Consider the following 57,671-nt stretch of genomic DNA (forward strand, 5'->3'; position numbering starts at 1 on the left):
GCCAGGTCATCGAGCAGTTGGCCGATCGCTCGGGAGACAGTGGCGTCAATGATGACATCCGCGGCTGGGAGCAGCGTTGCGAGGTCGTTGGGGTAGCGGGTGATGTGGGCCTCCACATCGATGTCGTCGCGGATGGCCGTGATGCGCTGTCGAAGGGCTTCGGCTTTGCCTTCACCGATGTTGTTCTCGGTGAAGTTCTGCCGGACCAGCAGTCCTCCGGTGATGATGCCGGGGTCGCACAGGATGAGGCGTTTGGCGCCCGCTCGGGCGATGAACTCGGCGATCCAGGATCCGAGGCCGCCGCAGCCCCAGATATGGACGGTCTTGCCGTGGAAGGCGTTGACTGGACGGTTGGTGTCGCGTCGGGTCGTGACGCTTTCTCGCTCGTCGGACACGGTGCACCACTCCACGGGGATCTGATCGTCGAGCATCTCGGACTTGATGTTGATGAGGGGGGCGCGCCGTCGCCGAACGAGGCGGCGGAGCTCATCTGCGGCGGAGGCGGGAATGCGGCCAGCGAGGAGATGCGGCGATCCGCCGGTGGGGTGGGGAATTGTGAGCACGAAAGTCTGCGGTGTGCCCTGAGGATTTCGTGTGGCGGCAGCCGCGAGCGCCGTGAGGAAGGCGGGCGACTGAGGGTCGGCGCGGGGCGCAAAGAAGCTGCCGCGGGTCGGAGCGGTGTTCAGAACGACGAGTAGGTCGTGCAGTTGAGAGCCCGCACCGAGTGGCAGGGGTTCGGCCACGTCGAAGACGACAGTCCGGTGTTGATCGAGTCTGTTGCCTTCGTAGTGGAGGTCGTGCCGGTGCGTCGAGCGCAGGGTGAGGAACGCCCGCTGTGCCTTGATCGGCCTGCCTGAACTGCGGACGACGACGGTTGGGGTTCCCGGCGTGCGGTGGAGCACTCCCCCGACCGCATGGAACAGGGCTGTGTCGGATTTGAACCGGCCTGCTGCGGCATCGCGGAGCCAGTCGTGCAGCCTGTCGATTGCGCTGGCGAATCCTCGCTGGGGGTTCCACTCCCGCGAGGGGTCCAGGTAGGTGCATAGCCGCTGACCGAGAAGGACATGGGGGTGACCGAGGAACCGGTCGTGGTCCACTTCGATGAGTGGTGGCGAGAGTCGGTTCGGCCCGATGCCTAGCAGGAACTCCTCGTGTTCGCGCAGCGGGAGGCCGTGCCGTGCACGGGGCAGGCCGCCGGTTCGCAGGCGAATGCGCGCAACGACGATTCCCAGACCGTTCGGCTTGGGACGGCCGACAAGTTGGATGTCATCCGGGAAGGCGGCTTCGACGCGGCGCAGTTCACGGACGGCAGACTCCTGCCAGTCCGTGAACTGCGCGCGCTTCTTCTTGCCCACCGGCCGCCTGTCGTGTCTCGTGGCGATCTTCTATCCGGCTCGGCCGGAGCGTCCGGACGAAGACGTGCTCGGCGATTCCGTGCCGCCAGTGGCGCCCGCCGCCCCTCCGGCGTCGCCGAACTTGCTGCTCGACGACGATGTCTCGGGCGCCTGGAACTTGTCGCCGAAGAGGCCCTGCCACTTCTTAACGCTGGTTTCTTCGTCAATTTCGTGGTAAGCGTCGTCGATTTCGGCGGCGTGGGCGTGGATCCGGTCCCGGAAGTAGGAGTAGGTCTCTTGGGACCACCGATGGTCGAAGGTGACGCCGGAGTTCGACGGGTCGGCGATGGAGGGCTTGTCAGGGCGCGCCTGGAGCCACTCGTCCAAGTCACAGACCATGTGCAGCAGGGCGGTCGGTAGATCGCTGTAGTAGCCGGGATCAGCGATCTTCTTCCACTCCGCGACCTGCTCGCCGAGCAGGGTGGTGATGAGGATGGACTTGGTCCCGGTGAAGGAGTTCTTGTGGTCTCGGAGGAACTTCAGGAGCCGGATCACCTTGCGCAGGTTGCGGTGGGTGATCTTGTCCTTGTCCTTCATCCATAGCGTGAAGCCGGAAGGGTTTGTCGCCTCGAACTTCTCGTCGTCGCGGTTGATGATGACCCGGCGTCCGTCGGCGAGGATGACGTACGGGACGATGTCGACGTGCATCTTGTTGTTGGCGTACTCGACGTAGACGCAGCGGCACTTCCGGTTGTGCGGCATGTCGCCGTAGATTGAGTGGTTGTGGATGACCTTGTAGACGGCGTTGATGTACTGCTGGACGTCGTCTGACCAGTCGTCTTCCTCGTGCATCTGGAGCATGAAATCCGCGTCGAACGGCTTGCCGTTCTGCGGGCTGATGATGGTTTCCTGGTCCCAGGAGCCTTGCGGGATCTTCTTGATGATCCGGGGGCCGAGGTCGGGGTCAGCCTTGAGGGCCTTGTAGATGGCGTCGACGCGGTCGGCGAGTTTGTCCAGGTTGAACTGGCTGAGGTTGACGGTGTTCTTGAGGAAGTTGTCGAAGTAGTCGACGTGCTTCATCGGGCTCCCCCCGGTGATGGTGGTTGGCGAAACGGGGACCAGCGTCTCCCGTCCGGCCAGAAGCGTGTAGGCGCGGTCGAGCGGTGGGTGTGCTCACGTGTTCACTCGAACCACGGGTGTGTACGTGCCCTTCTGCCGCTCGTACACGTCGATCGGTGGCTGCGCTTGGCGCATAAAGGCTCGACCCATCTCGATGGCCGGGGTCAGTGGCGCGGCGGCGACGAGATGCCACTTCGTAGCCTTGGGGCACGCCGTCTCCACCTCAGCCAGCAGGCTTCGCCAGCGGTCGGCGAAGTTCCGCAGGGTGTCTGGGTGCGCGAAGAGGGTTGGCCCGAACCGGTCGGCCTCGGGACGGATCTCGAAGTAGGGCAGTCCCTGGAGTGGCTCCGGGAGGTTCGTCTTCTGGACTTCGGCGGTCAGGGAGGCGGCGATGACGACCTCCTTGTTCGGGGTCGAACCGATGGTGCCTCTGGTGGTGAAGTCGTAGATGGGGGCAGCATTGTCCCAGCGCCAGCCTTGGTCGCCGTCACGGTGCTTCTGGTATAGCCGGGTGTCGGTCTTGTCATCGAGCCGGGAGCCCAGACACACGAGGAGCGGGACGGGGGCGATGGCGAAGATCGACAGATGGTCGACGTGGCCGCTTGCAACGGACTGCTCGACGAGTCGTAGCGTGTGGTCGATTTCTTCTTGTGCAGCGATCCAATAGGAGGAGCGGCTGGGGTCACCGGCGATGTGGCACCGGAAGTCCCCTTCCCAGCGGCCGTCTGTGAGGCCGAGGTATCCATCGGCTAGGAGTGCATCGGCCGTCTGCCGGCGAGAGGCGAAGGCGGTGACACCGCGCACCAGTCCCCCGACACGGACAGCCGCGGTCCGCCGCAGACCTCCGCTCGTCGCCGCCACCCGGACGCGGTCCTCGTGCTCTTTCTTGAGAGCACGGAGCCGTTCGGTGGTGAAGTACGGAGCGTGGTCCTCGTTGTCGATCAGGCGGTGACAGGCGTGGCAGAGCAGCAGGAGGTTCTCCTCCGCCTCCCGGTCTGCGATGTCTTCGGAGAGACCGCGCGGGGAGCCAGGGGTGGCGGTCGCGCCCACGTTGTGCGCTAGTTCGCCCACCGTGACGCTGTGCAGATACGTACGGCTGCCAAGCAGGTTCGCGGAGCACATGACGCAGCACCCCGCCGCCCTCGCCCAGACGGCGAGGCGTACCGGCTCCTTGATGTTTCCTCGCTTGACCGAGGTGTCCCTGACCCGCTCCTGCGCCACGTCTTCGACGGTATGGGGAGGGTCTGACAAGACTGTGCGCTTCGTCGCTGCACGGCTAGCTAGAGTCCGCACTCTGGAGGCCGACCCCGAGTAGCCTCGGACCTCAACTGATGCAGGGGTGTCAGTAGACGTCGATGAGTTCTTGAACAGGGCCTCGACCTGGGCATGGGCACTGAGACCTGCCGGGATGAACGACTGCTCGGCCTGCTCGTTGTCGAAGTCGCGGAGCATGTAGTGCCGGGTGGTGGGGTCTAGGTCCGGAAGGTGGAGCGGCATGCTCACTCCTAGGTAGCCCGTGAAACCTTTGTCTCCGCAGTCGGGCAGTGGGGCCAACTCCTTCGCGGTGCAGGAGTCGTCGTGCACGTGTGACGTCAGAAGACACAGGGGGTGCGGAGACCAGTGCCTGGTCCCCGCACCCCCTGTCGCCTATTCGCGAGAATCCTGTCGCCTACAGGTGAGACTCGACGTCAGCTGCAGCCGCTGGTGGAGCCGCAGCCCTCGCAGACGTAGCAGCTGCCGGCCGGGCGCATCTTGGTGCCGCAGGTGAAGCAGAGCGGCGCGTCGGCCGCCTTGCCGATCACGGCCTCCAGCAGCTCGGTGGAGGAGCCCACCGCCGGTGCCGGCTTGGCGGCGGCGACGTCGGCGACCTCCTGGGCCGGCTGGGCGACCGGACCGGTCTTCGTCTCCGGCGACTCCACCGGCGCGGAGGACGCCATGGCGGTGAGGTCGGTGCCGGCGCTCTCCGCCTCGGCCTCGGCCCGCAGCTGGGCGGCCCGCTCCTGGGCGGTGAAGATGCCCAGCTCCGCGCGGCGCTCGTACGGCAGGAAGTCCAGGGCCAGGCGACGGAAGATGTAGTCCATCACCGAGGCGGCCATCCGCACGTCCGGGTCGTCGGTCATGCCGGCCGGCTCGAAGCGCATGTTGGTGAACTTGCTGACGAACGTCTCCAGCGGCACGCCGTACTGGAGGCCGATCGAGATGGCCACCGAGAAGGCGTCCATCACGCCGGCCAGGGTCGAGCCCTGCTTGGACATCTTGAGGAAGACCTCGCCGAGGCCGTCGTCCGGGTAGGACGACGCGGTGAGGTAGCCCTCGGCCCCGCCGACGGAGAAGCTGACCGTCTCCGACGGGCGCTTCTTCGGCAGCCGCTTGCGCACCGGCCGGTACTCGACGACCTTCTCGACCGCCGGGGCGGCGGTCTCGACGGCGGCCGGGGCCGACTCGACGGCCTTGTTCGGCTTGGCCACCGACAGCGGCTGGCCGACCTTGCAGTTGTCCCGGTAGATCGCCAGGGCCTTGAGGCCGAGCTTCCAGCCCTCGAAGTAGATCTTCTCGACGTCCTCGACGGTGGCCTGCTCCGGCATGTTGACCGTCTTGGAGATGGCGCCGGAGATGAACGGCTGGACCGCCGCCATCATCCGCACGTGCCCCATCGGGGCGATGGAGCGCTCGCCCATCGCACAGTCGAAGACCGGGTAGTGCTCCGGCTTGAGGCCGGGGGCGTCCACCACGTGGCCGTGGTCGGCGATGTGCTCGACGATCGCCTCGACCTGCTCCTCGGGGTACCCGAGGCTGCGCAGGGCGCGCGGCACGGTCTGGTTGACGATCTGCATCGAGCCGCCGCCGACCAGCTTCTTGAACTTGACCAGCGCCAGGTCCGGCTCGACGCCGGTGGTGTCGCAGTCCATCATCAGGCCGATGGTGCCGGTGGGGGCGAGCACGCTGGCCTGCGAGTTGCGCCAGCCGAACTTGTCACCGACCTTGTTGCCCACGGTCCACTGCTTGGTGGCCTCCCGCTGGATCGCGGTGGCGACCGTGCCGGCCGGCTTGATCGCGTCGTTGGCGGCGGCGTGCTTGCGCATGACCCGCTTGTGCGGCTCGGCGTTGCGGGCGTAGCCCTCGTACGGGCCGACGATGCCGGCCAGCTCGGCCGAGCGGCGGTACGCGGTGCCGGTCATCAGCGAGGTGATCGCCGCGGCGACCGAGCGGCCCTGCTCCGAGTCGTACGGCAGGCCCGACGCCATCAGCAGCGCGCCCAGGTTGGCGTACCCGATGCCGAGCTGCCGGTAGGCGCGGGTGGTCTCGCCGATCTTCTCGGTCGGGAAGTCGGCGAAGCAGATCGAGATGTCCATCGCGGTGATGACGAACTCGACCGAGCGGACGAACTTCTCCACCTCGAAGCCGCCGTCGGCGCGGAGGAACTTCATCAGGTTGAGCGAGGCCAGGTTGCACGAGGAGTTGTCCAGGTGCAGGTACTCCGAGCACGGGTTCGACGCGGTGATCCGCCCGGTCTCCGGGCAGGTGTGCCAGTCGTTGATGGTGTCGTCGTACTGCAGGCCGGGGTCGGCGCACTCCCAGGCGGCCTGGGAGATGGTGCGGAACAGCTTCTTGGCGTCGATCGTCTCGATGGTCTGCCCGTCGAGCCGGCCGCGCAGGTCGAAGCCGCCGCCGTTCTCCACCGCGGTCATGAACTCGTCGGAGACCCGGACCGAGTTGTTGGCGTTCTGGTACTGCACGCTGACGATGTCGGCGCCGCCCAGGTCCATGTCGAAGCCGGCGTCCCGCAGCGCGCGGATCTTGTCCTCCTCGCGCGCCTTGGTGACCACGAACTCCTCGATGTCCGGGTGGTCCACGTCGAGGATGACCATCTTGGCCGCGCGCCGGGTGGCGCCGCCGGACTTTATGGTCCCGGCGGAGGCGTCGGCGCCGCGCATGAAGCTGACCGGGCCGGAGGCGGTGCCGCCGGAGGAGAGCAGCTCGCGGGAGGAACGGATCCGGGACAGGTTGACGCCGGAGCCGGAGCCGCCCTTGAAGATCAGCCCCTCCTCCTTGTACCAGTCCAGGATGGAGTCCATCGAGTCGTCGACCGCGAGGATGAAGCAGGCGCTGACCTGCTGCGGCGACGGGGTGCCGACGTTGAACCAGACCGGGGAGTTGAAGCTGAACACCTGGTGCAGCAGCATCCAGGTCAGCTCGTGCGCGAAGACCTCGGCGTCCGCCGCGGTGGCGAAGTAGCCGTGCTCCTCACCGGCCTTGCGGTACGTGGTGACCACCCGGTCGATCAGCTGCTTGAGCGACCACTCGCGCTCCGGGGTCCCCACCGCGCCCCGGAAGTACTTGGTGGTCACGATGTTGGCCGCGTTGACGCTCCAGGACTCGGGGAACTCCACCCCGCGCTGCTCGAAGTTGATCGAGCCGTCCCGCCAGTTCGTCATCACGACGTCGCGGCGCTCCCACGTCACCTCGTCGTAGGGGTGCACGCCCTCGGTCGTCCAGACCCGCTGCACCTTGAGCCCGGTCACCGCGCCGTTCTTCGCTGCCCGCGACCGACTGGTTGTCACGCCGTCCCCCGCCATCTCATCCGCCCCCTCGTCTGCGCGGTCACCCACCGCGCGTCGTTCATCTGTCAGAAACTCGAAAATCAACTGGTCCGGCCGGCGGCTTCGACCGCGTCGGCGCGGGCGCGCGCGGCGGCCCGCAGCGTCTCGATCTCGCGCTCGAAGTCGGCGAGCGAGTCGAAGGACCGGTAGACGCTGGCGAAGCGGAGGTAGGCCACCTCGTCCAGGTCCCGCAGCGGGCCCAGGATCGCCAACCCCACCTCGTGGCTCGGGATCTCGGCGGCCCCCTTCGCCCGCACGGTCTCCTCGACCTTCTGCGCCAGCAGCGCGATCGAGTCCTCGTCGACCGGCCGGCCCTGGCACGCCTTGCGCACCCCGCCGATGATCTTCGTCCGGCTGAACGGCTCGGTCACCCCGCTGCGCTTGACCACCGCGAGCACGGCCTCCTCGACCGTGGTGAACCGCTTGCCGCACTCCGGGCAGGAGCGGCGACGACGGATCAGCTGCCCGTCGTCGGCCTCCCGCGAGTCGACCACCCGGGAGTCGGCGTGTCGGCAGTACGGACACCGCATAGCCTGACCTCCTTGATCGACCGTGGGCGCCCGCCGACCGTCTCCGGGCACGCGTCGGCCCGGCGGGGCCACCGTCGGTGGCCGTCGCCGTCGTCGACGGTACGGGAGTGCGGTCGGTAGTCGAACCCAACCTGTAGGCAACTTACGCCCGTGTGACTACTACATCTAGGGGTCGACCGTATGCCGCCGACGAGCAGTGGTCAAGTTGGCGGCGTGTCCGGCGCGTCACCTGGCAACCCGTCCGTGCGCCGCCCGCCGACATCCCCAACGGCACGGCACGCGGGAGGTTATTGCCCGTCCGGGCGGGACGCGGGAAACGGACGGCCATCGCGAAAGCACCTGGCGAGTCGAACAGGAGTTCGACGACGACGTACCATTTATCAGAACGCGCGTTCGAGTTTCCAGCATTACCGCGTCGACACGCCGACGGCAGGTCGTACAGATGTTTGAAAATGACCGATCCCACCTATACGGTCATGAACAACCGGGCGCGTCGCACGACGTCGGGCCCGGCCCCGCGACACCCCGCACGCACCACGAGCCGCCAAGGCACCCAGCGCCGACCAGGGAGGACGGACGTGACCGAGGACCGGGCCAGCCGGCCGAAGAACCCGCAGCAGATCGCCGAGGCGGGTCCGCCGGCCACTCGGCGCCCCCGCCCCGCCCGCAGTCGGACCGGGCAGCCGGCCGTGCGCGCGGTCACCCCGGTGGTCAGCAGCTTCCCCGACCCGGCCACGGTCGACCTCACCGCCCGGCAGCGCCGGATCCTGGAGTTCATCCGTAGCTGGGTCGAGCGGCAGGGCTACCCGCCGAGCGTGCGCGAGATCGGCGAGGCGGTGGGTTTGGTCTCCCCGTCGAGCGTCGCCTACCAGCTCAAGGAGCTGGAGAAGAAGGGCTTCCTGCGCCGCGACCCCAACCGGCCGCGCGCCGTGGACGTCCGGGCCCCCAGCGACGCCGTCGACGACGAGCTGAGCCGCTCCCAGCGGCCCACCCCGGCGTACGTGCCGATGCTGGGCCGGATCGCCGCCGGTGGGCCGATCCTGGCCGAGCAGGCGGTGGAGGACATCTTCCCCCTCCCCCGCGAGCTGGTCGGCGAGGGCGAGGTCTTCATGCTCCAGGTCAAGGGCGACTCGATGCTCGATGCGGCGATCTGCGACGGCGACTGGGTGGTGGTCCGGCAGCAGCCGACCGCCGACTCCGGTGAGATCGTGGCCGCCATGCTCGACGGCGAGGCGACCGTCAAGACCTACCGGCGGCGGGACGGACACGTCTGGCTGATGCCGCAGAACCCGGCGTTCGACCCGATTCCCGGCGACGACGCCACCATCATGGGACGGGTCGTCGCGGTGCTGCGCCGGATCTGACCCCACACGCACCCGACGGGTGGCCGCCCCCAGGGGCTGCCACCCGTCGTCGCGTCAGGCCACCTGCCGGCGTGGCCGGCCGGTCACGTCAGCGCGGTGCTGCTCGGCTCAGTACCGTTCGCCCCGGCCGGGCGGCTGTCCGTACCCGTACTGGCCGCCCCGCGGGTCGTCGTACCCGTCGCCGTGGCGCGGGCCGGAGCGCGGATCCCGAGGATGGCGACGCGGAGGTTCCGCGCGCCCGCCACCGCCGTAGACGCCGCCACCTCGTGGGTCGCCGCCGCCGCGCGGTCCGCCGCCGTTCGGCACGCCGCCGGGCGGGCCACCCGGGCCACCGCCACGCGGGCCACCGCCGCCCTGGGGAGCGCCCGCGGGGGCGCCACCGTAGACACCGCCGCCCGCCGGCCGGCCGCCGCCGTAGACGCCGCCACCGGGACGACCCCCGCCCGGCCCGGCCGGACGCCCGCCGGCCGGTACGCCGGGCCCGTCGGGACGGCCACCGGGGTGGCCGCCGCCGTAGACGCCGCCACCCCCGGGCGCCCGGCCCGGGGCGCCACCGGCCGGCGCGGGGCCGCCGTAGACGCCGGCGGCGGGAGCGCCGCCGTAGACCCCACCGCGCGGACCGTCCCGGTCGCCAGGGCCGAAGCCCTCGTCGGGGCCCCGGTCGATCGCCCCGGAGGAGAACGGGTCGTCGCCGTCCCGGCTGTCGTCGGCCGGGGCGGGCCGGCGCCGGGACCGCAGGATGCCGACGATGCCCGCGCCGACCAGCAGCGCGCCGAGCACGCCGATCGCGCCGATCAGGTACGTGATCTGGTCCAGGCTGAGCGAGTCGTACCAGGACTTCTCGGCCACCGGCTTCTTGAGCCCATCGGCACGGGCGAGCGCCTCGGCCCCCGTCGTCGACGGGGTGTACGCGAGGATGTCGATCGGGTCGCCGTCGTTGAGGGTGCCGCCGTCGGAGACGGTGACGAAGGTCTTCCCGTCCTGGGTGTAGGAGATCGCCTCGCCGAACGGGTCGTCCAGTGGAGTTACCAGGGGCTTGCCGGTGGTCAGCGCCGCCACCATGTCGTCGCCGGTCACGTCGTACTCGAAGGCGTCCGCGTAGGTGCGCAGCACCACCTTCGAGCCGTCGGGCGAGCGGGCCGCCCCGGTGATCGACACCCGACCGAAGATGTTCATCGGGTTGTCGGTGGTCGTCTCCGGGAGGCTGATCTCACCGACCTTCTTCATCGGCACCGGATCGGTGTCACCCTTGGGCAGCTTCCCCGTCGGGGTGTAGATCTCGGCCTTGCCGCTGGGCACCTTGGTGATCACCAGCGGCAGGCCGTCAGCGCCGATGAGCAGCGCCTCCGCGTCGCGCTGCTTCTGGTCCGGGTACGACATCCGGTGCAGCACCGGCTGCTTGCCGCCGCCGATCGGCATGCTCCACACCGCGATCCGGGGGCGCCGGTCCGTGCCCGGGTTGTTCCCGATGTCGGCGATCCAGAGCGTCTTCCGGTCCGGCGAGACGGCCAGGTCCTCCGTGTCGAAGGGACCCGAGCCGGTATAGCTGACCTCCTTGGTGACCCGGCACTTCGTGTCCAGGTAGAAGACCCGCTTCCGGTTCGCCTGCAGCGAGCCGTCGTTGACCACGATGTAGCCGGTCTTCGTCGCCACCAGCCCGGAGAGCTCGTCCAGCCGCTCGTCGGTGACGGTGCAGCGCTTCTTCGGGGCGGGAGCGGAGGTCGCCGGTGCCGCCAGGGCGACACCGGTGGACGCCACGGTGGCCCCCAGCAGACCGAGGGCAACCGTGACCGGGAAAACAGCGCGGCGCATTGCGCCAGTGTCGCATGCCGCGGTGAACGGGCGTGTCACGCCGGGAGCGCTACCGCGCCCCGGCGACCGCCTCCACCGTGGCGTACGGCGCCAGCTCGGCGGCGAGCGCCGTACCGACGCGCACGTGCAGCAGGGTGCCCTCGGGCAGGTGGGAGGTGCTCAGCACCTCGCCCTGCCGGTGCACCCGGGCCACCAGGTCACCCCGGTCGTACGGGAGCACCGCGCGGACCTCGACCGCCGGGCGGGGCAGCTGCTCCTCGACGGCCTGTCGCAGCCCGTCGATACCGCGCCCGCTGTGCGCGGAGACGAAGATCGCGTCCGGCCAGAGCCGCTTGAGCCGCAGCAGGGTGTCCTCGTCGGCCGCGTCGGTCTTGTTGACCACCAGCAGCTCGGGCAGCCGGTCGGCGCCGACCTCGGAGAGCACCTCGCGGACCGCGCGGACCTGCTCCTCCGGGTCCGGGTGGGCGCCGTCGACGACGTGCACCACCAGGTCCGCCTCGGCGACCTCCTCGAGGGTCGAGCGGAACGCCTCGACGATCTGGTGCGGCAGGTGCCGGACGAAGCCGACCGTGTCGGAGAGGGTGTAGAGCCGGCCGTCGGAGGTGGTCGCCTTGCGGGTGGTCGGGTCGAGGGTGGCGAAGAGCGCGTTCTCGACCAGCACGCCCGCGCCGGTCAGCCGGTTGAGCAGGCTCGACTTACCGGCGTTGGTGTAGCCGGCGATGGCGACCGCGGGCACGGCGTTACGGGAGCGCCGGGCGCGCTTGGTCTGGCGTACCGTCTTCATGCCCTTGATCTCGCGGCGCAGCCGGGAGATGCGGGTGCGGATCCGCCGCCGGTCGGTCTCCAGCTTGGTCTCACCGGGACCACGCAGACCCACGCCGCCGCCGGCGCCGCCGCCGCGACCGGAACCACCGGTCTGCCGGGACAGCGTCTCACCCCAACCGCGCAGGCGCGGCAGCAGGTATTCGAGCTGGGCCAGCTCGACCTGCGCCTTGCCCTCCTTGCTCTTGGCATGCTGGGCGAAGATGTCGAGGATCAGCGCGGTCCGGTCGACGACCTTGACCTTGGTGCGCTGCTCCAGGTTGCGCAGCTGGGACGGCGACAGCTCACCGTCGCAGATGACGGTGTCGGCGCCGGTGGCGAGGACCATCGCGCCCAGGTCGTCGACCTTGCCCCGGCCGATGTACGTCGCCGGGTCCGGGCGGTTGCGCCGCTGGATCAGCCCTTCGAGCACCTGCGAGCCGGCCGTCTCGGCCAGCGCCGCCAGCTCGGTCAGCGAGTTCTCCGCGTCGTTCTGCGTGCCCTCGGTCCAGACGCCCACCAGGACCACCCGCTCCAGGCGCAGCTGCCGGTACTCGACCTCGGTGATGTCGGTGAGTTCGGTGCTGAGGCCGGGGACGCGCCGCAGCGACTGACGCTCCGACAGTTCCATCTCGCCGGTGGTGACATCGAGCTCCTCGTCCTCGAAGGGCACGAAGCTCTCCTGGTTCCGCAAACCGGTCTCCTGTCCGTTTTTTGCCGCTAAGGAAAGTAATCCTGACATGTGGCAACGCCGGACGCACCTGCTATATGCCCGCCCCTGAGGTGGCAAAAGTCGGGGGCGGATGCCGGGCGACCTCGGCAGGCGGGTAGAAATGCCTGGCGAGCCGCTCAGCGTCGACGGAGGGACCCCGTGGCAATCACCCGACTACCGAGTGCCGGATTCTCGATCACGATCCGGATCGCGGTGCCCGCGGACGCCTCTTCGATCGGCCGGCTGACCACCGCGGTCGGTGAGGCCGGCGCGATCGTCACCGCCCTCGACGTGGTCGACTCCGACCCGACCAGCGTCATCGTCGACCTCACCTGCGACACCGCCGACGCCAGCCACGCCGACCAGGTGGTCGACGCGCTGACCGCGCTGGACGGCGTGGACGTGCGCAAGGTCTCCGACCGGACGTTCCTGCTGCACCTCGGCGGCAAGATCGAGGTCAGCCCGAAGGTGGCGCTGCGCACCCGCGACGAGCTGTCCCGCGCGTACACCCCGGGGGTGGCCCGGGTCTGCATGGCGATCGCCGAGAACCCGGCGGACGCCCGCCGGCTGACCATCAAGCGCAACACCGTCGCGGTGGTCAGCGACGGCTCGGCCGTGCTCGGTCTGGGCAACCTCGGGCCGGCCGCCTCGCTGCCGGTGATGGAGGGCAAGGCGGCGCTGTTCAAGCGCTTCGGCGGGGTGGACGCCTGGCCGGTGGTGCTGGACACCCAGGACACCGACGAGATCGTGCAGATCGTCAAGGCGATCGCCCCCGCGTACGGCGGGATCAACCTGGAGGACATCGCCGCGCCGCGCTGCTTCGAGATCGAGGCCCGGCTGCGCGAGGCGCTGGACATCCCGGTCTTCCACGACGACCAGCACGGCACCGCGATCTGCGTGCTGGCCGCGCTGACCAACGCGCTGCGCGTGGTGGGCAAGCAGCTCCCGGACGTCCGGGTGGTCGTCTCCGGAGCCGGCGCGGCCGGCACCGCGATCATGAAGCTGCTGCTGCGCCAGGGCGTGGGCGACATCATCGCGTACGACCGGCAGGGCGCCCTGCACCGCGGCCTGACCGGGCTCAACCCGGCCTGGCAGTGGCTGGCGGAGAACACCAACAAGGAGAACTACGCCGGCGACCTGCCCGGGGCGGTCCGCGGCGCGGACGTCTTCATCGGGGTGAGCGCGCCCAACCTCCTCACCGGCGACGACATCGCCACGATGGCGAAGGACGCGATCGTCTTCGCGCTGGCCAACCCGGACCCGGAGGTCGACCCGCGGGAGGCGCGCAAGCACGCCGCGGTCGTCGCCACCGGCCGGTCGGACCAGCCGAACCAGATCAACAACGTGCTCGCCTTCCCGGGCGTCTTCCGGGGCATGCTCGACGCGCACGCCGAGGAGTTCACCGAGGAGATGGCGCTCGCCGCGGCCCGGGCCATCGCGGACGTGGTCGGCGAGGAAAAGATCAACCCGACGGTGATCGTGCCCAGCGTCTTCGACTCCCGGGTCGCCCCGGCGGTCGCCGCCGCCGTCCGCGCCGCCGCCCAGAACCCGGCCACCGCGCCGCGACCGGCCGCCGACTCCGGCCCGGCCGACCTCCCCGAGATCGCCGCCAACGCCAGCGCGACCCCCTGACGCCCGCCTTCCGGGTGCGGTTGTTGTCGCTGAAGCGACAACAACCGCACCCAGACCTACGCCCTACGCGTTGATCATGAAGTCGGCCGCCCGGAAATAGAACAAACGACCAGTCAACCTCATGATCGCCGCAGCGCCCGGGGGCCCGCGGCGTTGATCAAGAAGTGTGCGTCGACGGGCCGACGGCTCAGGGGAGCAGGGTGGCGGGGGTGATGGTGCCGGTGGCCACCAGGACGGCCGGGCCGGCCAGCCAGCAGGAGTCGTGGGTGACGGTGACCGTCAGGCGACCGCCGGGGACGTCCACCGCGACCGTGCCGGTGTCCCGGGCGGCGTCGCGCAGGGCCACCGCGGCCACCGCGCAGGCGCCGGTGCCGCAGGAGAGCGTCTCGGCGGAGCCCCGCTCGTAGACCCGCATCAGCACGTGCCCGTCGGTGCCGGCGACCGGCTCTCCCGAGGTGATGAACTCGACGTTCACCCCGGCCGGGAAGACCCCGGCGTCGTAGTCGGGCGCGTGGGTCAGGTCGAGGGTGGCCAGCTCCAGCCCGGCCGGCAGCGCACAGACCAGGTGCGGGTTGCCGACGTCCACCGCCGCGCCGGGCAGGGTCAGCCCGCCCAGGGTGGCCGTCGAGGCGTCGTACACCCGGGGGCGGCGCATCTCGACGGCGATGGCGTCGGCCTCGATGCGCGCGCGCACGACGCCGGCCCGGGTGGCCACCGGCAGCGCCGCGCCGGCGGGGGTGGCCAGCCCGGTCTCCAGCAGGTAGCGGACGAACACCCGGGCGCCGTTGCCGCACATCTCCGCGAACGACCCGTCGGAGTTCCAGTAGTCCATGAACCACTCGGCCTCGGCCGCCAGGGCGGCGCCCTCCGGATGCTTCGCCGCCCGCACCACCCGCAGCACGCCGTCGCCGCCGACGCCGCGCCGCCGGTCGCAGATCGCGGCGACCAGCGCGGGCGTCAGGTCGAGCGCCCCGTCCGGATCGGGCAGGATGACGAAGTCGTTGCCGGTGCCGTGGCCCTTGGTGAACTCCACGCCCCCATCATCCCCGATGGTCGTCGACCATCCGCAGCGCAGTGTCGACAACCGCCGGCGAGGCCGAGTCGAGCCAGTGGATGCGCGGGTCGCGGCGGAACCAGGAACGCTGCCGGCGGACGAAGCGCCGGGTGGCCCGGATCGTCTCGTCGTGCGCCTCCGTCTCGGTCAGCTCCCCGGCCAGGAAGCGCAGCACCTGCTGGTAGCCGAGGGCGCGGCTGGCCGTGCGCCCCTCGGGCAGGCCGTGGCCGACCAGCTCACGGGTCTCCGCGACCAGCCCGTCGGCCCACATCCGGTCCACCCGCAGCGCGATCCGCTCGTCCAGCAGCGCGGTGTCCAGGTCGACGCCGAGCTGCACCGACGGGTAGTACGGAGTCGGTTCGGGCAGCGAGGCGGTGAACGGCGCCCCGGTCAGCTCGATCACTTCGAGGGCCCGGACGATCCGCCGGCCGTTGCCGGGCAGGATGCCGGCCGCGGCGGCCGGGTCGGCCTCCGCCAGCCGGGCGTGCAGCGGGGCCGGCCCCACCGCCGCCAGCTCCGCCTCCAGCCGCTGCCGCACCGCCGGGTCGGTGCCGGGGAACTCGAACTGCTCCAGCACCGCCCGCACGTACAGCCCGGAGCCGCCGACCAGCAGCGGCACCCGGCCCCGGGCCAGGATGTCGTCGACCGCCGCGCGGGCCAGCCGCTGGTACTCCGCGACGCTTGCCGGCTCGGTGACGTCCCAGATGTCCAGCAGGTGGTGCGGCACGCCCTCCCGCTCGGCCGGGGTCAGCTTGGCCGTGCCGATGTCCATGCCCCGGTAGAGCTGCATCGAGTCGGCGTTGACCACCTCACCGTCGAGGGCGTGCGCCAGGGCGATGCTCAGCGCGGACTTGCCGGCGGCGGTCGGACCGACCACCGCCACGACCGTGCCGGTCACGCCGGCTCCCAGGACGCCACGACGTAGGCAACGCCGTAGGGCGCCGAGTAGTGGCGCAGCGCGCCCCGCCAGTCGCCGCCGGCCGCGCGGACCGCGCCGGCCAGCACCTGCCAGGGCGCCCGTCCGGCCACCCGCAGCTGCGCCGACAGCACCGGGTCCAGGCCGAGCAGGGCGTCGGCGTCCGCGTCGGCCAGGGCCCGGGCGACCCCGTCGTCGTACGCCTCGGCGCGCGGGTCGTCGTAGCCGGGCGCCTGCCGGCCCCGGCACGCCGACCCGTCCCCCAGCACCAGCAGCGCGACCCGGCGATCGGGCTCGCCGGCGAGTGCCGCCCCCAGCTCGGCGCAGTCCGCCGGCGACAGGTCGGTCGCCACCGACCGGGCCAGCCGGGGCAGCGGGGTTCCCGACCGGCCGATCAGCCAGGCGCCGATCGTCAGGCTCAGCGGCAGCCGCTCGCCGCCGGCGCAGTTGGTCTTCCCGAGCGGGACGCGCCGGTCCAGCCCGTACGCCCGCAGCGAGCCGAAGTCCGCCGCGTCGAAGGTGGCGGTCCGTGGCCCGGCGCCGACCAGCAGGAGCACGTCCGGCGCGGCGGTGAGCAGCCCGGTGACGGCGTCGTCACAGGCGGCGCGGAGGTCGTCCAGCTCAGCGACGGCGGCGCCGGCCAGCTCGGGCACGATCAGGGGCGGGTGGGGGCAGACGGCGGCGGCGACCAGAGGCACGGGTTCACGGTAGCCGGACGCGCCGGTGCGTCCCCGGGCCGATCCGGTCATTGCAGCGGTAGGACACCGTATGGTCACGGTCGACGACAGGCGCTTCACACTCACGGGGGCGGACCTGTGACAATGCCGGGAGTAACTTGGCTGCGCCGTGGCGGCGTTCGCGGGGTCCGTCCCGTAGACGCCGGGAGAACGAGGATGGGCACATGAGCGACTGGACTGCCTTCGGACGGGTGGACGCGGACGGCACCGTGTACGTCAAGACCGCCGAGGGCGAGCGGGTGGTCGGATCCTGGCAGGCGGGTGCCCCCGAGGAGGGGCTGGCCCACTTCGCCCGGCGCTTCGCCGACCTGGTGACCGAGGTGGACCTGACCGAGGCCCGGCTCAACTCGGGTGCGGCGGACGCCGGCCACTCCCTGACCACGATCCGCCGGATCCGCGCCTCGCTGGCCGAGGCGCACGTGGTCGGCGACATCGACGCCCTGGCCACACGGCTGGACAAGCTCGCCGGCGTCGCCGAGGAGAAGGCCGGTGAGGCCAAGGCCGCCCGGGACGCCGCCCGCGGCGAGGCGCTCGCCCGCAAGACCGCCTTGGTCGAGGAGGCGGAGAAGCTGGCCGCCGAGTCGACCGGCTGGAAGACCGCCGGTGACCGGCTCAAGGAGATCCTCGACGAGTGGAAGACCATCCGCGGGGTCGACAAGAAGGCCGACGGTGAGCTGTGGAAGCGGTTCGCCGCCGCCCGGGACGGGTTCACCCGCCGCCGGGGCGCCCACTTCGCCTCCCTCGACCAGCAGCGCAAGCAGGCGCAGACGGTCAAGGAGGAGCTGGTCGCCGAGGCGGAGAAGCTGAAGGACTCCACCGACTGGGCGGCCACCGCCAACCAGCTCAAGGAGCTGATGAACCAGTGGAAGGCCGCGCCGCGCGCCTCCAAGGAGGCCGAGCAGAAGCTCTGGGAACGGTTCCGGGCCGCCCAGGACGCCTTCTTCAGCCGGCGTAGCGAGGTCTTCTCGGCCCGCGACAACGAGCAGCGGGCCAACCTGGAGCGCAAGCAGGCCCTGATCGCCGAGGCCGAGGCGCTGGACGTCGACGCCGACCCGAAGGGCGCGCAGGCCAAGCTGCGGGAGATCCAGGCGCAGTGGCACGAGGCCGGTCGGGTGCCGCGGGAGGCCGCCGCCGGGCTGGAGCGGCGGCTGCGGGCCGTGGACGACAAGGTCCGCGAGGTCATGGACTCGGCCTGGCGGCGGACGACCAAGGAGGACAACCCGCTGCTCGCCCAGATGCGGGCGCAGGTGGCCGAGGCCGAGGAGCGGCTGGCCCGGGCGCAGGCCGCCGGGGACGCCCGCCGGATCAAGGAGGCCGAGCAGGCGCTCGCCTCCAAGCGGCAGTTCCTCCAGCTCGCCGAGCAGGCCGGCTGACGCCGTAGCGTTCCGGGAGCCCCGGTCCCTCGACGGGACCGGGGCTCCCGCGCATCCGCCCCCACCCCACACCCCCAGATCCACGCACATACCGAGAAAGCGGGCTCATTCCGCGACGGATAGGCCCGCTTTCCGGGAAAGTGCGCCCGGGGTGGGTCGGGGGTGGGCCGGGGGTGCGGGTGGGAAAGCGTGGTCCTGGTGGGGGCGGTTGACGGCATCGAGGTGTGCTGATCAGAATGGGCGGCAGAGCCAGGTCAGGCCCCGGCGCGAGGGCATCGACGGTGGACACCGCCGTGGGGAGTCGCCGGTGTCCGTAGCGAGTGGAGGCGTCCGCGGGACGCCGTCCGCCGCGCACTGCCCGCGTACCCGCGGAAGAGCGCGGCCACCCACCTGGCCCTCCGCCCCTCGCGCAGCCTGACCATGGCGTGGCGGGGCATCCGAAATGGAGCTCGCATGCACCGAACCACCGCCCTCGGCGGCGCGCTCACCGCGCTCGCCACCGCCGCGGCCGGCGTCCTCGTCGCCGCCGCCGTCAGCACCACCTCGGCGGCCGCCGCCGTCGGCGGCACCGGCACCGGCTACCTGCACACCAGCGGCAACAAGATCGTCGACAGCACCGGCGCCACGGTCCGGCTCACCGGCATCAACTGGTTCGGCATGGAGACGGACAACAAGACGTTCCACGGGCTCTGGTCGAGCAACCCGTGGCGCGGTCAGCTCGACAAGATGGCCAGCCTCGGCTACAACACGCTGCGCATCCCCTACTCCAACGACGCGCTGAAGCCGGGGGCGACCGCCAGCGGGATCAACGACTTCGTCAACCCCGACCTGGTCGGGCTCTCCCCGTTGCAGATCCTCGACAAGGTGATCGACTACGCCGGCGGCAAGGGGATGCGGGTCATCCTGGACCGGCACCGGCCGACCGCGGCCGGGCAGTCGCCGCTCTGGTACACCTCCACGGTCTCCGAGGCGACCTGGATCAACGACTGGAAGATGCTCGCCCAGCGGTACGCGGGCAACCCGACCGTGATCGGCGCGGACCTGCACAACGAGCCGCACGCCGAGGGCACCAACCCGGCCGCCACCGGCGCCTGCTGGGGCTGCGGGGACACCGCCCGGGACTGGCGGCTGGCGGCCGAGCGGGCCGGCAACGCGATCCTCGGGGTGCAGCCGAACTGGCTGATCTTCGTGGAGGGGGTGAGCTGCCCCAGCGGCGGGCTGTCGAACGTCTGGGACGGCGACACCAGCAACGACGAGGACTGCGGCTGGTGGGGCGGCAACCTCACCAAGGCCAAGGACTTCCCGGTCCGGCTGAACGTGGCGAACCGGCTGGTCTACTCACCGCACGAGTACGCCACCTCGGTCTACCGCCAGACCTGGTTCGACGCCCCCGACTACCCGGCGAACCTGCCGGCGATCTGGGACAAGTACTGGGGTTACCTGCACAAGCAGAACATCGCGCCGATCATGATGGGCGAGTTCGGCAGCACCCTCGTGGACCCGAAGGACAAGGTCTGGCTGGAGAACCTGATGGCCTACGCCGGCACCGGGGTCAACGGAATGTCCTTCACCTACTGGTCCTGGAACCCGAACTCCGGTGACACCGGCGGCATCGCGCTGGACGACTGGACGAACATCAACACCACCAAGCAGGCCATCCTCCAGCCGTACCTGATCCCGCCGGTGGGCGGCGGTGGCCCGTCGCCGACGCCGACCACCCCGGGCCCGACGCCGACCACCGCGCCGACCGGCGGCTGCACCGCCAGCTACCAGCAGGTCAACGCCTGGCAGGGCGGCTTCCAGGGCGAGCTGACGGTGAAGAACACCGGCACCGCCGCGGTGAACCCGTGGTCGGTGACCTGGACCTGGCCGTCCGTGAGCCTGGCCAGCGGCTGGAACGCCACCGTCACCCAGTCCGGCACGACGGTCACCGCCGCCGCACCGGACTGGTCGCGGTCCCTCGCGGCCGGGGCGTCCGTGACGATCGGCTTCACCGCCAACGGCGCGGCGTCCCCGCCGGGCACGGTGAAGCTCAACGGCACCGCCTGCTGACCGCCCCCGACACGCCGACGGCCGGGGCCTCCGTGGAGGTCCCGGCCGTCGGCGGTGGCGTCAGTGCGCGGCGCAGCCGGTCGCCGGCGCGGGCGCCGCGGCCGGCGCGCCGACCGTGGGCAGCCCGAGCAGCACCCCGGGGGTACGCGGGGAGCGGCCCGCCTCGGCGGCGTCGCCGGCCCGGGTACACCGGTGCGACAGCGGCTCGCCGTCGGCGTTGAGGTGGTGCGGGGCCGCGTACGTCACGGCGGTGTGCACGATGTCGCCGGGACGGATCTGCCCGGCGTACGAGCCGGCGTCGAAGTGGACCAGCCGCCCGTCGCGGGCGCGGCCGGACAGCCGGCCGGTGCGCTCGTCCTTGCGCCCCTCGCCGACGGCGACCAGCACCTCGACGGTCTCCCCCACCAGGCGCTTGTTCTCCGCCCAGGTGATCTCCTCCACGCAGGCGATCAGCCGCTCGTAGCGCTCCTGCACGACCTGCTTGGGCAGCTGGCCGTCCATGGTGGCCGCGGGCGTGCCGGGGCGCTTGGAGTACTGGAAGGTGAACGCCGAGGAGAACCGGGCCTCGCGGACCACGTCCAGGGTGCGCTGGAAGTCGGCCTCGGTCTCGCCGGGGAAGCCGACGATGATGTCGGTGGTGATCGCCGCGTCCGGCATCGCCGCCCGGACCTTCTCGATGATCCCCAGGTACTTCTCGGACCGGTACGAGCGGCGCATCGCGCGCAGCACATCGTCGGAGCCGGACTGCAACGGCATGTGCAGCGAGTGGCAGACGTTCGGCGTCTCGGCCATCGCGGCGATCACGTCGTCGGTGAAGTCCTTCGGGTGCGGGCTGGTGAACCGGACCCGCTCCAGCCCGTCGATGTCACCGCAGGCGCGCAGCAGCTTGCCGAACGCGTACCGGTCGCCGAACTCCACGCCGTAGGAGTTGACGTTCTGCCCGAGCAGAGTCACCTCCAGCACGCCCTCGTCGACCAGGGCGCGCACCTCGGAGAGGATGTCGCCGGGGCGGCGGTCCTTCTCCTTGCCGCGCAGGGAGGGCACGATGCAGAACGTGCAGGTGTTGTTGCAGCCCACCGAGATCGACACCCAGCCGGCGTACGTCGACTCGCGCCGGGTGGGCAGCGTGGAGGGGAAGACGTCGAGGGATTCGAGGATCTCCACCTCGGCGGCGGTGTTGTGCCGGGCCCGCTCCAGCAGCACCGGCAGCGAGCCGATGTTGTGCGTGCCGAAGACGACGTCGACCCAGGGCGCCTTGCGGACGATGTCGCCGCGGTCCTTCTGGGCCAGGCAGCCGCCGACAGCGATCTGCATGCCGGGGTGCTTGTCCTTCACGGGGCGCAGATGACCCAGGTTGCCGTAGAGCCGATTGTCGGCGTTCTCCCGGACGGCGCAGGTGTTGAACACCACCACGTCCGGGTTGTCGTCGACCTCGGCGGCGCGCACGTAGCCGGCCTGCTCCAGCAGGCCGGAAATGCGCTCGGAGTCGTGCACGTTCATCTGGCAGCCGTAGGTGCGCACCTGGTAGGTGCGCGGGCTGCTGGCGGCTGCGGTAGTCATGACGTGCACAGCGTATCCGGGCCGACCGGGTGGACCCGAACGAGGAGGAGCCATGTGCCGAAGCATCAAGACCCTGCGTGAGCCGTACGTGCCGGAGGTGACGCCGGCCGACATCGAGGCGGCGGCGTTGCAGTACGTCCGTAAGATCTCCGGCTTCCGCGCCCCGGCCGCGCACAACGCCGAGGCGTTCGACGCGGCGGTACGCGCGGTGGCCGCCGCCACGGCGACCCTGCTCGACCAGTTGCAGGTCCGCGGCTCCCGCCCGGCACGGGCCGGCTGAGCAGGGGCCGCCCGGCGCGGGCCGGCTGAGCAGGGGCCGCCCGGCGCGGGCCGGCTGAGCGGGGGCCGGCTGAGCCCGGGCCGGGTCAGTCGGGGCCGGCTGAGCGGGGGCCGGCCCCCGGCGGGGGGCGGCAGCCGCGGCGAGGTCAGGCCGCGGCGAGGGCCGGATTGACCGAGTCGGGCGCCCAGCGCGAGCGGTGGCACCGGGACCAGCCCCGGCAGCCGGGATGGGCCAGCGTGCAGAGCCGCTGGTTGCTGAGCACCTCGCCGTCGTCGGTCTCGGTCACGTCGAAGTGCACCGGGCGGATCGTGCCGTCCGGCGCGACCAGCAGGTGCCGGCCGGCGTCGAGGGTGTCGTCGGTCAGCAGGCAGTTGCGGTCCAGCAGCCGGGCCAGCGCGGCGATGCTGGTGCGCTCGTTCAGCCGCTCGGGCACCCCGTAGCAGTCCACCACCGTGCCGAACTCCCCCGGCGCCTCCCACACGTCGCAGATCACCGCGTACGTGGGCAGCCGGGCCGGGTCGGCGACGGCGAGGGGCATCACCACCCGACCGAGCGCCTCGGCCAGCGCGGGGTACACCTCCACGGGTGCCGCCCCGTCGATTCTCCAGTTCCACAGCTCGGTCATGCCGCCTCCTCGCTGCGTTCGTCCCACCGGCCTCCGGATCGGGCCTTACTGACGATGGTGGGGTGCATTTGACCTCAGCCGGGGGCAAGTTACCGGTCTGTGACCATTACGGGCAAAATTTCCTCGGGCGCCGTTGCACCGAGTAGCGGGAAGGTGACAGTTTATCGGGTATGGTGCCCGATCCGGGCAACCGGGGCCGGCCGGCTCCTGTCGGGTTCGCGCCGCCGCGGCTCCTCCTCGGGGGGCGGCGGGCGGCGTCAGCGGAGCATCCCCGGGCGGACCGGCGGGCGGCGTCAGCGGAGCATCTTCGGGGGACCGGCGGGCGGCGTCAGCGGAGGACGAGGCGGTGCTTGCCGGCGGGCAGCAGCTCGCCGACCACGGTGCCACCGGGGACCTCGCCGGCGACCAGCAGCCCGCCGGAGGTCTGCGCGTCGGCGAGCAGCAGCCGGTCCGCCTCGGCGGTGGACCCGAAGTCGGTCCACGAGGTCACCCAGTCCAGGTTGCGCCGGGTTCCGCCGCTGACGTACCCGTCCCGGACGGCCTCCCGCGCGCCCGGCAGGTACGGCACCCGGGCGGTGTCGATCGCGACCGTGAGGCGGCTGGCCCGGGCCAGCTTCGCGGCGTGCCCGAGCAGGCCGAAGCCGGTGACGTCGGTGCCGCAGCGAATGCCGGCCGCCACCGCCGCGCGGGCGGCGTCGGAGTTGAGCGCGATCATCGAGGCGACCGCCTCGGCGAACCGCTCGCCGGTCCGCTTGTGCCGGGTGTTGAGCACCCCGACGCCGAGCGGCTTGGTCAGCGACAGCGGCAGGCCGGCCCGGCCGGCGTCCAGGGTGATCAGCTCCTCGGGGCGGACCACGCCGGTGACGGCCAGGCCGTACTTGGGGCCGTCGTCGTCGACGCTGTGCCCGCCGGCGAGGTGGCAGCCGGCCTCCCGGGCCACGTCCTGCCCGCCGCGCAGCACCTCGCGGGCCAGCTCCAGCGGGAGCACCTCACGCGGCCAGCAGAGCAGGTTCAACGCGACCAGCGGGGTGCCGCCCATGGCGTACACGTCGGAGAGCGCGTTGGCGGCGGCGATCCGGCCCCAGTCGTACGGGTCGTCGACCACCGGGGTGAAGAAGTCGGCGGTGCTGACCAGCCCGGTCCGCTCGTCCAGGCGGACCACCGCGGCGTCGTCGCCGTGGTCCAGCCCGACCAGCAGGTCGGCGGTGCCGGCGGCCGGGCCCAACCCGGCCACCATCGCCTCCAGCTCGCCGGGCGGGATCTTGCAGGCGCAGCCGCCGCCACGGGCGTAATCGGTCAGGCGGACCCGGTCGGTCATCCCCACATGATCTCGGCGGAGCGCCGCCACCGCCACTCGGACTCCCCGCGACGGGGCGGAATTCGGACTCCTGGGCACGGCCGGCAGTGGTGTTACCGCTCCGTGACCAACCAGGTTGCGTTCCGCCACTTCACCCCGCCTACAGTTGCCCAACCGGGGGTCGACCGACCCCGCTTCCGGGACAGACGACAGGGACGGTGTACGACGTGACGACGGGCGAACCGCTCATCGTGCTGGACGGGGTCAACAAGTACTTCGGCCCGCTGCACGTGTTGGACGACGTGTCGCTCTCCGTCGGCAGGGGCGAAGTGGTCGTGGTGATCGGCCCGTCCGGCTCCGGCAAGTCGACGCTCTGCCGGACGATCAACCGGCTGGAGCCGATCAACTCCGGCACCATCACCTTCGACGGGCAGCCGCTGCCCGCCGAGGGTCGGGCGCTGGCGAAGCTGCGCAGCGAGGTCGGCATGGTCTTCCAGTCGTTCAACCTCTTCGCGCACAAGACGATCCTGGAGAACGTCACCATCGGCCCGATCAAGGTGCGCAAGGAGAAGTCGGCCGTCGCCCGCGAGCGCGGCCTGGCCCTGCTGAACCGGGTCGGCATCGCCAACCAGGCCGACAAGTACCCCGCTCAGCTCTCCGGCGGCCAGCAGCAGCGCGCCGCGATCGCCCGCGCGCTGGCCATGCAGCCCAAGGCGATGCTCTTCGACGAGCCGACCAGCGCGCTCGACCCGGAGATGGTGGGCGAGGTGCTGGACGTGATGACCTCGCTGGCCCGCGACGGCATGACCATGGTCGTGGTGACCCACGAGATGGGCTTCGCCCGGCACGCCGCGAACCGGGTCATCTTCATGGCCGACGGCCAGCTCGTCGAGGACGCCCCGCCGGCCGAGTTCTTCGCGAACCCCCGCAGCGAGCGGGCCAGGGACTTCCTCTCCAAGATCCTCACGCACTAGGCGTCCGTACGTGGAGCACGCCGTCCTCCGGCGGGCTCCGTCCAAGAAGGAGATGAGTATGCGTATCAAGCGCGTAGCCGCGCTCGCGGCGGCCGCCACGCTGGCGCTCGGGATGGCCGCCTGCGGCGGCGATTCCGACGAGGGCACCGGCGCCGGCAGCAAGTCGTTCGCCGCCGGCAGCACCATGGAGAAGCTCAACAAGGCGCAGAAGATCAAGATCGGCACCAAGTTCGACCAGCCGGGCTTCGGTCAGAAGGGCCTGTCGGGCAAGCCGGAGGGCTTCGACGTCGAGGTCGCCAAGATCATCGTCAAGGAACTCGGCATCCCCGAGGACAAGATCGAGTACGTCGAGACGCCGTCGAAGGTCCGTGAGGACGTCATCGTCAACGGCACCGTCGACCTCGTCGCGGCGACGTACACGATCAACGACAAGCGCAAGGAGCGCATCGCCTTCGCGGGCCCGTACTACGAGGCCGGCCAGAACATCCTGGTCAAGAAGGACGACACCACGATCACCGGCCCGGACTCCTTCAAGGACGGCACCAAGAAGGTCTGCTCGGTCACCGGCTCGACCCCGGCCGAGACGATCAAGCAGTACGTCAAGGACGTCGCCACCCAGCTGGTGCTCTTCGACACCTACGACAAGTGCCGGGACGCCCTCAACGGCGGCCAGGTCGACGCCGTCACCACGGACAACGTGATCCTGCTCGGCTACATCGCCAAGAACGAGGGTTCCTTCAAGCTCGCCGGCGACAACTTCACCAAGGAGCCGTACGGCATCGGGGTGAAGAAGGAGGACGCCGCGTTCCGTACCTTCATCAACGACACGCTGGAGAAGGCGTTCGCCGACGGCAGCTGGAAGAAGGCCTGGGACGACACCGCCGGCAAGTTCGGCGCGGAGCTGGGCAGCGCCCCGACCGTCAACCGCTACTGATCTGATCCTTCGATCGCAGAGGGTGGGGAGGAACACCGACCCGTGAACGTGCTCATCGACAAGTTCGACGTCTTTGCGGGTGGTTTCTGGCTCACCCTCCAGATCTGCGTACTCGCCGCGATCGGCGCCCTGATCCTGGGCGCCGTCGTGGCGGTACTCCGCATCTCCCCGGTGCCGCCGCTGCGCGCGGTCGGCACCGGGTATGTGAACGTCTTCCGGAACATGCCGCTGACCGTGGTGATGTTCTTCGCCGCCTTCGGCCTGCCGGCGCTCGGCTCCAACGCCGACTTCCTGCGCATCCCCGGGCTGGATGGGGTGTTCAGCCGGCTCGACACCGACCTGCCGTACTTCCGCTTCGCCCTGATCGCCCTGGTGCTCTACACCGCGGCCTTCGTCTGCGAGGCGCTGCGGTCCGGGGTGAACGCGGTGCCCGCCGGTCAGGCCGAGGCGGCCCGCTCGCTCGGCCTGACCTTCGGCCAGAACCTGCGCTACGTGGTGCTGCCGCAGTCCTGGAAGGCCTCGATCGTGCCGCTCGGCTCGGTCATCATCGCGATGATCAAGAACTCGGCGCTGGCCGGCTTCTTCGGGGTCGTCGGCGATCTGTCGGCCACGGCCGACCAGCTCACCGGCGCCGAGGGCTACGCCTTCATCCCGGTCGCCATCGGCATCTCGATCGGCTACCTGATCATGACCGTGCCGCTCGGCGCCCTGCTGGACCGGATCGAGAAGCGACAGGCGGTGGCCCGATGAGTCAGCAGACCAGCGTCCTCTACGACGTCCCCGGCCCCCGCCAGCAGCGGATCACCCTGATCAGCAGCGTGATCGCCGGGGTGGCCCTGCTCGTCGGGGCGTACTTCCTGGTCTACCGGCCGCTGGACGAGAAGGGCCAGTTCTCGATGGAGCTGTGGGGGCCGCTGGTCGACCCCTCCAACGAGAACTTCTCCCTGGTCTGGGAGCGGATCGGCCTCGGCTTCAAGAACACCCTGATCGCGGCGGCGCTGGCCATCGTCGCGTCGCTGGTGATCGGGACCCTGCTGGCCGTGCTGCGCATCCAGCTCAAGAGTCTGACCCGGCGCCGCTTCACCGGGCTGGCGACGCCGGTGGCGTACCTGCTGCGCGGGCTGAGCCTGCTGCTGTCGGCGGTCACCCGGGTCTGCGTCGAGGTGTTCCGCGGCCTGCCCGTGGTCATCACGATCTTCTTCGTGGCTCGCGGCTTCCCCGAGTTCGGCGCCTCGTTCGACACGCTCTGGTACCTGGTGATCGGCCTGACCATCTACAACTCGGTGGTCATCGCGGAGATCCTCCGCTCCGGCATGGAGGGGCTGCCTGGTGGGCAGGCGGAGGCCGCCGCCGCGATCGGCCTCTCCCCGCTCCAGGTCACCCGCATGATCCTGCTGCCGCAGTCGTTCCGGATCATGCTGCCGGCGCTGATCAGCCAGCTGGTCGTCGTGCTCAAGGACACCTCGCTGGGCTTCATCATCAGCTACGAGGAGACGCTCAACATCGGCAAGCAGATCATCGGCGTGCTGGGCAACCCGATCCAGGTCTACGTCGTGATCGCCGTGCTCTTCATCGTGGTCAACTACTCGCTGTCGAAGCTGGCGCAGTACCTCCAGCGCCGGCTCTCGCAGGGCCGCAAGACCGCCAACACCCCGGCCCAGAACCCGCCGCCCGCGGCGCTCATCTCGCAGGCCGAGGGCGGCGGAGGCGGCGCCGGCGGAGGCGCTTGAGCCGCGCCGCACCGACCATCAGGGCCGCCCCGAACGATTCGGGGCGGCCCTTCGGGTAATCCACTCGGCCCGCGAGCTGCGCGGGCCGCCCCGACTCAGCGGGCGATCTCGGTGACCCGGGACTCGCGGACCACGGTCACCCGGATCTGACCCGGGTAGGTCAGCTCCTCCTCGATCTGCTTGGCCACGTCCCGCGCCAGGACCGCCGCGCCGATGTCGTCGACGTCCTCCGGCTTGACCATCACCCGGACCTCCCGGCCCGCCTGCATGGCGAAGACCTTCTCCACGCCGAGCTTGCCGGCCGCGATCTCCTCGATCCGCTCCAGCCGCTTGACGTACGCCTCCAGGCTCTCCCGCCGGGCGCCCGGTCGCCCGCCGGAGCAGGCGTCGGAGGCTTGGGTGAGCACCGCCTCGATGGTCTGCGGCGGCACCTCGTTGTGGTGCGCCTCGATGGCGTGCACCACGTCCTCAATCTCGCCGTACTTGCGGGCCAGGTCGGCGCCGATGATGGCGTGCGAGCCCTCCACCTCGTGGGTGAGCGCCTTGCCGATGTCGTGCAGGAACGCGCACCGCTTGATGGTGGGGATGTCCAACCGCAGCTCGGCGGCCATGATCCCGGCGATGTGCGCGGTCTCCACCAGGTGCTTGAGCACGTTCTGCCCGTACGACGTCCGGTAGCGCAGCCGGCCGAGCAGGGTGACCAGCTCCGGGTGGATCTCGGTGATGCCGACCTCGACCAGGGCGTCCTCGGCGGCCCGGTGGCAGAGCTCCTCGACCTCCTGGCGGGCCAGGTCGTGCACCTCCTCGATCCGGTGCGGGTGGATCCGGCCGTCGAGGACCAGCTTCTCCAGGGTGAGCCGGCCGACCTCCCGGCGTACCGGGTCGAAGCAGGACAGCAGCACCGCCTCGGGGGTGTCGTCGATGATCAGGTTGACCCCGGTGACCGACTCGAAGGCGCGGATGTTGCGCCCCTCCCGGCCGATGATCCGCCCCTTCATCTCGTCGCCGGGCAGGTGCAGGACGCTGACCACGCTCTCCGCGGTCTGCTCGCTGGCCACCCGCTGGATGGCGTCCACCACGATGTGCCGGGCGCGCTGCTCGGCGGTGTTGCGGGCGTCGGACTCGATGTCCCGCACCAGCAGCGCGGCCTCCCGCTTGGCCTGGGTCTCGATCGCCTCGATCAGCTCCGCCCGCGCGGCGTCGGCGGTCAGCCCGGCGACCCGTTCCAACTCGCGGCGGCGCTGCTCCTCGGCGGCGGCCAGCTCGGTCTCCCGCTCCACCAGCCCGGCCTCCCGCCGCGCCAGTTCGGCGCTGGCTGCGGTGAGCTGCCGTTCCCGCTCGGCCAGGCGCTCGACCTCCTCGGTGTGCAGCCGCTCCCGCTCGTCCATCCGGGCGGCCCGGCGTTCCACCTCGGCGGCCTGCTCGCGGGTGGTGGCGGCGAGAACGGCCACCTCCCGCTCGCCGCTGCGCCGGGCGGCGGTCCGCAACTGCTCGGCGTCGGCCTCGGCCTGCCGGTGGGCCCGCTCCAGGATGGTGTCCGCCTCGGCGCGGGCGTCGTCGAGCACCCGGTGGGCCTCGGCCCGGGCCGACTTCGCCTCCGCCTTCGCGGCGGCCGCCTCGGTCCGGGCGGCGGCCGCAGCGGACTTCGCCACGTCGATGGTGCTGTTCGCCTCGTCGGCGGCGCTGCGCAACGCCGCCAGCGACTGCTCCTGGCGGTCCTTCTCGGCGATGAAGGCCGGGTCCTCCGGGGCCGGGGCCGCGCGGAAGCCGCGGAGCGTGCGGACGCCGAAGAGCACCGCGCCCACGACGACCAGCGCCAGCAGCAGCACGGCGACGAGCAGCACCACCTCGACGCCGCTCATCTCGGCGCCCCGGCACTGTCGCGCGCGAGGTCGGACCGCCCTACGCCACCGGCGGACCCCCGACCACCGACACCCCCTGGGGACCCGTGGTCCCTGTGCCGCCCCGTCATGGCCGCCTCCCCTGAACGTCGACACCGTGGAGGTTCGTGCCGGCGGGCACGCGCCTCCACGGCCCTGGACGCCCGACCGAGCGGCTGGCCGCGGGTACAGCTCTCCGTCGGCGGTGCCCCGCAGGGCATCGTCGACCGCCGGGTGCAGTTGTCGGATCGGCTCCGGACCGGCTGTCCGGAGCGACCGTCAAAGGCCGGTGGAGCTGGCCAAAGTGATGCTGTTCTGTTACGCGATCTATGTTGTGCGCTTAGCCTGCGCTGGTCGGGCAATGTGAGCCTGTAGGGCGAGGCTAGGTCGCCGAGGGCCGTTCGGTCAAGGAGTCATGATCAAACCCCCCGAACGGAGCGAAGTTGACCCGTCACCGGCTGCTGATGGCATGACGGACAGCAGCGGACAAACGACCCGGCGAGCCGGGGTGCGCGTCCCCTTCCGGACCTGCTCACGGCCCCGCCGGGGGCCACCGGGAGCGCGGGATCTGGAGGGGTCGAGGGCGCGGGTCAGCGGGCGCCGAGGGCGCGGAGTTCAGCAAGCGCCGAGGACGCGGGCGGCGGCGACCAGGGCGGCGTTGTCGGGGGCGGGAGCGCCGTCGGGGAGGCCGAGGGTGTCCTCAAGGCCGATCCGGGTGTCCAGGCCCCGGCGTACCGCCTCGGCGAGCAGCGACCAGGCGGCGGCACCCTCGCCGTGCAGCAGCACCGGCGGGCCACCCGGGGCGAGCAGCGCGAGCATGGCGTCGGCGTCGGCCAGTGCCCGGCTCGGGTCGTCCGGGGTGCACTCGACGAGAATCCGCCCGACCGGCACCCGCCACGCCTGATGGGCGCGGACGGCCTGCGGGGTCCAGAGGCCGGCCTCGACCAGCACGCCCCGCTCGTGCAGCGCGGCGGCGACGGCCTCCGCCCCCTCCTCGTGCGCGTTGACCGACGCGAAGTCGGGCAGCATCGTCCAGGCCCGTACGGCGGCGACCCGGGCGGCCGGGTCGGGCTCGATCCACGCCCCGGTGCTCACCCCGACGGGGAGCCCGGGCCGGGCGGCCCGGACGGCGGTCACCGCGTCGGCGATCACCGCCGGCGCCATCGACTCCACGCCGGAGGCGTCGCGGGGGTGGACGTGCACGGCGGCCACGCCGAGGGCGGCGCAGCGGTGCGCGTCGGCGGCCAGCTCGGCCGCGGTGACCGGCACGCCAGGATGCTCGTCGTGGCCCCGGCCACCGTTGAGACACGCCTTCAACACCGGATCATCCTCCCCGCCCGGACGCCACCGGCATGGTCAGCACCGGGCGTCTCACGGACGGATCGGGTCAGCGGGTGGCGGGTCAGTCGGCGGCGCGGGCGTCCCGATCCAGTTCGCCCTCGGCCTCGGCCAGGGCGTCGGCGTCGATCTGCTCGGCGAACTCGGCCGCCTCGGCGCTCTGCGCGGCCAGCGCGTCCTTCACCGCGCGGATCGCCGCGCCCGGCGGGTAGCCCTTGCGGGCGAGCATCCCGACCAGCCGGCGGAACACCGCGTCCGGTTCGCCCCGGGCGGTGCGCAGTTTCCGGTCCACCAGGGCGCGGGCGGTCTCCGCCTCGGTCTCCTCGTCCAGCTCGCCGAGCGCCTCGCTGGCCACGTCGCCGTCCACGCCGCGCTGGCGCAGCTCGTTGGCCAGCGCCCGGCGGGCCAGGCCCCGGCCGGTGTGCCGGCTGGAGACCCAGGCGCGGGCGAAGGCGGCGTCGTCGATGATGCCGACCTCGTCGTACCGGTCGAGCACGTCGGCCGACACCTCGTCGGAGATGCCCCGCTTGGCCAGCGCACCGGCCAGCTCGGCCCGGGTACGCGGGCGCACCGAGAGCTGCCGCAGGCAGATCTCCCGCGCCACCTCGGCCTCGTCGCGCGGTGGGGCCGGGGTCGCCTCCGGCTCGGTCTCGTCGGACCGGCCACGACGACCCCGACGGGGCCGTGGGGTGGTGCCGTCACCCGCCCGGGGCGGGCTGGCATCCCAGCCCCGCCCCGTGCGGGCGCGTCGTCCTGCCACTTAGCCGGCGGCCGATCAGAAGTCGACCGGCGGCAGCTCGGGGCCGCCGGCGGCGTCGCCCGCGCCGACTCCGACGCCGAGCTTCTCCAGGATCTTCTTCTCGATCTCGGCGGCCACGTCCGGGTTCTCCTTGAGGAACTCCCGGGCCTTCTCCTTGCCCTGGCCGAGCTGGTCACCGTCGTAGGTGTACCAGGCGCCGGACTTGCGGATGATCGCCTGCTCCACGCCGACGTCGATCAGCGAGCCCTCGCGGGAGATGCCCTTGCCGTACATGATGTCGAACTCGGCCTGCTTGAACGGCGCGGCGACCTTGTTCTTCACGACCTTGACCCGGGTGCGGTTACCGACCACGTCGGTGCCGTCCTTCAGGCTCTCGATGCGGCGCACGTCGAGTCGGACCGAGGCGTAGAACTTCAGCGCCCGACCACCGGTGGTGGTCTCCGGGCTGCCGAACATCACGCCGATCTTCTCGCGGAGCTGGTTGATGAAGATCGCCGTGGTGCCGGTGTTGTTGAGCACACCGGTGATCTTCCGCAGCGCCTGGCTCATCAGCCGGGCCTGGAGGCCCACGTGGCTGTCGCCCATCTCGCCCTCGATCTCGGCGCGCGGCACCAGGGCGGCCACCGAGTCGATCACGACGATGTCGATCGCGCCGGAGCGGACCAGCATGTCGGTGATCTCCAGCGCCTGCTCGCCGGTGTCCGGCTGGGAGACCAGCAGGGCGTCGGTGTCGACGCCGAGGGCCTTCGCGTAGTCCGGGTCGAGCGCGTGCTCGGCGTCGATGAAGGCGGCGATGCCGCCGGCCCGCTGGGCGTTGGCCACCGCGTGCAGGGCGACCGTGGTCTTACCGCTGGACTCGGGACCGTAGATCTCGACGACCCGGCCGCGGGGCAGACCGCCCACGCCGAGCGCCACGTCGAGCGCGATCGAGCCGGTGGGGATCACCGAGGTCTGGATGACCGGCCGCTCCCCCAGCCGCATCACCGAACCCTTGCCGAACTGCTTGTCGATCTGAGCGAGAGCAAGGTCGAGTGCCTTCTCCCGATCGGGCCCTGCGGCCATGTTTGCCACCCCTGCCTTCGCCGGCGTCTTTCCTGAGCTTCGCGTCACGCGGGACACGCTAGGCGCTGGGTCCGACAGAAAACCAGCCGACGGGCCGTGAGCTGTGGACGAGCACCCCGCTGTGGACAATAGCCGAACAGGTGTACGAGTCGGCAAGCGACACGCGGGAGCGACGAAAACGCCGCTCAGCGTAGCCGGGCGGGCACCCGGTCGGGGTAGGCGGCGACGACGGCCCGCCACACCACGTGGGTCTGCTCACCCGAGGCGAGCGCCTGCTCGATGGTCCGCCCGCCCAGCTGGGACAACACCTGGTCGCGGGCGATGCTGGCCGCGTAGCCCGGCCCGAAGGCCTCGTCCAGCCGGGCCCAGAAGTCGGTCAGCCGCACGTGATCAGTCCTCCTCGTCCGGTGCCGCCACCGGCACCGGGCGCAACGCTAGCGCCACCAGGGGCACCACCGCGATCGCCGCCAGCAGGGTCAGCACCGGATAACCCGCCGCCCGCATGACAAACCCGCTCAGGGCGGCGGCGCCGGCGCCGGCCAGCCCCATCGTCAGGTCGGAGAGACCCTGCACGCTCGGCCGGATCGCCGCCGGCACCGACTCCGACAGCAGGGTGGAGCCGGCCACCATGGTGCCGGACCAGCCCAGCCCGAGCAGGGCCAGGCCGATCGAGAGCCGGGGCGTGTGGTGCCCGGCGGTGCCGGCGACCGCGCACGCGGCCAGCAGCAGCCCGACGCCGCCGAGGACGACCGCGCGCCGTCCCACCCGGTCGGTGAGCCAGCCCACCAGCGGGCTGAGCGCGTACATGCCGGCGATGTGCAGGCTCAGCACGATGCCGACCACCCGCAGCACGTCGGCGTCGCCGTGCGACTCGCCGAGGCGTACCGGCGTCATCGACATCACCGCGACCATCACCACGTGGCCGACCGCCACCGCCGCGATGCCGAGCCGGGCCGCCGGGCGGCCGCGTACCACCTGCCAGGCCGCGCGCATCCCCGCACCGCGCCGGGCGGTCCGCGCCGGCGCGGCGACGGCCTCGGCCGGCGGGGTGACGTCCGCGACGGCGGCCGCGACCGGGGTGTCGGCCGCCGCCAGCCGGCGCGCGGTGAGCAGCGGGTCGGGCCGCAGCAGCACCAGGAGTACGACGGCGGCGAGCACGAACGCGGCGGCGCTGAACGCGAACGGACCGGCCAGCGGTGGCAGTCCCCACCCACTGGTGGTGCGGTCGGCGAGCGCGGCGAAGTTCGGCGCGGCCACCGCGCCGATGGTGGTGGCCCAGACGATCAGCGACAGCTGGCGGCCCCGGCGGGCCGGCTCGGCGAGGTCCACCGCGGCGTAGCGGGCCTGGAGGTTCGCCGCGGTGCCGCCGCCGAAGAGCAGCATGCCGAGGAAGAGCAGCGGTACGGAGCGGGTGACCGTGGCGAGCACCACCAGCACGGCGCCGACGGCGCCGGACAGGTAGGCGACGGCCAGCCCGGGTCGCCGGCCGTGCCCGTTCATGATCCGGGTGACCGGGACGGCGAGCAGCGCCCCGCCGACCACGGCGGCGCTCTGCGCCAGGCCGGCGACGGCGGTCCCGGCGACCCGGGCGGCGAGCAGCGCCCCCACCGAGATGCCGATGGTGACGCCGATCCCGCCGATGATCTGGGTGCTGAACAGCAGGCGCAGGGTCCGTCGCTGGATCGGCGCGACGTCCGGCCGGGTACGGGCCGGCGCGGTCAGGTCGGTGGCCATGCGGCCTCCTCGGTAAGGGGTCAGACGCGGCCCCATCCTTGCAAACCGGCCCCGCCCCGGGGGACCCGGTTTCGCTAGAGGCCGAGCCCGCGCCCGATGATCTCCTTCATGATCTCGGTGGTGCCGCCGTAGATGGTCTGCACCCGCCCGTCCAGCCAGGCCTTCGCCACCGGGTACTCCAGCATGAACCCGTAGCCGCCGTGCAGCTGTACGCAGCGGTCGGCGACCTTGTTCTGCAGCTCGGTGGTCCACCACTTGGCCTTCGCGGCGTCGGTGACCGAGAGCCGGCCGGCGTTGAACTCGGCCACGCAGTGGTTGACGAAGGTGCGTGCGATGGTGACCTCGGTGTCCAGCTCCGCCAGCAGGAACCGGTTGTGCTGGAACCTGCCGATCGGCCGGCCGAACGCCTCCCGCGAGCGGGCGTAGTCCAGGGTCACCGCGAGCAGCTTCTCCGCCGCCGCCACCGCCGCGACGGCGATGCTGAGCCGCTCCCGGGGCAGGTTGGCCATCAGGTGGTAGAAGCCGTGGTTCTCGGTGCCGATCAGGTTCTCCGCCGGCACCCGGCAGTCGTCGAAGAAGAGTTCGGCGGTGTCGTTGGCCTTCAGGCCCACCTTCGCCAGCCGCCGGCCCCGGGTGAAGCCGGGGGTACCGGTCTCCACCGCGACCAGGCTGACCCCGTGCGCGCCCTGGTCCGGCGCGGTACGCACCACCACGATCACCAGATCGGCCATCTCGCCGTTGGTGATGAACGTCTTCTGCCCGTTGAGCACCCACCCGTCGCCGTCGCGGACCGCGCTGGTGCGGATCCCCGCCAGGTCGCTGCCCGCACCCGGCTCGCTCATCGCGATCGCGGTGACCAGGTCACCGGAGCAGAACCCGGGCAGCCAGCGCTTGCGCTGCTCGTCGGTGGTCAGCTCGGTCAGGTACGGCGCCACCACGTCGTTGTGCAGGCCGAAGCCGAGCCCCGAGCAGCCCGACGCGACGATCTCCTCGTCCAGCACCGCGTTGAACCGGAAGTCGCGCTGCCCGCCGCCGCCGTGGTCGGTGTCGACGTCCATGCCGAGCAGCCCGGCCGCGCCGGCCTTGCGCCACACCTCGCGGTCGACGATGCCGTCGGCCTCCCACTGGGAGTGGTGCGGCACCGCCTCGCGGGCCAGGAACTCCCGGCACAGGTCGCGGAACTCCTCGTGGACCGGTTCGTACAGATGCTGCTCCATGGCGGCCAGTGTGGCACCGCTCACCCGCGCTGCCCAGGGGGCGGTGGCAGGCGTTGCCAGCGGCTCACCCGGGGCGCTAGGCCAGCGCGCGGGCGCCGACCGTCAGGTCCTGCACCAGCCCCGCGTACGCGGCGTCCTGGTCGTCGGCGCGCAGCACGGCGGACGGGTGGATGGTGGCCAGCAGCTGCGCGGCCGGCGCGTCGGCCACCTTCCCGGCGCTGTCCACCGGGACCCGGACGAAGTCCTCCGGGCGTTGCGCGGCGGCCGGCCAGGGCAGCAGCTCGCCGCGCTGCTTGGTCACCCGGAACGCCGGGCCGAGCAGGGCCTTGGCGGCGGTCGCGCCGAGCACCACGACCAGATCCGGACGCAACCGGGAGAACTCCGCGACCAGCCACGGCCGGCAGGCGGTGATGTGTACCCGGTCCGGGGTCTGGTGGATGCGCCGCTTCCCGCGCAGCTCGAACCTGAAGTGCTTTACGGCATTCGTCAAATAGATGTGCTTGGGGTCGATTCCGGCGTCGTCGACCGCCCGCCGCAACAGCCGGCCGGCCGGGCCGACGAAGGGCAGTCCTTTTTGATCTTCCATGTCGCCGGGCTGCTCGCCGACCAGGACCACCCGGGCGCTCTCGTCACCCCGGCCGAAGACCGTCTGCGAAGCGTCGCGGTACAGCTCGCAGCCCCGGCAACCGGCGGCCGCGGCGCGCAGCTCGTCGAGGGTGTCGGCCTGCGGCGGGATGAACTTCTGCGCACCGGGCGCGTCGGTCTCGGCCATGGCGAACTTTATATACCGGATTCGTCGGCGGCGCCGGGTGTGGCGCGGCCGCGCCGGCGCGCGTCAGTAACCCCCGCCACCGTCGCCACCGCCGCCCATGGCTATCGCGATCACGATCACGACCAAGATCACCGCGATCGCGATGGCGATCCAGAGCCCCGTCCTCGACCTGGGTGCAGCCATGACCGGTCACCTCCCGGCCGCGCGCTTACCCTCCGGAACGTCGACCATGCGCGTCGAGGACCAGCCGGGTCACGCGGTGAACCGACCCGGCGGGGCCGGGCGGAGCGCCCGCGCGACCGCGTCGGCGACCGGCACGAGGTCGGCGTCGTCGAGCGCGCTGACGGTGATCCGGATCCCGGGCTCGGCACCGATCCGGTAGAGCGCACCGGGCGCCACCGACCACCCGGCGTCGCGCAGCGCGGTGACCACACTGGTCTCGTCCGGCACCGGCAGCCAGATGTTGATGCCGCTGCGACCGCGCCCGGCCAGGCCCCGGGCGGCGAGCGCCGCCAGCAGCCCGGTGCGCCGCCGCTCGTACTCCTCGCCGGAGCGGCGGACCAGCTCCGCGGTGGCCGGGTCGCGCCAGAGCGAGAGCACCAGCCGTTGCAGCACGGTGGAGACCCAGCCGGCGCCGACCCGGGCGCGGCCGGCGACCCGGGACACGGTGGCCTCGTCGCCGGCCAGCACGGCCAGCCGCAGGTCGGGCCCGAACGGCTTGCTCACCGACCGGACGAAGGCCCACGCCGGGGTCGCCCCGGCGAGCGGGTGCAGCGGCACCCGGGCCAGCTCGGCGGCATGATCGTCCTCGATCAGCAGCAGGTCGGGGCGGCCGGCGAGCAGTTCCCGCAGGGCCCCGGCCCGCTCGGCGGAGACCGCGGCGCCGGTCGGGTTCTGCGCGCGGCTGGTCACCACCAGCGCCCGGGCGCCGAGGGCCACGGCGTCGCGGACGCCGGCCTCGGTGGGCCCGTCGTCGTCCACCGGTACGCCGATCGGCCGCAGCCCGAGCGCGGCGACCAGGTCGAGCAGGTTGGCCCAGCCCGGGTCCTCCACCGCCACCGCGTCACCGGGCCGCAGGTGCGCGGCGAGCAGCCGCTCGATGCCGTCCAGCGCGCCCCCGGTCACGGTGATCTCCTCGGCCGGCACACCGTCGGCGGCGAGCCGGCCCCGGGCCGCCTCGGCGAACGCGGGGAGCAGGGCGGTCGAGGCGTACCCGACGGGTGGGCCGATCTCGGCGGCGAGCGCGGCCAGGTGCGGACCGAGCGGGGGCAGCAGCCGAGGATCGGGGTACCCCTGGGAGAGGTCGCGGGTGCCGGGGGCGGGCGGCGGGTGCAGCGCGGCGCGGCGGCCGGCGACCGGGGGTCGGGGGCGCACCCGGGTGCCGTGCCGGCCGGCGGTGACGACCAGGCCCCGCTGGCGCAGCTCCTGATAGGCCCGGGCGACGGTGGCCGGGCTGACCCCCAGCTCGGTGGCGAGCGCCCGGACGGCGGGCAGCGGACTGCCCGGGGCCAGCGCGTCGGCCCGGATGCCGGTTTCCACGCTCGCCGAAATGGCGGCCGACGTGCTGCCACTGATCTGATAACGTACTGCCACAGTTAGCAGATTGTACTAGAACAAAGGTGGGATGTCGCATGTACGCCCCGACCCCGCGCACCACGGCCAGCCGCTCCCGCGACCGGATGAGCTACGACCCGGCCGCCGTGCACGCGGTGCTCGACGAGGCGTACCACTGCGTGCTCGGGTTCACCGTCGACGGCGAGCCCCGGCTGCTGCCCACCCTGCACGTGCGCATCGGCGACACCCTCTACCTGCACGGCTCCACCGGCAGCCGCCCGCTGCTCGCCGCCCGCGGTGACGGCGGGCTGCGGATCTGCGTCACCGTCACCCTGCTCGACGGGCTGGTCTACGCCCGCTCACAGTTCCACCACAGCGCCAACTACCGGTCGGTGGTCGCGCACGGCACCGCCCACCTGGTCACCGACGACGCCGAGAAGTCCCGGATGCTGACCGCCCTGGTGGAAAAGGTCGCCGCCGGTCGCAGCGCGGACAGCCGCCCGCCGAGCCGCCGGGAGCTGGCCGAGACGGCCGTGCTGGCGCTGCCGCTGCGCGAGGTGTCACTGCGGTCCCGCACCGGTGGGGTCCGCGACGACCCTGCCGACCTCGACCTGCCGTACTGGGCCGGGGTGGTGCCGCTGCGGCTGACCGCCGGGCTGCCGGAACCGGACGCGGGCGTCACCGCCCCGGTGCCGGCGGGACTGCGGACCGCCGGGTCGCCGTGGCGGGAGGCGGCAACCCTGCGGGGCGAGCACGTGCTGCTGGAGCCGCTGGACCTGGCCCACGCCGACGAGCTCTTCACCGCCACCGCCGAACCGGAGGTCTGGGCGCACCTGACCCACCCGCTGCCCACCGACCCGGCCACCATGAGGGAGATCGTCGCGGGCGCGCTGGCGGCCGGGCACCGGGGCGAACGGGTGCCCTGGGTGCAGCGCTGCGCGCGGACGGGCGCGGTGGTCGGCACCACCTCGTACTACGACATCGACCCCGAGCGGCGGGCGGTCGCCATCGGCCACACCTGGCTCGGCCGGCCCTGGTGGCGCAGCGGGATCAACACCGAGGCCAAGCTGCTGCTGCTCAGCCGTGCCTTCGACGAGCTCGGCGCGGTCCGGGTGGCGTGGCACACCGACATCCGCAACACCCGCTCCCAGGCGGCGATCGAGCGCCTCGGCGCCACCCGGGAGGGCGTGCTGCGGATGCACCGGCAGCGCCCGGACGGCTCCTGGCGGGACACCGTGCAGTACGCGATGACCGTCGACGAGTGGCCGAACGCACAGGCCAGGCTCCGGGAAAGGCTTCGCCGTACGGCACCCGTGGCGTGATGATGGCGGGCGTGCTGGGCATCACCGACATCTGGACGTACGTGCTGGGGACCGTGGCGATCATTCTGCTGCCCGGGCCGAACTCGCTCTTCGTGCTCTCCACCGCCGCCAAGCGGGGGGTGGGCGCCGGCTACCGGGCGGCGGGTGGGGTGTTCGTCGGCGACGGGGTGCTGATGTTCCTCTCCGCCGCCGGGGTGGCGTCGCTGCTCAAGGCGTACCCGCCGCTCTTCCTTGTGATCAAGTACGCGGGTGCGGCGTACCTCGGGTATGTCGGGCTGACGATGCTGCGCGGGGCCTGGCGGCGCTGGCGCGACCGCAACGACCCGGCGGCGCCGCGGCTGATCGACGCCGCGGAGCCGGCGGCGATGCGCAGCCCGTTCCGCAAGGCGTTGGTGATCAGCCTGCTCAACCCGAAGGCGATCCTCTTCTTCATCTCGTTCTTCATCCAGTTCGTCGACCCCGGGTACGCCTGGCCTGCGCTGTCGTTCCTGCTGCTCGGGCTGATCGCCCAGGTCACCAGCGCGCTCTACCTGACCGCGTTGATCTTCATGGGCACCTTCCTGGCCGCCCAGTTCCGGCGCCGCCGGCGGCTGGCCGCGAGCGCGACCACCGGCGTCGGGGTGCTCTTCCTCGGCTTCAGCCTCAAGCTCGCCACCGCCTCGGTCTGACCCCGGCCGGGCGGCGCCCCGGGTGCCGTCGCCCCGCCGGGGTCTGGCGATCGACTGCCGTCGCCCCCACCTCGGTCGGGCGCCGGCGCAGGGCGATCAGGTGCCGTCGCCACCACCGCCGCCGATGCCCCCGCCTCCGGCGGTGCCGCCGAGGCCGTAGCCGGGCGCGACCGGTTCGTCGGGATGGCGGCTGACGTGGGCGGACTCGGTGATCTTGGCGGACCAGTCGGCGTGCGAGGCGGCCGCCGCGTGCCGGTTGATCGCCGCGCGCAGCCAGCCGTCCACGACGGCCACCCAGTCCCGCTGGTCGGCCCCGGTGTGCCAGGTTCGGAAGCGGCTGATGCTCTGGTGGCTGATCCCGGTCAGCGACAGCCGGCGGTCCAGCCAGAGGACCACCTCCAGGCCGGCCGAGTTCGCCACGAAGATCACCTCCAGCTCGGTGATCGGGCCCGCGTAGAGCGGTCCCACCCAGTAGCCGAGTCGCTGGTGCACCGGCAACGCCTGCTCGACGCCGGGCAGCCGGCCGTGCGACAGGCCGGCCTGCCGGACCAGGAAGCCGAGCGTGTCCAGTGCGGCGAGGATGTGCTGCTGGGTGGGGAGCGGATGGACGAAGACCGGCACCATCGCCCCCTGGTCCAGGTCGGGGTCGACCGACACCTCGGTCCGTAGCCCGGTGCGCATGCTCATCAGGGGCACCCCGCCGAAGATCGTCACCGGGGTCTCCCAGGGCAGCGGCAGGGCGAAGTCGATCGCCCGGCGTCGCCCGGCCGGCACCACGAACCGGCCGCCGATGGGCACCTGGTGGTACTGCACCAGTCGCGGTGGACTGCGCGGATCGTCCGATTCCGCGGTGGCGACCAGGCCCAGCCGTACGTGCCGGATCGGCACGTCGTCCGGCCCGGCGGCGAGCGTCACCCGCCCCGGCAACCGCAGCCCCGGCCGGGTGCTCGGATTGGTCAGCGTGGTGCTCACCGAGAGCCCGGTCCACCCGGACTCCCGCGCCACCCCGGTCAGCCGCACGCCCGCGCTCCCCTCCCCTCGCCCGCGGCTTTCCCACCCCCCGTCCCGACACTCCCTGCCCCTGCGGCGATCCGCCGCGCCCTTCCCGAGCGCCCCGAGCGGCAGTCCGCCGCGTACCTGCACTTTCGGGGAAAGAGTGGCTATTTCCCGCCCGATGGCCACGCTTTCTCTGAAGGTGCGCGGATCTTGGGGGGGTGGAAGGGGGTGGGGACGAGGCCGGCCGCCGGGTCACGGGGAGCCGGCGGCCGGGCGGGAGGTGGGTGGGTGGGGTGGGGCGTCAGCGCAGGCGTCGGCCGCGCGGGACCGGGTCGGTCTCGTCGTCGAACTCGCCGATGACCTCCTCCAGCAGGTCTTCGAGGGCCACGAAACCGATCGGACGGGTCGGGCCGCCACCGTTGCGGACCAGCGCGAGCTGGGCCTGGTCGGCGCGCATCGCGGCCACGGCCTCGGTGACCGAGGAGGTCGCCGGCAGGGTGAACGCCCGGGTCATCAGCTCGCCCGCCGTCGCCGGCCGGCCGGTGGTGACCGCCCGCACCGCCTCCCGCACGTGGACCAGGCCGCAGACCTCGCCGCCCGGGTCCAGCACCGCGAGCCGGGACCGGCCGCTGTCCCGGCTGACCTGCTCGATCCGGTCCGCGGTGTCGTCGCGGCGGACCGTGACGATCTCGTCGAAGGGCTCCATCACGTCGCGGACGGTGGTGCCCTGCAACTCCAGCATGCTGGTCAACAGGTGGTGCTGCTCGGCGCCGAGCAGCCCGTGCTCGCGGGACTGCTCCAGCAGGATGCGCAGCTCGTCCGGGCCGTGCACCTGGGCGAGCTGGTCCTGCTGCTGCACCCCGAACAGCCGCAGCACCACGTTGGCCAGCGCGTTGAGCGCCGACAGCACCGGCCGGGCCACCCGGGCGAAGGCCCGGAACGGCAGCGCCAGCAGCAGCGCCGACCGCTCGGCATCGGTGATCGCCCACGACTTCGGGGCCATCTCCCCGACGACCAGGTGCAGGAAGGTCACCAGCGCCAGCGCGAAGACCAGCGCGACGGCGTGGCTGGCCGCGTCGGGCAGCCCCACCGTGTGCAGCAGCGGGCTGAGCAGGTGTTCGATCGCCGGCTCGGCCAGCGCGCCGAGCCCCAGGGTGCACAGCGTGATGCCGAGCTGCGCGCCGGCCAGCATCAGCGACAGCTCGCGGACGCCGTCCAGGGCCGCCCGGGCCGCCCGACCGCCACCGGCGGCCGCCTGTTCCAGGCGGTAGCGCTTGCTCGCCAGCAGGGCGAACTCGGCGGCCACGAAGAAGCCGTTGAGCGCCAGCAGCAGCGTCGAGACCAGCAGTGCGACTGCGGGGCTCATGCCGCCACCTCCCCGCCGGGGGCCTCGCCGGCGATCCGCAGCCGCACCGAGTCGGCCACGTGCCGGTCCACGACGAGCACCTCGACCAGGGCGCGCTCGGGTGGCGCCTCGCCGTCGGCGGGCAGGCTGATCTCCAGCCGGTCACCCACCTCGGGCACCCGGCCCAGCTCGCGCATGACCAGCCCGGAGAGGGTGTCGTACTCGGGGGCCTCGGGCAGCGCGATGCCGGTGCTGTCGGCGACCTCGTCGATCCGCCAGCGGGCCGGCACCACCCAGGAGCCGTCGGCCTGCCGGGCGGGGGCGCGCTCCGGCGGGTCGTCCTCGTCGCGGATCGGGCCGACCAGTTCCTCGGCGATGTCCTCCAGCGTGATCACCCCGGCGAAGCCGCCGTACTCGTCGACCACGCAGGCCAGCTGCCGGTGCCCGGACCGCAGCCGGTCCAGCACCGTCGGCAGCGGCAGTGTCTCGGGCACCAGCAACGGGGGTACGGCCACCGCGCTGACCGGGGTGGTGGCGCGCCGCGCCGGGGGTACGCCGAGCACGTCGGCGATGCCGACCACGCCGACCAGGTCGTCCACGCCCTCGGCGCCACGCACCGGGAAGCGGGAGTGGCCGGTGTCGAGCAGCTCGACGACCCGGCTGACCGGCTCGTGCGCCCGTACGGTGTGCACGTCGACCCGGGGCACCATGGCCTCCCCGGCGGTCAGCTCCCGGAAGTCGAGGCCCCGGTCGAGCAGGTCGGACATCTCGGCGTCGAGGTGCCCCTCCTCCCGGGACTCGGCGATGATCTGTTCCAGGTCCTCCGGGGTGGCGCCGCTGGGCAGTTCCTCGATCGGCTCGATGCCGACCCGGCGCAGCAGCCGCACCGCCGCCCGGTCGAAGAGCGTGATCAGCGGGCCGGCGACCTTCAGGTACATCAGGGTGGAGCGGCTCAGCGCCCGGGCCAGCGGCTCGGCGCGGGCGATGGCCAGGTTCTTCGGGGCGAGTTCACCGAGGACCATCTGCACCACGGTGGCGATGAGCAGGGCCAGCACCACCGACAGCGGGAGGCTGACCGCGGTGGAGACACCGGCGCCGCCGAGCAGTTCGGCCAGCCCGGCACCCAGGTACGGCTCGGCGACGTAACCGACCAGCAGGGCGGTCACGGTGATGCCGAGCTGGGCGCCGGAGAGCATGAACGAAAGTCGGCCGGTGACCTCCAGGGCCCGGGCGGCCGCCTGGTCGCCCTCCTCGGCCTGTTGCTTGAGCCGGCCGCGGTCCACCGCGACGTAGCCGAACTCCTGGGCCACGAAGTAGCCGGTGGCGGCGGTGAGAACGATGATGAGTACGAGACCGACGACGATCAACACGGGTCGCTCAGGGCTCCCGGGGACGTCGGGGCGATGGGATGCCGGGCACGACCCGGCTGGCTACTGCTGCCCTCCTGGGCAGAGGAGTCGATCATGCGGCAATTCTATCCGCGGTCGCTGAAAGCCCGCTGAAGGTGGGGACAAAGCTGCCGCTCATCCCCTATTTCCGGTGCTCGGCGAGTTCATCCCGGTCCAGCAGGGTCCGGTCCACCCGCCCCGAACGGTACGCGGCCCGCCCGATCATCTGCGCGGCCACCGGCGCGGTGGCCAGTTGGAAGACGGCGACCAGCGCGATCATGCCGAGGTCGGCGGGGCTGCGCAGCCGCAGCGCCAGCCCGAGCAGCAGGAGCAGCGCCCCGAGCACCTGCGGCTTGGTGGCGGCGTGCATCCGGTCCAGCACGTCCGGGAAGCGCAGCACCCCGATCCCGGCGGCGAGGCTGAGCAGCGCCCCCGCCACCAGGGCGACCGCTCCCAGCCAGTCGGCGACCGTACCCGCGCTCACCGGGCAGCCCCTTCGTTCGCGACGCCGCCGCGCGCCGGCCGGGCCGGGACGGCGGGCAGCCGGGCCGGGCGGGTCACGCCTCCTCCCGGACGGCGAAGCGGACCAGGGCCACCGAGCCGACGAACCCGAGCAGCGAGAGCACCACCAGCACCGGCAGCGTGGTGGCGTGCCGGTTGATCGCGGCCTCCGCCCCGACCGCGCCGAGCATGATCGCGAGCAGCAGGTCGGCGGCGATCACCCGGTCCAGCAGCGACGGGCCCCGGTAGATCCGGGCCAGCGCCAGCAGCGCGGTGACCGAGAGCAGCACGGTCAGGACGACGGTGAGGACGACGGTCATGTGGACCTCCGGTCGACGGGATCGGTGGCGAGCAGGCGCACCTCGGCGTCGGAGCCGATCGCCCGGACGACGCGTGCCTCGACGGCGAGGACCCGGTCCCGGCTGTCGGACAGGTCCTCCGGACGCCGGACGTCCAGGACGTGCACGTAGAGGACGCCCGCGTCCCGGTCGATCTCGAGGATCAGGGTGCCGGGGACCAGCGAGAGCAGCTCGGCGGTGAGCGCCAGGTTGAGGTCGGTGCGCACCCGCAGGCGTACTCCGATGATCGCCCCGCGCGGCCGGTAGCCGGGGCGGACGGCGATCGCGGCGACGTGCACGCTGGCGTCGACCAACTCGGCGACGAACGTCGTCAGCAGCACCAGCAGCGCCCGGGGCCGCAGCCGGCCGCCGAAGGAGACCGGCGGCAGCGGGAAGAACAGCAGCACCGCGACGCCGACCAGCGCCCCGCCGAGCAGGTTGCCCCAGGAGATCTCGCCCCAGAGCAGGTTCCAGACCGCGATCAGCCAGCCCAGGGCGATGGCCTGGTCGCGGCGGCGGCGGCCGGCGCGCCTCGTGGGCGGCGATCCGGGGGTGTCCGGGGCGGTCACGGGGCACCGTCGGGCAGCACGGCCCGCACGTACGGGGTGCGCAGCCGCAGGTCGGCTGCGGCGTCGGCGGTGACGCGGAACAGCGGACCGGCGGCGAGCGTGAACGTCAGGCCCAGCACCACCAGGGCGGCGGTGGCGCCCACCATCAGCTGCGGCAGCCGGACCACCGGTTCGTCGGTGGCCAGCCGGGGCGCCCGCCAGAACGCGATGTTCCACACCCGCGAGGCGGTGTAGAGGGTGAGCAGGCTGGTCGCCGTGCCGGCGGCGACCAGCACCCAGGGCAGCGGCCCGCCGACCGCCACGCCGGCCTGGAGCAGGCCGACCTTGCCGAGGAAGCCGGAGAAGGGCGGGATGCCGGCGAGGTTTATCGCCGGGACGAAGAAGAGGACCGCCAGCAGCGGGGCGATCCGGGCCAGGCCGCCGATCCGGCGCAGGTCGGTGCTGCCGGCGCGCTCCTCGACCAGCCCGGCGACGAGGAAGAGCGTGGTCTGGATGGTGATGTGGTGCACCACGTAGAAGATCGCGCCGGAGAGCGCGGCGGCGGTGCTCAGCGCCACCCCGTAGATCATGTAGCCGATGTGGCTGACCAGCGTGAACGAGAAGAGCCGCTTCATGTCCGACTGCGCCACCGCGCCGAGCACGCCGACCACCATGGTCAGCCCGGCCACCACCATGAGCAGGCCGGCGACCTGCCCGCCGGGGAAGAGCAGCGTCTCGGTCCGGATGATCGCGTAGACGCCGACCTTGGTGAGCAGGCCGGCGAAGACCGCGGTCACCGGGGCCGGCGCGGTGGGGTAGCTGTCCGGCAGCCAGGCGGAGACGGGAAAGACCGCCGCCTTGATGCCGAAGGCGAGCAGCAGCATCAGCTGCAACCCCAGCCGTACGCCGTCCGGCAGCGCGTCGAGGCGGGTGGCGAGCTGGGCCAGGTTGAGGGTGCCGGTGGCGGCGTACACCAGGCTGACCGCGACCAGGAAGATCATCGAGGAGAGGATGCCGACCACGACGTAGATCGAGCCGGTGCGGATCCGGACCTCGGTGCCGCCGAGGGTGATCAGCACGAAGCTGGCCGCCAGCAGCATCTCGAAGCCGACGAAGAGGTTGAACAGGTCCCCGGCGAGGAAGGCGTTGGTGATGCCGGCGGTCAGCACCAGGTAGGTGGGGTGGTAGATGCTCACCGGCGCGGATTCGCTGGTCTCGCTCCGGCCCTGGCCGATGGAGTAGATCAGCACGCAGAGGGTGACCGCGGAGGAGACCACCAGCATCAGCGCGGCCAACTGGTCGGCGACCAGCACGATGCCCACCGGCGCCGGCCACCCGCCCACCTGCGTCACCACCGGCCCGTGCCGGTACGCCTGCACCAGCAGCGCCACCGCCACGACCAGGTTGCCGGTGAGCGCGACCACGCTGACCGTGCGCTGCACCCGGGGCAGGTTGGCCAGGATCAGGGTCAGCGCGGCGCCGAGCAGCGGCACCACCACCGGCAGCGGCAGGAGTCGGTTCACTGCCGCCCACCCCGTCGGCGCAGCCGGCGTCGGGCGGGCTCCGGGTCCACCTGCTCCGGGTCGTCGTTCGGCCCCTCCCCGCCGAGGTCGGCGTCGAGCACCTCGTTGCGCTCGGCGAGCTGCACGATCTGGCGGTCCTCCAGGTCGTCCTGCACCTCGTCGTCGCCGCCGAGATACCAGCTGCGGTAGGCGACCGCCGCGAGGAACGCGGTCAGCCCGAAGGTGATCACGATGGCGGTGAGCACCATGGCCTGGACCAGCGGGTCGCTGAACTCCGCCACCTCGGCGGTGCCGACCACCGGCGCCGCGCCGGACCGGCCGCCGAGCAGGATGAGCAGGTTCACCCCGTTGCCGAGCAGGATGACGCCGAGCAGGATCCGGGTCAGGCTGCGCTCCAGCAGCAGGGTCACCCCGGTGGCCGCGAGCACGCCGACGGCGAGCACCAGCACCAGGGTCGGCCCCGCGCCGCCCTGTCTCACCCCGACTCCCCCTCCCGCTCGACGACGAGCCCCCGCTCGGACCTGCCGGCGGCCTCGAGGTGCCGGTCCACCTCGGCGCCGAGGCTGCGCAGGATGTCCAGCACCAGCCCGACCACGACCAGGTAGACCCCGACGTCGAAGAAGAGCGAGGTGACCAGGTACGGCTCGCCCAGCCAGGGCAGCGGCAGGTTCACCTTGGTGCTCTCCAGCACGTCGCCGGTGGTCAGCAGGGACACCGCGCCGCCACCGACGGCGATCGCCAGCCCGGCGCCGAGCACCGTGCCCGCGCCGACCGGGGCGCCCTCGGCCAGCTCGTACCGGCCGCCGGCGAGGTAACGCAGGGTCAGCGCGAGGCTCGCCACCAGGCCGCCGGCGAAGCCGCCGCCGGGGGCGTTGTGGCCGGAGAAGAGCAGGAAGAACGAGAAGAGCACCATGGTGTGGAAGATCAGCCGGGTGACCACCTCGAAGACGATCGAGCGGCGCCGCTCGTGCAGGGTCGGGCCACCGCTGAGCCAGACCGGCCCGGTGTCACGCTGCGGCGCCCGCGACGGTTCGCCCCGGCGCGGTCGAGGGCCGGTGCGGGACCGCTCGAAGATCAGGCTGGCCACCCCGGTCGCGGCCACCACCAGCACCGCGAGCTCACCCATGGTGTCCCAGGCCCGGATGTCCACCAGGGTCACGTTGACCACGTTGCGGCCGTACCCCTCGACCACCGCGAGATCGGGGAAGGCCAGCGAGATCGGCGCGGCGGTCCGGGAACCGGCGGCGGCCAGGGCGAAGCCGGCGAGGACCACCCCGACGCCGACGCCGACCAGCCGCCGTGCCCACCGGCTGCGGCGCAGCGGCCGGGCGGAGAAGCGTTCCGGCAACCGGCGCAGCACCAGCACGAAGACGGCGATGGTCGCCGTCTCCACCAGGAACTGGGTCAGCGCCAGGTCGGGCGCGCCGTAGAGCACGAAGAGCATCGCGGTGCCGTAGCCGGTCACCCCCACCAGCAGCATCGCGGTCAGCCGCCGGCGGGCGCGGACCGCCAGCAGCGCCGCGACCGCGACGACGAGGGTGACCACCAGTTGCAACGGGCTGTCCCAGAGCGCGATCCGCTCGCGCCAGGGGCGGGCGGACAGCAGCGTCGCGCCGGGCACCAGCACCAGGGCGAGCAGCATCGCGCCCAGGTACTGCGGCAGGGAACCGCGCTGGGTGGCGCCGGTGACCTCGATGGCGAGCCGGTCGAAGCGGTGGGTGACCCACTCGTACCCCTGGTTGCCGCCGACCGGCGCGCGCAGCCGGGCCAGCGCGGGCGCGAGCGGGCCGCGCACCGCGTGCAGCACGTAGCCGCCGGCCAGCGCCACCGCCGACAGGCCGAGCGCGGGGGTCAGGCCGTGCCAGAGCGCCAGGTGCTCGTGCGGTGCGCCGAACAGCTCCGCGTACGGGCGCAGCGGCCCCTCCAGCGCGGCGACGGCGGGACCGGCGACGAGCCCGCCCACGGCGAGCAGGGCCGGCGGCACCAGCATCGGTACGGGCACCGGGTCGGGCTCGGTCGGCTCGACGTCCGGCCGGGTGGCGAAGGCGCCCCAGAGGAACCGGATGCTGTACGCGACGGTGAGGGTGGCGCCGACGACCAGGCCGGCGAGGACGACCGGCCGCTCGGCGAGCGCGGTGAAGACCGCCTCCTTGCCGACGAAGCCGATCAGCGGCGGCACCCCGGCCATGGAGGCGGCGGCGAGCGCGGCCACCGCGGCGAGCACCGGCGCCCGTCGCCCCAGCCCGGACAGCTCCAGCAGGTCACGGGTGCCGACCTCGTGGTCGATGATGCCGACGACAAGGAAGAGCGCCGCCTTGAACAGGGCGTGCGCCAGCAGCATCACCACCCCGGCGAGCGCGGCGTCCGGGCTGCCGGCGCCGAGCACCACCGCCAGCAGTCCGAGCTGGCTGACCGTGCCGTACGCCAGCAGCAGCTTCAGGTCGCACTGCCGCAGCGCCGCCCAGCCGCCGGCGATCATCGTGACCAGGCCGAGGGTGAGCACCACCGGTCGCCAGGGCCCGACGCCGGCCAGCACCGGGGCGAGCATTCCGATCAGGTAGATCCCCGCCTTGACCATGGCCGCCGCGTGCAGGTACGCGCTGACCGGCGTGGGCGCGGCCATCGCCACCGGCAGCCAGGCGTTGAACGGCACGATCGCCGACTTGGCGAGCGCACCGGTCAGGATCAGCAGTACCGCCACGACCAGCGCGGCGCCGCCGGGCAACGGCGCGCCGGCGATCTCCGACCAGCGGTAGCTACCCGCGTGCTCGCCGAGGATCAGGAAGCCGACCAGCATGGCCAGGCCGCCCAGGGTGGTGACGGTCAGCGCCTGGGCCGCTGCCCAGCGGCTGGCCCGCCGCTCGGTGCTGTGGCCGATGAGCAGGTAGGAGAAGACCGTGGTCAGCTCCCAGAAGACGTACAGCAGCAGCAGGTCGTCGGCGAGGACCAGGCCGAGCATCGCGCCGGCGAAGGCGACCAGCACCGCGACGAACCGGACCAGGCCGGCGGAGTCGGGGGCGAAGTACCGGCCGCAGTAGACCAGCACCAGCGCGCCGACGCCGCCGACCAGCAGGGTCATCAGCCAGGACAGCGTGGTCAGCCGCAGCGCCACGTCGACGTCGAGCTGGTCGATCCAGTGATACGTCTCGACGACCGCGCCGCCGTCGCGGACCGTCGGCGTACGGGTCAGCGCCCAGCCGAACGCGGCGGCCGGCGCCAGCGCGAGCGGGTAGCAGGCGCGCGGACCCCACCGCCGGACCAGCAGCGGCGCGGCGAGGGCCGCCGCCAGGTGGAGGAGCAGCAGTACGAGCACGCGTCCTCCCCCGGTCGAGCTGGCGGCGCGCGCCGGGAGGAATGTCCCGGTCTGCACCGATCAGACGCCAGATCGCCGGTCGACGGGGCGTTTTGCGGAAATCGCCCGCCGTGGCCGCGCTCCGGGCCAGGGCGGCAGCTGCCCCCGGTGCTGCTGTCGAGCTGATGTCGTGAACGACTCAGCCGCGCGGCTGACCCGCCCGGCCGGTCAGCGCAGCGCGACGTCGCCGGCCGGCACGGCGGCCTCCCGGGGCGGCCGGTCCCGCCGGGTCTCCACCAGCAGGTCGGGGCGGCCGAGCTGGACGACGACCTTGTTGACCACGCGCTGGGCGGCGGCGAGCGAACGGACCGAGAGCAGGTTGCCCCGGCTCTCCCGGCGCAGCACGAAGTAGTGCACGGCGGCCCGCACCTGACCCCGGTCGGCGGCGCTGGCCTGGGCCGTGGAGACGACCAGTTCGCGCAGCGAACGGGCGAGCCGCTCGGCGAGCTCCAGCTCGGGGCCGCGCAGACTGCCCCGGACGGCGGCGAGGTGACTGTCGACCTTCCGGATGAGCACGTCGGTGGCGGGCGCGAAGCCGGGCTCCTCGACGGTCATCCGATCCCCTTCACCCGACGCTGCGTTGCGAGTGAAGTTACTTTATGTTGCGCGTCACAAGCAAGCAGTTAGTTAAGACGTAATACGTCAAGCCGCTCATCCGGCCCGTAAGCAGTCGCAGCCGGACAGACCGCGTCCGCGCCCGGCCGGATGTCACACCGACCGGGCAGGATGGAAGGCGTGACAGAGCAGGTGGGCGGGACCGACGGCGCGCGGGTGATGACCGGCTTCGGCGCGGCGACCCGGGAGTGGTTCACGGCCGCCTTCGCCGCGCCCACCCCGGCGCAGACCGGTGCCTGGCGGTCGGTGGCCGCCGGGCGCAACGCGCTGGTGGTCGCGCCGACCGGTTCCGGCAAGACGCTCGCCGCCTTCCTCTGGTCGCTCGACCGGCTGGCCAAGGAGCCGCCGCCCGCCGAGGCGCGGCAGCGCTGCCGGGTGCTCTACGTCAGCCCGCTCAAGGCGCTCGCGGTCGACGTCGAGCGCAACCTGCGCGCCCCGCTCGCCGGCATCCGCCAGGCGGCCACCCGACTCGGCATCGCACCCCCGGAGATCACCGTCGGGATGCGCACCGGCGACACTCCCGCCGACGAGCGGCGGGCCTTCGCCCGCACCCCGCCGGACATCCTCATCACCACGCCGGAGTCGTTGTTCCTGCTGCTCACCTCCGCCGCTCGGGATTCGCTGCGCGGCGTCGAGACGGTCATCGTCGACGAGGTGCACGCGGTCGCCGGCACCAAACGCGGCGCGCACCTGGCGCTCTCCCTGGAACGCCTCGACGAGCTGTTGGAGACCCCCGCCCAGCGGATCGGCCTCTCCGCCACCGTCCGGCCGATCGACGCGTGCGCCCGGTTCCTCGGCGGCGCCCGCCCGGTCGACGTGGTGCAGCCGGCCAGCGCCAAGACCATCGAGGTGAGCGTCCAGGTCCCGGTGGAGGACATGACCCGCCTCGACGAGCAGGAGCCGCCGGAGGACGACCTGGGCGGACCGGGGCCGCGCCGGGCGTCGATCTGGCCGGCCGTCGAGGAACGGGTCTTCTCGCTGATCCGGGCGCACCGGTCGACCATCGTGTTCACCAACTCCCGGCGCAGCGCCGAGCGGCTCTGCGCCCGACTCAACGAGCTCGCCGCCGACGAACTGGCGGCCGCGAGCGCCCCGGAGGGCGCGCCGGAAACGGGGTCCGAGGCCTGGGGCGGGCCGGTCGGGCCGCTGCGGGCCAACCGGCCGCCGGCCGAGGTGATGGCCCAGTCGGGCGCGGCGGTCGGCGCGCCGCCGGTGATCGCCCGCGCCCACCACGGCAGCGTGTCGCGCGAGGAGCGCAAGCACATCGAGGAGGCGCTCAAGTCCGGTCAGCTCCCCGCCGTGGTGGCCACCTCCAGCCTGGAGCTCGGCATCGACATGGGCGCGGTCGACCTGGTGGTGCAGATCGAGGCGCCGCCCAGCGTCGCGGCCGGCCTGCAACGGGTCGGCCGGGCCGGGCACCAGGTCGGCGCGGTCTCCCGGGGCGTGGTCTTCCCCAAGCACCGGGGCGACCTGCTCTCCTGCACGGTGGTCGCCGAGCGGATGGCCGAGGGCGCCATCGAGGAGCTGCACTACCCGCGCAACCCGCTGGACGTGCTGGCCCAGCAGGTCGTCGCGATGGTGGCCCTGGAGCCGTGGCGGGTCGGCGACCTGGCGGTGCTGGTCCGCCGGGCCGCCCCCTTCGCCGAGCTGCCCGACTCCGCGCTGCACGCCGTGCTCGACATGCTCTCCGGGCGCTACCCGTCCACCGCCTTCGCCGAGCTGCGCCCCCGGCTGGTCTGGGACCGCGCCGCCGACGTGCTCACCGGCCGGCCCGGGGCCCAGCGGCTGGCCGTCACCAGCGGCGGCACCATTCCCGATCGAGGGCTGTTCGGGGTCTTCCTGGCCGGCGCGGAACGCGCCGCGCGGGTCGGCGAGCTGGACGAGGAGATGGTCTACGAGTCGCGGGTCGGCGACGTCTTCCTGCTCGGCTCCTCCTCCTGGCGGATCGAGGAGATCACCCCCGACCGGGTGCTGGTCTCCCCCGCCCCCGGCCAGGCCGCCCGGATGCCGTTCTGGAAGGGCGACCAGCTCGGCCGGCCGGTGGAGCTGGGTCGGGCCATCGGCGCCCGGGTGCGGGCCCTGCTGCGGCAGAGCGACGAGACCGCGGTCGCCGCGCTGCGCGCCGGCGGGCTGGACGACTGGGCCGCCGGCAACCTGATGGCCTACCTGCGCGAGCAGAAGGCCGCGACCCGCTCGCTGCCGGACGACCGCACGGTGGTGGTCGAACGGTTCCGCGACGAGCTGGGCGACTGGCGGCTCGCCGTGCACAGCGTGCTCGGCGCCCGGGTCAACGGGCCCTGGGCGCTGGCCATCGGGCGCCGGCTCGCCGAGCGGTACGGGATGGACGCCCAGGTCATGCCCGCAGACGACGGCATCGTGGTGCGGCTGCCCGACACCGCCGAGGAGCCGCCCGGCGCCGACGTGGTGGTCTTCGAGCCCGACGAGATCGCCCAGCTGGTCGAGGAGTCCGTCGGCACCTCCGCGCTCTTCGCGTCCCGGTTCCGCGAGTGCGCCGCCCGGTCGCTGCTGCTGCCCCGCCGCGACCCGCGCCGCCGCCAGCCGCTCTGGCAGCAGCGGCAGCGCGCCGCGCAACTGCTCGACGTCGCCCGCGAGTACGCCGACTTCCCGGTCACCCTGGAGGCCGCCCGGGAATGCCTCCAGGACGTCTTCGACCAGCCCGCCCTGGCGGAGCTGATGCGCGACCTGACCGCCCGCAAGGTGCGCCTGGTCGAGGTGGAGACCGACCGCCCGTCACCGTTCGCCCGCTCACTGCTCTTCGGCTACGTCGGCGCCTTCCTCTACGAGGGGGACGCCCCACTCGCCGAGCGCCGAGCCGCCGCGCTGGCGCTCGACTCGGCCCTGCTCGGCGAGCTGCTCGGCCGGGTCGACCTGCGCGAGCTGCTGGACCCGGCGGTGCTCGCCGAGACCGAACGGCAGTTGCGCTGGCTCACCGAGCAGCGCCGCCCCCGCGACGCGGAGGACGTCGTCGAGCTGCTCCGGGTGGTGGGCGACCTCGCCGAGGCGGAGCTGGCCGAGCGGGGCGCGCCGCTGCCCTGGCTGACCGAGCTGGAGGCCGCCCGCCGGGTGCTGCGGGTCCGGGTCGCCGGCGAGGAACGCTGGGTGGTCGTCGAGGACGCCGCCCGGCTCCGCGACGCGCTCGGCGTGGCGCTGCCGGTCGGAGTGGCCGAGGCGTACCTGGCGCCGGTGGCCGACCCGCTCGGCGACCTGGTCGCCCGGTACGCCCGCACCCACGGGCCGTTCGCGGCGACGACCTGCGCCGCCCGCTTCGGGCTCGGGGTGTTCGTGGTGGAGCAGGCGCTGCGCCGGCTCGCCGCCACCGGGCGGGTGGTCTCCGGGGAGTTCGCCCCGGACACCGTCGGCACCCAGTGGTGCGACGCCGAGGTGCTGCGGCTGCTGCGCCGGCGCAGCCTGGCCGCGCTGCGCCGGGAGATCGAGCCGGTGCCGCCCCGGGCCCTCGCGGCGTTCCTGCCCCGCTGGCAGCAGGTCGGCTCGTCGGCGCGGGGCGTGGAGGCGCTGGCCGCCACCATCGAACAGGTGCAGGGGGCGGCGGTGCCGGCGTCCGCGCTGGAACGGCTGGTGCTGCCCGCCCGGGTCGCCGACTACTCTCCCGCCCAGCTCGACGAGCTCTGCGCCAGCGGCGAGGTGGTCTGGGCCGGCGCCGGGGCGATCTCCGGCGGGGACGGATGGGTCACCCTCGCGTACGCGGACACCGCGCCGCTGCTGCTACCGCCGCCGGACGAGGCGCTGACCCTCACCCCGCTGCACGAGGCGGTCCTCGACGCCCTCGCCGAGGGGCAGGCGCTCTTCTTCCGCTCCCTGTCCGACCGGGTCGGCGCCACCGACGACGCGGTGCTGACCGCCGTGATCTGGGACCTGGTCTGGGCCGGTCACCTCACCAACGACACCCTCGCCCCACTGCGGGCCGTGCTCGGCGGCGGCGGGGCGCACCGGTCCCGGCCGTCCGCGCCGCGCACCCGCTACCGCCGCCCGGGCCGGGTCGCGCTGCCCACCCGGGGTGGCCCACCGACCGTGGCCGGACGCTGGTCCCGGCTGCCGGAGCGCGACACCGACCCGACCCGACGCTCCGCCGCGCTGGCCGACCTGCTGCTCGAACGGCACGGGGTGGTGACCCGGGGTGCGGTGATGGCCGAGCAGGTGGTCGGCGGCTTCGCCGCGGTCTACCCGGTGCTCTCCGCCCTCGAGGAGCGCGGCGCGGCCCGGCGCGGCTACTTCGTGGAGGGGCTGGGCGCGGCCCAGTTCGCCGTGCCCGGGGCGGTGGACCGGATCCGGGCCCTGGCCGACCCGGTCGACGGGGCGCGGGGCCGGGGCGGGCCGGCCGTGGTGCTCGCCGCCACCGACCCCGCCAACCCGTACGGGGCGGCGCTGCCCTGGCCGGAACGGGTGGTGGATTCGGGGGACGGAGCCACCCCGGCGACCGGGCACCGGGCCGGGCGCAAGGCCGGTGCGCTGGTGGTGCTGGTGGACGGGGACCTGGTGCTCTACGTGGAGCGGGGCGGCCGGACGATCCTGTCGTTCACCGACGACGCCGAAGCACTGGCCGCGGCCGGCAAGGCGCTCGCCGACGCGGTGCACTCCGGCGCACTGGGGGCGATGTCGGTGGAGCGGGCCGACGGCGAGGCGGTGCGGTCCTCGCCGCTGCGCGACGCGCTGACCGCCGCCGGCTTCCGCGCCACCCCGCGCGGGCTGCGGCTGCGCGGCTGACCCCGGGGCTGTTCCGCCCTGCCACCCCGGTGCGACGGGCGCGGCGCTGACACCGCTGCTTTTCGGTGCACCTGCAGTGCGACGGGCGCGGCGCTGACACCGCTGCCTTTCCATGCCACCGCGGTGCGACGGGTGGGCCGCACCGCGCTGGCATGCCCGCCCGCGCCACCGGCCGACACGCTGGGCGACCCCGTCACCGCGGCTCCTTGACCGCTCCGGGGCCGGCGGCGGTCGGCACGGCGACCGTGATACCTCAGGGGCATATCGATACCTCTGAGGTATCACGCTCACGGGAAGGTCCGCCGCCGGCGCACGCTCGAATCGGTGTCCGTGACCGAGACCGGTGACCGGCATCCGGGGCGGACCGACGGCCAAGAGCAGGTCGCTGCCGGTGCAGGCTCGAACCGCCCACCGGCGTCCGGTTCGGACCGACCGCCAGGAGCAGGCCCGCCGCCGCAGCCTCGAACCGCTCACCGGCGTCCGACGCGGACCGATCGCCAGGAGCAGGGCGCGGACCCCGCCGGCACCGGGCGTCCAGCCCGGGGACGGCACCCCGGCGCGGCGGTCAGCCCAGCTTGGTGAGGACATCGTTGTAGCGCTGGCGCTCCGCCGCCCCGGTCTTCGTGTCCAGATAGCTGAGCACCACCGCACCCTTGCGGAAGGCGTCCGCACCCCAGACGTCCATCTGGTTGGTCGCGTTCGCCTCGGTGGGGAAGACGTACACCTTCACGGCGTCGGTGGTCAGCAGCTCGGCGCAGCCGATGCCGGCGCCGTTCGGTCCACAGTCGATCGTCCGGTTGCGCAGGTTGGTCACCTTCAGGCCGGCCGCCTTGAAGGCGTCGACGACCTTCCGGGCACCCGGGGTGCCGGCGGCCTTCGTCGGCATCCGGAACGCCGGAGTGGACGGGCTCTCCGACGGGGTACGGGGCGCCTTGCCGTGCGTCGGGGCGGCCGGGTCCTCGGGCGGCGGCGCCTCGCTGGTGGCGACGGCCTTCGGCGAACCGTTGGCCCAGGCCGGGTCACCGGGCTCGGGGTCGCTGCCGCAAGCGGCAAGCCCGAGGGCGAGCAGGATCGTCACGGCGGCCGGGAGGACACGAGCGCGATTCGTCACCCCGGCAGTCTGCCGAACGCGGTGACCGGGCGGCACCGGCCGGTCGGCCGACCGGCGTTCTCCGGTCAGCGCCACCCCCGCACCGGCTGATGCGGTGTGCACTGACGTTTGCCGGGTTGGTGGTTCATGAGAAGTGTCGTAGGGGTGGTGTTGGCTTCGGTTCGTGCCTCGTCGTCGGGATCCGTCAGCGCCTCGCGTGGTGTATCGGTCGGCGCGGGTGGGGTTGCGGTTGACGTCGGCGCAGCGGCGGCGGTGTTTTGGAGTGCTGCGGTCGGCTGCGGATGTGTGGGCGTGTGTGTTGGAGGTCAACGCGTGGCGCCACCGCCGCCATGACGCGGCTCTGGTCGGTTATCAGGAGTTGTGTCGGGAGTTGGCGGCGTCGGGGCCGGGCACGTTCGGCGAGTTGGACTCGGCGGGTGCGCGATCAGTGTTGCGCCGGTTCTCGGATGCGTGGTTCGCGGCGGCGAAACGCCGCAAGGACGGGGATCTGTCGGCGCGGTTCCCGCGTGGCCGACGTGGGTTGATGCCGGTGCGCTGGTATCACGGCACGTTCACCCTCGACGGTCGTCGGGTGCGGATTCCCACCGCCAGAGGCACAGCGCCGTTGTGGGTGCGTCTGGCGCGGGAGGTGCCGTATCCGGCCGAGCAGGTCCGGTCGATCACTCTGCTGTGCGAGGCCGGCCGGCTGTTCCTGGAGGTGACCGCCGAGGTTCCGGTGACGACCTACCGGCCCGGTGAGGAACCGGATCCCGGCAGGGTGGCGGGCGTGGATCTGGGGATCATCCACCCGTACGCGGTGGCCGGCCCTGACGGGGATGGGCTTCTGGTGTCCGGGCGGGCGATCCGCGCCGAGCATCGCATGCACCTGGCCGACACGAAAGCCCGCCGCCGGGCCGTGGCCGGGCGGGCGCCGAAGCCGGGCCAGCGGGGGTCGCGGCGGTGGCGGCAGTACCGTCGGCGGGCGCGGCGGGTGGAGGGCCGGCATCGGCGGCGGGTCCGCCAGGCCCAGCATGAAGCTGCCCGTACGGTTATCTCCTGGGCTATCCGGAAGCGGGTGGGCGTGCTGCACGTCGGTGACCCCCGCGGCGTGCTCGACCTGCCTGCGGGGCGGCGGCACAACCTGCGTTTGCGGCAGTGGCAGGTCGGCCGGCTCCTTCAAGTCCTCACCGACAAGGCCACCCTGGCCGGGATTACCCTCCACCTGGTCGACGAACGCGGCACCTCCTCCACCTGCCCCGCCTGCCGAAAGCGGGTGCCCAAGCCTCATGGGCGGACCTTGTTCTGCCCACACTGCACATTCTCCGGGCACCGCGACCTCGTCGCGGCCGCCAGCATCGCCACCCGCACCCCGGGTGGCGGAACCACCACCGGCGCAGCGCCTGTGCTGCCGCAGGTGCTCACGCACCGTCGAGCCGGCCGCCACCTCCCTGGTGCTGGCCGGTCCCGGCGTGACCCCCGCCGCCCGCG

Annotated in this window: 46 protein-coding genes (2 of these 46 running past the window's edge); 13 read left to right on the forward strand and 33 right to left on the reverse strand. The window is 72.7% G+C overall.

Translation table 11 applies throughout. From position 1 onward, the window contains the following. From M2302_RS02985 to nrdR, 5 genes are all read right to left on the reverse strand, one after another. A protein-coding gene (locus M2302_RS02985; RefSeq protein ID WP_280836418.1) for a ThiF family adenylyltransferase crosses the window boundary here: on the reverse strand, positions 1–1,355 show its 5' portion. It extends 391 nt beyond the left edge of the window; 1,355 of the gene's 1,746 nt are visible here — the first part of the coding sequence; it begins with the start codon at positions 1,353–1,355; its stop codon lies beyond the left edge, outside the window. Positions 1,356–1,385: 30 nt separating this feature from the next. Then, on the reverse strand, positions 1,386–2,414 hold the full coding sequence (locus M2302_RS02990) for a cyclic GMP-AMP synthase DncV-like nucleotidyltransferase (protein ID WP_280836419.1): 1,029 nt from the start codon (positions 2,412–2,414) through the stop codon (positions 1,386–1,388). A gap of 93 nt (positions 2,415–2,507) precedes the next feature. After that, a complete protein-coding gene (locus M2302_RS02995) occupies positions 2,508–3,950 on the reverse strand; it encodes an SAVED domain-containing protein (RefSeq protein ID WP_280836420.1) in 1,443 nt (480 codons plus the stop codon). 191 nt (positions 3,951–4,141) lie between these two features. After that, on the reverse strand, positions 4,142–7,030 hold the full coding sequence (locus M2302_RS03000) for a vitamin B12-dependent ribonucleotide reductase (RefSeq protein WP_280836538.1): 2,889 nt from the start codon (positions 7,028–7,030) through the stop codon (positions 4,142–4,144). A gap of 65 nt (positions 7,031–7,095) precedes the next feature. Next, entirely contained in the window at positions 7,096–7,584 is a 489-nt protein-coding gene (gene nrdR, locus M2302_RS03005; protein WP_154942834.1) for a transcriptional regulator NrdR, read from the reverse strand. A 578-nt stretch (positions 7,585–8,162) separates the two neighbouring features. Here nrdR and lexA point away from each other — a divergent pair. Further along, positions 8,163–8,948, forward strand: a complete 786-nt coding sequence (gene lexA / locus M2302_RS03010; RefSeq protein ID WP_154942833.1) for a transcriptional repressor LexA — start codon at positions 8,163–8,165, stop codon at positions 8,946–8,948. A 108-nt stretch (positions 8,949–9,056) separates the two neighbouring features. Here the strand turns inward: lexA and M2302_RS03015 are convergent, their stop codons facing one another. Continuing rightward, complete coding sequence (locus tag M2302_RS03015; RefSeq protein WP_280836421.1) at positions 9,057–10,760, reverse strand: hypothetical protein; 1,704 nt, start codon at positions 10,758–10,760, stop codon at positions 9,057–9,059. Between the two features lie 49 nt (positions 10,761–10,809). Then, the gene (hflX, locus tag M2302_RS03020; RefSeq protein WP_280836422.1) at positions 10,810–12,255 is read right to left on the reverse strand and encodes a GTPase HflX; all 1,446 of its coding nucleotides are present in this window, start codon (positions 12,253–12,255) and stop codon (positions 10,810–10,812) included. A gap of 177 nt (positions 12,256–12,432) precedes the next feature. Between hflX and M2302_RS03025 the strand changes: the two genes are divergently transcribed. Next, entirely contained in the window at positions 12,433–13,905 is a 1,473-nt protein-coding gene (locus M2302_RS03025) for an NAD-dependent malic enzyme (RefSeq protein ID WP_280836423.1), read from the forward strand. 187 nt (positions 13,906–14,092) lie between these two features. On the opposite strand, the gene dapF is transcribed toward M2302_RS03025, so the two are convergent. Genes dapF through M2302_RS03040 form a run of 3 tightly spaced genes read right to left on the reverse strand, consistent with a single transcriptional unit; the run spans position 14,093 to position 16,624 of the window. After that, the gene (dapF, locus tag M2302_RS03030; protein ID WP_280836424.1) at positions 14,093–14,938 is read right to left on the reverse strand and encodes a diaminopimelate epimerase; all 846 of its coding nucleotides are present in this window, start codon (positions 14,936–14,938) and stop codon (positions 14,093–14,095) included. A 7-nt stretch (positions 14,939–14,945) separates the two neighbouring features. Continuing rightward, complete coding sequence (miaA, locus tag M2302_RS03035; protein ID WP_348529397.1) at positions 14,946–15,857, reverse strand: tRNA (adenosine(37)-N6)-dimethylallyltransferase MiaA; 912 nt, start codon at positions 15,855–15,857, stop codon at positions 14,946–14,948. Further along, the gene (locus M2302_RS03040) at positions 15,854–16,624 is read right to left on the reverse strand and encodes a hypothetical protein (protein ID WP_280836425.1); all 771 of its coding nucleotides are present in this window, start codon (positions 16,622–16,624) and stop codon (positions 15,854–15,856) included. Before M2302_RS03040 ends, miaA begins: the two co-directional genes overlap by 4 nt. Positions 16,625–16,776: 152 nt before the next feature. On the opposite strand from M2302_RS03040, the gene M2302_RS03045 reads away from it, so the two are divergent. Both M2302_RS03045 and M2302_RS03050 read left to right on the forward strand, forming a co-directional pair. Then, positions 16,777–17,985 carry a DUF349 domain-containing protein gene (locus M2302_RS03045; RefSeq protein WP_280836426.1) on the forward strand — a complete coding sequence of 403 codons (1,209 nt, stop codon included), beginning with the start codon at positions 16,777–16,779 and terminating at the stop codon, positions 17,983–17,985. A gap of 453 nt (positions 17,986–18,438) precedes the next feature. Then, on the forward strand, positions 18,439–20,037 hold the full coding sequence (locus M2302_RS03050) for a cellulase family glycosylhydrolase (RefSeq protein WP_280836427.1): 1,599 nt from the start codon (positions 18,439–18,441) through the stop codon (positions 20,035–20,037). Between the two features lie 60 nt (positions 20,038–20,097). Here the strand turns inward: M2302_RS03050 and miaB are convergent, their stop codons facing one another. Continuing rightward, on the reverse strand, positions 20,098–21,597 hold the full coding sequence (gene miaB, locus M2302_RS03055; RefSeq protein WP_280836428.1) for a tRNA (N6-isopentenyl adenosine(37)-C2)-methylthiotransferase MiaB: 1,500 nt from the start codon (positions 21,595–21,597) through the stop codon (positions 20,098–20,100). Between the two features lie 52 nt (positions 21,598–21,649). Between miaB and M2302_RS03060 the strand changes: the two genes are divergently transcribed. Further along, entirely contained in the window at positions 21,650–21,877 is a 228-nt protein-coding gene (locus tag M2302_RS03060; protein WP_154942825.1) for a DUF2277 domain-containing protein, read from the forward strand. A gap of 145 nt (positions 21,878–22,022) precedes the next feature. Here M2302_RS03060 and M2302_RS03065 read toward each other — a convergent pair whose 3' ends face one another. Next, complete coding sequence (locus tag M2302_RS03065) at positions 22,023–22,502, reverse strand: hypothetical protein (protein WP_280836429.1); 480 nt, start codon at positions 22,500–22,502, stop codon at positions 22,023–22,025. A 328-nt stretch (positions 22,503–22,830) separates the two neighbouring features. After that, on the reverse strand, positions 22,831–23,820 hold the full coding sequence (gene selD / locus M2302_RS03070) for a selenide, water dikinase SelD (protein WP_280836430.1): 990 nt from the start codon (positions 23,818–23,820) through the stop codon (positions 22,831–22,833). Between the two features lie 197 nt (positions 23,821–24,017). Between selD and M2302_RS03075 the strand changes: the two genes are divergently transcribed. From M2302_RS03075 to M2302_RS03090, 4 genes are read left to right on the forward strand one after another with little or no spacing between them, the layout of a single operon-like run. Beyond that, complete coding sequence (locus M2302_RS03075; RefSeq protein WP_280836431.1) at positions 24,018–24,773, forward strand: amino acid ABC transporter ATP-binding protein; 756 nt, start codon at positions 24,018–24,020, stop codon at positions 24,771–24,773. 58 nt (positions 24,774–24,831) lie between these two features. Then, complete coding sequence (locus M2302_RS03080; protein ID WP_280836432.1) at positions 24,832–25,707, forward strand: glutamate ABC transporter substrate-binding protein; 876 nt, start codon at positions 24,832–24,834, stop codon at positions 25,705–25,707. A 42-nt stretch (positions 25,708–25,749) separates the two neighbouring features. Then, positions 25,750–26,457: an amino acid ABC transporter permease gene (locus tag M2302_RS03085; protein WP_280836433.1), complete on the forward strand. Its 708-nt coding sequence runs from the start codon at positions 25,750–25,752 to the stop codon at positions 26,455–26,457. Next, positions 26,454–27,437: an amino acid ABC transporter permease gene (locus M2302_RS03090; RefSeq protein WP_280836434.1), complete on the forward strand. Its 984-nt coding sequence runs from the start codon at positions 26,454–26,456 to the stop codon at positions 27,435–27,437. Before M2302_RS03085 ends, M2302_RS03090 begins: the two co-directional genes overlap by 4 nt. A gap of 95 nt (positions 27,438–27,532) precedes the next feature. Here the strand turns inward: M2302_RS03090 and rny are convergent, their stop codons facing one another. From rny to M2302_RS03135, 9 genes are all read right to left on the reverse strand, one after another. Then, positions 27,533–29,299, reverse strand: coding sequence for a ribonuclease Y (rny, locus tag M2302_RS03095; RefSeq protein WP_280836435.1), 1,767 nt, complete (start codon positions 29,297–29,299; stop codon positions 27,533–27,535). Positions 29,300–29,932: 633 nt separating this feature from the next. Further along, entirely contained in the window at positions 29,933–30,637 is a 705-nt protein-coding gene (locus M2302_RS03100) for a 3-keto-5-aminohexanoate cleavage protein (RefSeq protein ID WP_280836436.1), read from the reverse strand. An 82-nt stretch (positions 30,638–30,719) separates the two neighbouring features. Next, on the reverse strand, positions 30,720–31,415 hold the full coding sequence (locus M2302_RS03105) for a regulatory protein RecX (RefSeq protein WP_280836437.1): 696 nt from the start codon (positions 31,413–31,415) through the stop codon (positions 30,720–30,722). A gap of 15 nt (positions 31,416–31,430) precedes the next feature. Further along, positions 31,431–32,477, reverse strand: coding sequence for a recombinase RecA (gene recA, locus M2302_RS03110; RefSeq protein ID WP_088963361.1), 1,047 nt, complete (start codon positions 32,475–32,477; stop codon positions 31,431–31,433). Positions 32,478–32,662: 185 nt separating this feature from the next. Then, positions 32,663–32,863: a DUF3046 domain-containing protein gene (locus M2302_RS03115; protein WP_088963362.1), complete on the reverse strand. Its 201-nt coding sequence runs from the start codon at positions 32,861–32,863 to the stop codon at positions 32,663–32,665. Between the two features lie 4 nt (positions 32,864–32,867). Beyond that, positions 32,868–34,211 (reverse strand): MFS transporter, encoded by a 1,344-nt coding sequence (locus tag M2302_RS03120; protein WP_280836438.1) that lies wholly within the window; start codon positions 34,209–34,211, stop codon positions 32,868–32,870. 74 nt (positions 34,212–34,285) lie between these two features. Next, positions 34,286–35,428, reverse strand: coding sequence for an acyl-CoA dehydrogenase family protein (locus M2302_RS03125; RefSeq protein ID WP_280836439.1), 1,143 nt, complete (start codon positions 35,426–35,428; stop codon positions 34,286–34,288). 76 nt (positions 35,429–35,504) lie between these two features. Next, positions 35,505–36,200 (reverse strand): UdgX family uracil-DNA binding protein, encoded by a 696-nt coding sequence (locus M2302_RS03130; protein WP_280836440.1) that lies wholly within the window; start codon positions 36,198–36,200, stop codon positions 35,505–35,507. Positions 36,201–36,452: 252 nt separating this feature from the next. Next, a complete protein-coding gene (locus M2302_RS03135) occupies positions 36,453–37,793 on the reverse strand; it encodes an aminotransferase class I/II-fold pyridoxal phosphate-dependent enzyme (RefSeq protein WP_280836441.1) in 1,341 nt (446 codons plus the stop codon). 38 nt (positions 37,794–37,831) lie between these two features. Between M2302_RS03135 and M2302_RS03140 the strand changes: the two genes are divergently transcribed. Together M2302_RS03140 and leuE are read left to right on the forward strand one after the other, a co-directional pair. Continuing rightward, a complete protein-coding gene (locus M2302_RS03140; RefSeq protein WP_280836442.1) occupies positions 37,832–39,076 on the forward strand; it encodes a bifunctional pyridoxamine 5'-phosphate oxidase family protein/GNAT family N-acetyltransferase in 1,245 nt (414 codons plus the stop codon). Continuing rightward, on the forward strand, positions 39,076–39,744 hold the full coding sequence (gene leuE, locus M2302_RS03145) for a leucine efflux protein LeuE (protein WP_280836540.1): 669 nt from the start codon (positions 39,076–39,078) through the stop codon (positions 39,742–39,744). Before M2302_RS03140 ends, leuE begins: the two co-directional genes overlap by 1 nt. Positions 39,745–39,840: 96 nt before the next feature. Here leuE and M2302_RS03150 read toward each other — a convergent pair whose 3' ends face one another. The 10 genes from M2302_RS03150 to M2302_RS03195 form a co-directional block, all read right to left on the reverse strand. Further along, the gene (locus M2302_RS03150) at positions 39,841–40,764 is read right to left on the reverse strand and encodes a sporulation protein (RefSeq protein ID WP_280836443.1); all 924 of its coding nucleotides are present in this window, start codon (positions 40,762–40,764) and stop codon (positions 39,841–39,843) included. Positions 40,765–41,041: 277 nt separating this feature from the next. Further along, positions 41,042–42,106, reverse strand: a complete 1,065-nt coding sequence (locus tag M2302_RS03155; protein WP_280836444.1) for a hemolysin family protein — start codon at positions 42,104–42,106, stop codon at positions 41,042–41,044. Next, positions 42,103–43,455, reverse strand: coding sequence for a hemolysin family protein (locus tag M2302_RS03160; RefSeq protein ID WP_280836445.1), 1,353 nt, complete (start codon positions 43,453–43,455; stop codon positions 42,103–42,105). Before M2302_RS03160 ends, M2302_RS03155 begins: the two co-directional genes overlap by 4 nt. 160 nt (positions 43,456–43,615) lie before the next feature. After that, positions 43,616–43,957 (reverse strand): monovalent cation/H(+) antiporter subunit G, encoded by a 342-nt coding sequence (gene mnhG / locus M2302_RS03165; RefSeq protein WP_088963373.1) that lies wholly within the window; start codon positions 43,955–43,957, stop codon positions 43,616–43,618. Positions 43,958–44,030: 73 nt separating this feature from the next. Next, positions 44,031–44,294 (reverse strand): monovalent cation/H+ antiporter complex subunit F, encoded by a 264-nt coding sequence (locus tag M2302_RS03170; RefSeq protein WP_280836446.1) that lies wholly within the window; start codon positions 44,292–44,294, stop codon positions 44,031–44,033. Then, entirely contained in the window at positions 44,291–44,881 is a 591-nt protein-coding gene (locus tag M2302_RS03175; RefSeq protein ID WP_280836447.1) for a Na+/H+ antiporter subunit E, read from the reverse strand. Before M2302_RS03175 ends, M2302_RS03170 begins: the two co-directional genes overlap by 4 nt. Then, a complete protein-coding gene (locus M2302_RS03180; RefSeq protein WP_280836448.1) occupies positions 44,878–46,383 on the reverse strand; it encodes a Na+/H+ antiporter subunit D in 1,506 nt (501 codons plus the stop codon). Before M2302_RS03180 ends, M2302_RS03175 begins: the two co-directional genes overlap by 4 nt. Continuing rightward, a complete protein-coding gene (locus M2302_RS03185) occupies positions 46,380–46,862 on the reverse strand; it encodes a Na(+)/H(+) antiporter subunit C (protein ID WP_280836449.1) in 483 nt (160 codons plus the stop codon). The genes M2302_RS03180 and M2302_RS03185 overlap by 4 nt, the downstream gene beginning before the upstream one ends. After that, on the reverse strand, positions 46,859–49,696 hold the full coding sequence (locus tag M2302_RS03190; protein WP_280836450.1) for a Na+/H+ antiporter subunit A: 2,838 nt from the start codon (positions 49,694–49,696) through the stop codon (positions 46,859–46,861). Before M2302_RS03190 ends, M2302_RS03185 begins: the two co-directional genes overlap by 4 nt. Positions 49,697–49,903: 207 nt before the next feature. Next, the gene (locus M2302_RS03195) at positions 49,904–50,290 is read right to left on the reverse strand and encodes a hypothetical protein (protein ID WP_280836451.1); all 387 of its coding nucleotides are present in this window, start codon (positions 50,288–50,290) and stop codon (positions 49,904–49,906) included. A 219-nt stretch (positions 50,291–50,509) separates the two neighbouring features. Here M2302_RS03195 and M2302_RS03200 point away from each other — a divergent pair, with 219 nt between their 5' ends. After that, a complete protein-coding gene (locus tag M2302_RS03200) occupies positions 50,510–55,093 on the forward strand; it encodes an ATP-dependent helicase (protein ID WP_280836541.1) in 4,584 nt (1,527 codons plus the stop codon). Positions 55,094–55,658: 565 nt separating this feature from the next. Here M2302_RS03200 and M2302_RS03205 read toward each other — a convergent pair. Further along, the gene (locus M2302_RS03205) at positions 55,659–56,204 is read right to left on the reverse strand and encodes a hypothetical protein (protein WP_280836452.1); all 546 of its coding nucleotides are present in this window, start codon (positions 56,202–56,204) and stop codon (positions 55,659–55,661) included. Between the two features lie 217 nt (positions 56,205–56,421). Between M2302_RS03205 and M2302_RS03210 the strand changes: the two genes are divergently transcribed. Then, on the forward strand, positions 56,422–57,671 hold the 5' portion of the coding sequence (locus tag M2302_RS03210; RefSeq protein ID WP_280836454.1) for a transposase. It continues 172 nt past the right edge of the window; 1,250 of the gene's 1,422 nt are visible here — the first part of the coding sequence; its start codon is at positions 56,422–56,424; its stop codon lies off the right edge, out of view.

Source organism: Micromonospora sp. A200, assembly GCF_029893845.1.
Lineage (GTDB): Bacteria > Actinomycetota > Actinomycetes > Mycobacteriales > Micromonosporaceae > Micromonospora > Micromonospora purpureochromogenes.

What these genes read in the sequence shown, in the direction of transcription:
- M2302_RS02990 (WP_280836419.1), bottom strand. Translation starts at nt 2,414, where the DNA reads ATGAAGCACGTCGACTACTTCGACAACTTCCTCAAGAACACCGTCAAC.
- M2302_RS02995 (WP_280836420.1), bottom strand. Translation starts at nt 3,950, where the DNA reads ATGCCGCTCCACCTTCCGGACCTAGACCCCACCACCCGGCACTACATG.
- M2302_RS03000 (WP_280836538.1), bottom strand. Translation starts at nt 7,030, where the DNA reads ATGGCGGGGGACGGCGTGACAACCAGTCGGTCGCGGGCAGCGAAGAAC.
- nrdR (WP_154942834.1), bottom strand. Translation starts at nt 7,584, where the DNA reads ATGCGGTGTCCGTACTGCCGACACGCCGACTCCCGGGTGGTCGACTCG.
- M2302_RS03015 (WP_280836421.1), bottom strand. Translation starts at nt 10,760, where the DNA reads ATGCGCCGCGCTGTTTTCCCGGTCACGGTTGCCCTCGGTCTGCTGGGG.
- M2302_RS03040 (WP_280836425.1), bottom strand. Translation starts at nt 16,624, where the DNA reads ATGACCGGATCGGCCCGGGGACGCACCGGCGCGTCCGGCTACCGTGAA.
- M2302_RS03045 (WP_280836426.1), top strand. Translation starts at nt 16,777, where the DNA reads ATGAGCGACTGGACTGCCTTCGGACGGGTGGACGCGGACGGCACCGTG.
- M2302_RS03050 (WP_280836427.1), top strand. Translation starts at nt 18,439, where the DNA reads ATGCACCGAACCACCGCCCTCGGCGGCGCGCTCACCGCGCTCGCCACC.
- miaB (WP_280836428.1), bottom strand. Translation starts at nt 21,597, where the DNA reads ATGACTACCGCAGCCGCCAGCAGCCCGCGCACCTACCAGGTGCGCACC.
- M2302_RS03060 (WP_154942825.1), top strand. Translation starts at nt 21,650, where the DNA reads ATGTGCCGAAGCATCAAGACCCTGCGTGAGCCGTACGTGCCGGAGGTG.
- M2302_RS03065 (WP_280836429.1), bottom strand. Translation starts at nt 22,502, where the DNA reads ATGACCGAGCTGTGGAACTGGAGAATCGACGGGGCGGCACCCGTGGAG.
- selD (WP_280836430.1), bottom strand. Translation starts at nt 23,820, where the DNA reads ATGACCGACCGGGTCCGCCTGACCGATTACGCCCGTGGCGGCGGCTGC.
- M2302_RS03080 (WP_280836432.1), top strand. Translation starts at nt 24,832, where the DNA reads ATGCGTATCAAGCGCGTAGCCGCGCTCGCGGCGGCCGCCACGCTGGCG.
- M2302_RS03090 (WP_280836434.1), top strand. Translation starts at nt 26,454, where the DNA reads ATGAGTCAGCAGACCAGCGTCCTCTACGACGTCCCCGGCCCCCGCCAG.
- rny (WP_280836435.1), bottom strand. Translation starts at nt 29,299, where the DNA reads ATGAGCGGCGTCGAGGTGGTGCTGCTCGTCGCCGTGCTGCTGCTGGCG.
- recA (WP_088963361.1), bottom strand. Translation starts at nt 32,477, where the DNA reads ATGGCCGCAGGGCCCGATCGGGAGAAGGCACTCGACCTTGCTCTCGCT.
- M2302_RS03120 (WP_280836438.1), bottom strand. Translation starts at nt 34,211, where the DNA reads ATGGCCACCGACCTGACCGCGCCGGCCCGTACCCGGCCGGACGTCGCG.
- M2302_RS03125 (WP_280836439.1), bottom strand. Translation starts at nt 35,428, where the DNA reads ATGGAGCAGCATCTGTACGAACCGGTCCACGAGGAGTTCCGCGACCTG.
- M2302_RS03130 (WP_280836440.1), bottom strand. Translation starts at nt 36,200, where the DNA reads ATGGCCGAGACCGACGCGCCCGGTGCGCAGAAGTTCATCCCGCCGCAG.
- M2302_RS03140 (WP_280836442.1), top strand. Translation starts at nt 37,832, where the DNA reads ATGTACGCCCCGACCCCGCGCACCACGGCCAGCCGCTCCCGCGACCGG.
- leuE (WP_280836540.1), top strand. Translation starts at nt 39,076, where the DNA reads ATGATGGCGGGCGTGCTGGGCATCACCGACATCTGGACGTACGTGCTG.
- M2302_RS03155 (WP_280836444.1), bottom strand. Translation starts at nt 42,106, where the DNA reads ATGAGCCCCGCAGTCGCACTGCTGGTCTCGACGCTGCTGCTGGCGCTC.
- M2302_RS03170 (WP_280836446.1), bottom strand. Translation starts at nt 44,294, where the DNA reads ATGACCGTCGTCCTCACCGTCGTCCTGACCGTGCTGCTCTCGGTCACC.
- M2302_RS03195 (WP_280836451.1), bottom strand. Translation starts at nt 50,290, where the DNA reads ATGACCGTCGAGGAGCCCGGCTTCGCGCCCGCCACCGACGTGCTCATC.
- M2302_RS03200 (WP_280836541.1), top strand. Translation starts at nt 50,510, where the DNA reads ATGACCGGCTTCGGCGCGGCGACCCGGGAGTGGTTCACGGCCGCCTTC.